This is a genomic window from Collinsella sp. AF29-7AC (assembly GCF_003475665.1).
Classification (GTDB): domain Bacteria; phylum Actinomycetota; class Coriobacteriia; order Coriobacteriales; family Coriobacteriaceae; genus Collinsella.
In genome coordinates this window covers 1-57671 of sequence record NZ_QRQX01000010.1, presented here as the reverse complement: position 1 = coordinate 57671, position 57671 = coordinate 1, and the positions used below count along the sequence as shown (strand labels likewise).

Annotated in this window: 42 protein-coding genes and 2 tRNA genes; 33 read left to right on the top strand and 11 right to left on the bottom strand. The window is 60.7% G+C overall.

Features of this window, described 5'->3' with window-relative positions:
* Positions 1-105 precede the first annotated feature (105 nt).
* The 15 genes from secA (at position 106) to DWZ15_RS05860 (ending at position 18517) form a co-directional block, all read left to right on the top strand.
* Complete coding sequence (gene secA, locus DWZ15_RS05930) at positions 106-2913, top strand: preprotein translocase subunit SecA (protein WP_118449950.1); 2808 nt, start codon at positions 106-108, stop codon at positions 2911-2913.
* Positions 2913-4061: a peptide chain release factor 2 gene (gene prfB / locus DWZ15_RS05925; protein WP_118449948.1), complete on the top strand. Its 1149-nt coding sequence runs from the start codon at positions 2913-2915 to the stop codon at positions 4059-4061. The genes secA and prfB overlap by 1 nt, the downstream gene beginning before the upstream one ends.
* Positions 4062-4227: 166 nt before the next feature.
* Positions 4228-5118 (top strand): YitT family protein, encoded by an 891-nt coding sequence (locus DWZ15_RS05920; protein ID WP_117746564.1) that lies wholly within the window; start codon positions 4228-4230, stop codon positions 5116-5118.
* A gap of 207 nt (positions 5119-5325) precedes the next feature.
* Positions 5326-6156, top strand: a complete 831-nt coding sequence (locus tag DWZ15_RS05915; protein ID WP_117634793.1) for a transketolase — start codon at positions 5326-5328, stop codon at positions 6154-6156.
* A gap of 1 nt (position 6157) precedes the next feature.
* A complete protein-coding gene (locus DWZ15_RS05910) occupies positions 6158-7099 on the top strand; it encodes a transketolase family protein (protein WP_118449946.1) in 942 nt (313 codons plus the stop codon).
* Between the two features lie 450 nt (positions 7100-7549).
* Positions 7550-8770 carry a cell division ATP-binding protein FtsE gene (gene ftsE / locus DWZ15_RS05905; RefSeq protein ID WP_118449944.1) on the top strand — a complete coding sequence of 407 codons (1221 nt, stop codon included), beginning with the start codon at positions 7550-7552 and terminating at the stop codon, positions 8768-8770.
* Complete coding sequence (gene ftsX, locus DWZ15_RS05900; protein WP_117778507.1) at positions 8757-9677, top strand: permease-like cell division protein FtsX; 921 nt, start codon at positions 8757-8759, stop codon at positions 9675-9677. The genes ftsE and ftsX overlap by 14 nt, the downstream gene beginning before the upstream one ends.
* 135 nt (positions 9678-9812) lie before the next feature.
* Entirely contained in the window at positions 9813-11948 is a 2136-nt protein-coding gene (locus DWZ15_RS05895) for a ribonuclease R family protein (RefSeq protein WP_118449942.1), read from the top strand.
* Positions 11949-12125: 177 nt separating this feature from the next.
* Positions 12126-12731 carry a recombinase family protein gene (locus tag DWZ15_RS05890; protein ID WP_118259192.1) on the top strand — a complete coding sequence of 202 codons (606 nt, stop codon included), beginning with the start codon at positions 12126-12128 and terminating at the stop codon, positions 12729-12731.
* A gap of 104 nt (positions 12732-12835) precedes the next feature.
* Positions 12836-13417, top strand: coding sequence for a VanZ family protein (locus DWZ15_RS05885; protein ID WP_158572509.1), 582 nt, complete (start codon positions 12836-12838; stop codon positions 13415-13417).
* A gap of 204 nt (positions 13418-13621) precedes the next feature.
* Positions 13622-14473, top strand: coding sequence for a MurR/RpiR family transcriptional regulator (locus DWZ15_RS05880; protein ID WP_117655743.1), 852 nt, complete (start codon positions 13622-13624; stop codon positions 14471-14473).
* 10 nt (positions 14474-14483) lie between these two features.
* The gene (gene murQ, locus DWZ15_RS05875) at positions 14484-15407 is read left to right on the top strand and encodes an N-acetylmuramic acid 6-phosphate etherase (RefSeq protein ID WP_118449938.1); all 924 of its coding nucleotides are present in this window, start codon (positions 14484-14486) and stop codon (positions 15405-15407) included.
* Between the two features lie 57 nt (positions 15408-15464).
* A complete protein-coding gene (locus DWZ15_RS05870) occupies positions 15465-16895 on the top strand; it encodes a PTS transporter subunit EIIC (protein ID WP_117778503.1) in 1431 nt (476 codons plus the stop codon).
* A gap of 117 nt (positions 16896-17012) precedes the next feature.
* Positions 17013-18065, top strand: coding sequence for a MupG family TIM beta-alpha barrel fold protein (locus DWZ15_RS05865; protein ID WP_118449936.1), 1053 nt, complete (start codon positions 17013-17015; stop codon positions 18063-18065).
* 92 nt (positions 18066-18157) lie between these two features.
* Complete coding sequence (locus DWZ15_RS05860; RefSeq protein WP_117583016.1) at positions 18158-18517, top strand: arsenate reductase family protein; 360 nt, start codon at positions 18158-18160, stop codon at positions 18515-18517.
* 72 nt (positions 18518-18589) lie between these two features.
* Here the strand turns inward: DWZ15_RS05860 and DWZ15_RS05855 are convergent, their stop codons facing one another.
* Positions 18590-19000, bottom strand: a complete 411-nt coding sequence (locus tag DWZ15_RS05855; RefSeq protein WP_117629499.1) for a hypothetical protein — start codon at positions 18998-19000, stop codon at positions 18590-18592.
* Between the two features lie 266 nt (positions 19001-19266).
* On the opposite strand from DWZ15_RS05855, the gene DWZ15_RS05850 reads away from it, so the two are divergent.
* From DWZ15_RS05850 to DWZ15_RS05825, 6 genes are all read left to right on the top strand, one after another.
* A tRNA-Gln gene (locus DWZ15_RS05850) sits at positions 19267-19340 on the top strand.
* A 17-nt stretch (positions 19341-19357) separates the two neighbouring features.
* Positions 19358-19434 (top strand) — tRNA-Glu (locus tag DWZ15_RS05845).
* Positions 19435-19531: 97 nt separating this feature from the next.
* On the top strand, positions 19532-20449 hold the full coding sequence (locus DWZ15_RS05840) for a hypothetical protein (RefSeq protein WP_117564212.1): 918 nt from the start codon (positions 19532-19534) through the stop codon (positions 20447-20449).
* Entirely contained in the window at positions 20439-20909 is a 471-nt protein-coding gene (gene smpB / locus DWZ15_RS05835; RefSeq protein WP_006235325.1) for an SsrA-binding protein SmpB, read from the top strand. Before DWZ15_RS05840 ends, smpB begins: the two co-directional genes overlap by 11 nt.
* Positions 20910-21117: 208 nt before the next feature.
* Positions 21118-21621 carry a flavin reductase family protein gene (locus DWZ15_RS05830; RefSeq protein ID WP_118449934.1) on the top strand — a complete coding sequence of 168 codons (504 nt, stop codon included), beginning with the start codon at positions 21118-21120 and terminating at the stop codon, positions 21619-21621.
* Between the two features lie 89 nt (positions 21622-21710).
* The gene (locus DWZ15_RS05825) at positions 21711-21854 is read left to right on the top strand and encodes a rubredoxin-like domain-containing protein (RefSeq protein WP_055251878.1); all 144 of its coding nucleotides are present in this window, start codon (positions 21711-21713) and stop codon (positions 21852-21854) included.
* 467 nt (positions 21855-22321) lie between these two features.
* Here DWZ15_RS05825 and DWZ15_RS05820 read toward each other — a convergent pair whose 3' ends face one another.
* Together DWZ15_RS05820 and gpmA are read right to left on the bottom strand one after the other, a co-directional pair.
* Positions 22322-23578: an Nramp family divalent metal transporter gene (locus DWZ15_RS05820; RefSeq protein WP_118449932.1), complete on the bottom strand. Its 1257-nt coding sequence runs from the start codon at positions 23576-23578 to the stop codon at positions 22322-22324.
* Positions 23579-23653: 75 nt separating this feature from the next.
* Positions 23654-24400, bottom strand: coding sequence for a 2,3-diphosphoglycerate-dependent phosphoglycerate mutase (gene gpmA / locus DWZ15_RS05815; protein WP_199580041.1), 747 nt, complete (start codon positions 24398-24400; stop codon positions 23654-23656).
* A gap of 486 nt (positions 24401-24886) precedes the next feature.
* Here gpmA and gltB point away from each other — a divergent pair, with 486 nt between their 5' ends.
* The 5 genes from gltB to DWZ15_RS05790 all read left to right on the top strand — a co-directional run bounded on the left by gltB (position 24887) and on the right by DWZ15_RS05790 (position 35251).
* Positions 24887-29569 (top strand): glutamate synthase large subunit, encoded by a 4683-nt coding sequence (gltB, locus tag DWZ15_RS05810; RefSeq protein WP_118449928.1) that lies wholly within the window; start codon positions 24887-24889, stop codon positions 29567-29569.
* A 5-nt stretch (positions 29570-29574) separates the two neighbouring features.
* A complete protein-coding gene (locus DWZ15_RS05805; protein ID WP_118449926.1) occupies positions 29575-31056 on the top strand; it encodes a glutamate synthase subunit beta in 1482 nt (493 codons plus the stop codon).
* A gap of 352 nt (positions 31057-31408) precedes the next feature.
* Positions 31409-32116, top strand: coding sequence for a hypothetical protein (locus DWZ15_RS05800; protein ID WP_117862005.1), 708 nt, complete (start codon positions 31409-31411; stop codon positions 32114-32116).
* A gap of 382 nt (positions 32117-32498) precedes the next feature.
* Positions 32499-33392, top strand: coding sequence for a hypothetical protein (locus DWZ15_RS05795; RefSeq protein WP_147352317.1), 894 nt, complete (start codon positions 32499-32501; stop codon positions 33390-33392).
* A 488-nt stretch (positions 33393-33880) separates the two neighbouring features.
* On the top strand, positions 33881-35251 hold the full coding sequence (locus DWZ15_RS05790) for an amidohydrolase family protein (protein WP_118449922.1): 1371 nt from the start codon (positions 33881-33883) through the stop codon (positions 35249-35251).
* 133 nt (positions 35252-35384) lie between these two features.
* Here the strand turns inward: DWZ15_RS05790 and DWZ15_RS05785 are convergent, their stop codons facing one another.
* From DWZ15_RS05785 to DWZ15_RS05755, 7 genes are all read right to left on the bottom strand, one after another.
* Entirely contained in the window at positions 35385-35858 is a 474-nt protein-coding gene (locus DWZ15_RS05785; RefSeq protein WP_117806251.1) for a hypothetical protein, read from the bottom strand.
* A gap of 146 nt (positions 35859-36004) precedes the next feature.
* Entirely contained in the window at positions 36005-36277 is a 273-nt protein-coding gene (locus tag DWZ15_RS05780) for a metal-sensing transcriptional repressor (protein WP_006235337.1), read from the bottom strand.
* Between the two features lie 38 nt (positions 36278-36315).
* Positions 36316-36537 (bottom strand): heavy-metal-associated domain-containing protein, encoded by a 222-nt coding sequence (locus DWZ15_RS05775; protein ID WP_006235338.1) that lies wholly within the window; start codon positions 36535-36537, stop codon positions 36316-36318.
* A gap of 147 nt (positions 36538-36684) precedes the next feature.
* On the bottom strand, positions 36685-39024 hold the full coding sequence (locus DWZ15_RS05770) for a cation-translocating P-type ATPase (RefSeq protein ID WP_118449920.1): 2340 nt from the start codon (positions 39022-39024) through the stop codon (positions 36685-36687).
* A 334-nt stretch (positions 39025-39358) separates the two neighbouring features.
* Positions 39359-42694: a CAP domain-containing protein gene (locus DWZ15_RS05765; RefSeq protein WP_118449918.1), complete on the bottom strand. Its 3336-nt coding sequence runs from the start codon at positions 42692-42694 to the stop codon at positions 39359-39361.
* A gap of 240 nt (positions 42695-42934) precedes the next feature.
* Entirely contained in the window at positions 42935-45019 is a 2085-nt protein-coding gene (locus tag DWZ15_RS05760; protein WP_118449916.1) for a DUF6273 domain-containing protein, read from the bottom strand.
* A gap of 171 nt (positions 45020-45190) precedes the next feature.
* Positions 45191-46153: an FHA domain-containing protein gene (locus DWZ15_RS05755; RefSeq protein WP_118449914.1), complete on the bottom strand. Its 963-nt coding sequence runs from the start codon at positions 46151-46153 to the stop codon at positions 45191-45193.
* Between the two features lie 588 nt (positions 46154-46741).
* Here DWZ15_RS05755 and DWZ15_RS05750 point away from each other — a divergent pair.
* The 7 genes from DWZ15_RS05750 to DWZ15_RS05720 all read left to right on the top strand — a co-directional run bounded on the left by DWZ15_RS05750 (position 46742) and on the right by DWZ15_RS05720 (position 55447).
* A complete protein-coding gene (locus tag DWZ15_RS05750) occupies positions 46742-48985 on the top strand; it encodes a DEAD/DEAH box helicase (RefSeq protein WP_118449912.1) in 2244 nt (747 codons plus the stop codon).
* A gap of 451 nt (positions 48986-49436) precedes the next feature.
* A complete protein-coding gene (locus DWZ15_RS05745) occupies positions 49437-49949 on the top strand; it encodes a PTS glucose transporter subunit IIA (RefSeq protein ID WP_158548948.1) in 513 nt (170 codons plus the stop codon).
* An 18-nt stretch (positions 49950-49967) separates the two neighbouring features.
* Positions 49968-50822 (top strand): PRD domain-containing protein, encoded by an 855-nt coding sequence (locus DWZ15_RS05740; protein WP_233502374.1) that lies wholly within the window; start codon positions 49968-49970, stop codon positions 50820-50822.
* A 99-nt stretch (positions 50823-50921) separates the two neighbouring features.
* The gene (locus DWZ15_RS05735; protein WP_089572192.1) at positions 50922-52538 is read left to right on the top strand and encodes a PTS transporter subunit EIIC; all 1617 of its coding nucleotides are present in this window, start codon (positions 50922-50924) and stop codon (positions 52536-52538) included.
* A 3-nt stretch (positions 52539-52541) separates the two neighbouring features.
* Positions 52542-53924 (top strand): 6-phospho-alpha-glucosidase, encoded by a 1383-nt coding sequence (locus DWZ15_RS05730; RefSeq protein ID WP_089572190.1) that lies wholly within the window; start codon positions 52542-52544, stop codon positions 53922-53924.
* 319 nt (positions 53925-54243) lie between these two features.
* The gene (locus tag DWZ15_RS05725; protein ID WP_089572188.1) at positions 54244-54447 is read left to right on the top strand and encodes a hypothetical protein; all 204 of its coding nucleotides are present in this window, start codon (positions 54244-54246) and stop codon (positions 54445-54447) included.
* Between the two features lie 88 nt (positions 54448-54535).
* Positions 54536-55447: a CPBP family intramembrane glutamic endopeptidase gene (locus DWZ15_RS05720; RefSeq protein WP_118449910.1), complete on the top strand. Its 912-nt coding sequence runs from the start codon at positions 54536-54538 to the stop codon at positions 55445-55447.
* On the opposite strand, the gene DWZ15_RS05715 is transcribed toward DWZ15_RS05720, so the two are convergent.
* Entirely contained in the window at positions 55444-57585 is a 2142-nt protein-coding gene (locus DWZ15_RS05715) for a YgiQ family radical SAM protein (RefSeq protein WP_233502363.1), read from the bottom strand. The two genes, DWZ15_RS05720 and DWZ15_RS05715, sit on opposite strands and share 4 nt — an antisense overlap.
* Positions 57586-57671: the final 86 nt, after the last annotated feature.

Here is a 57671-nt window from a genome sequence, read left to right as displayed (position 1 = left end):
GAGGTCGACCGTATAGGCCGCGCCTTGTTTGGCTAAAGTACAATCATCTGTGTTTAACTCGCCCGCAGCTGCACGGCGTGGGCGATGGCCAAAAAGGAAAACCACATGGGATTCATGTCAAAGCTGCTGTCCTTTGGATCCGATAAGGACCTTAAGCGCTACTACAAGATCGTCGACCAGATCAACGGTCTTGAGCCCCAGTTTGAGAAGATGACCGAGGAGGAACTCCGCGGCCAGACCGATAAGTTCCGCGAGCGTTACGCCAACGGCGAGTCGCTCGACGACATGCTCCCCGAGGCTTTTGCCACCGTGCGCGAGGCTTCCAAGCGCATCACGGGCATGCGTCACTTTGACGTACAGCTCATCGGCGCCATGGCGCTGCACGAGGGCCACATCGCCGAGATGAAGACCGGCGAAGGCAAGACGCTCGTCTCCACGCTGGCCGGCTACCTCAACGCTATTGCCGGCAAGGGCGTGCACGTCGTTACTGTCAATGATTACCTTGCCAAGCGCGACTCCGAGTGGATGGGCCGCATCTACAAGTACCTGGGCATGACCGTCGGTCTGCTCCAGAACAACATGCCGCTCGAGCTCAAGCGTCCGGCCTACCAGGCAGACGTCACCTACGGCACCAACTCCGAGTTCGGTTTCGACTATCTGCGCGACAACATGGTCACCCGCCCCGAGCAGCGCGTACAGCGCGGCCACAACTACGCCATCGTCGACGAGGTCGACTCCATCCTGATCGACGAGGCACGTACCCCTCTCATCATCTCGGGCGCCGGCACCAAGTCCGCCAGCACCTACAAGGACTTCGCGCGTGCCGTGCGCGGCCTTGAGTGCGGCGAGGATGTCTCGCACGACATGCTCACCGCCACCGAGGACGTCGAGCCCACGGGCGACTACGTCATGGACGAGGCCAAGCACACTATCGCCGCCACCGAGCGCGGCCTTAAGAAGATTGAGCGCCGCCTGGGTATCGATGACATCTATGCCGATCTCTCCGGTCAGCTGGTCAACCACCTGCAGCAGGCGCTGAAGGCCCAGTACATGTTCCACCGCGACAAGCAGTACGTGGTCACCAACGGCGAGGTCAAGATCGTCGACGAGTTCACCGGCCGCATCATGGAAGGCCGCCGCTACTCCGAGGGCCTGCATCAGGCCATCGAGGCCAAAGAGGGCGTGCTCGTGCGCGAGGAGAACCAGACGCTGGCCACCATCACCTTGCAGAACTACTTCCGTCTGTATGACAAGCTCTCCGGCATGACCGGTACGGCACTCACCGAGGATGCCGAGTTCCGCGAGATCTACAAGCTGCCCGTCGAGGTCATCCCCTCCAACAAACCCGTTCAGCGTGTTGACCACGAGGACCTGGTGTACCGCACCATCCAGGCCAAGTACAACGCCGTTGCCGACGATGTCGAGCAGCGCCATGCCAAGGGTCAACCGGTCCTGGTGGGCACCGTCTCCATCGAGAGCTCCGAGAAGCTGTCTGCCGCCCTTACCAAGCGCGGCATCGCGCACGAGGTCCTCAACGCTAAACATCACGAGCGCGAGGCTCATATCGTTGCCCAGGCCGGACGCTACGGCGCCGTGACCATCGCCACCAACATGGCCGGTCGTGGTACCGACATCCTGCTGGGCGGCAACCCCGACGAGCTGGTGCGCGAGCGCCTTGAGTACGAGGGCCTGACCATGGAGGACGTGACGCCCGAGCAGCTCGAGCAGTTTAACGCCGAGGCCAAGGAGACCTGCAAGGCCGAGCGCGAGCGCGTGCTTGCCGCCGGCGGCCTGACCGTCATCGGCACCGAGCGCCACGAGTCCCGTCGTATCGACAACCAGCTGCGCGGCCGCTCCGGTCGTCAGGGCGATCCGGGCGAGACCCAGTTCTACCTGTCGCTCGAGGACGACCTCATGCGCCTGTTCGGTGGCGACAAGATGGACCGCGTCTCCAAGATGATGGTCACCGCCGACATGGGCGACGATATGCCCATCCAGCACAAGATCATCTCCAAGGCCGTCGAGAGCGCCCAGCACAAGGTCGAGAGCATCAACTTCTCCATGCGCAAGAGCGTCCTTGAGTACGACGACGTCATGAACAAGCAGCGCCAGGTCATCTACGCTGAGCGCAATAAGATTCTGGACGGCAAGGACCTGACCGACCACATCACCGAGGTCATGCACGACACCGTGTACCGCTGCGTGCAGGAGTTCTGCACCAAGGACAGTCACGATGGCGAGCGCGATCTGGAGGGCCTGCGCAAGTGGGTTGTGGAGCTCACCGGCCACATCGATACGCCGAAGTTCCCCGACGAGGATTATGAGGCCCTGGCTGCCGATGTCCTGGCTTACGTAGAGAAGTGCTACAACATGAAGGCCGAGCGCTTGGGCGAGGACCTGATGCGCGAGCTCAACACCCAGGTCATGCTGCGCGTCATCGATACCCGCTGGATGAACTACCTGCAGGAGATGGACTATCTCAAGACCGGAATCGGCCTGCGCGGCTTTGGCCAGCGCGACCCGCTGGTCGAGTACAAGACCGAGGCCTACGGCGCGTTCCAGATGCTCGTCGACACCATGTACGAGGATTACCTGCGCACGGTTCTGCGCATCGAGATCAAGGCTGCCCCGCGTGCCGTGGAGCACAAGGAGGAAGCTGCGCTCGAGGGTGCGCACTTCTCCGGTCCTGCCGAGGTCGATGGCGACAACGGCGATTCGGTGCTGCGCAAGCAGGCGCAGGTGCAGGCCCGCACGGCTGTCCAGGGTGGTCCGGCTGCCGTCAACAACGGTGGCAAGGTGACAACCTATCGCAAGTCCGAGAGCGACGATCCGTACGTCAACGTGGGCCGCAACGACCCGTGCCCCTGCGGTAGCGGCAAGAAGTTTAAGTACTGCCACGGCAGGAATCGTTAATGGCTGAGGCTTTAGAGGTAACACCCGCCGAGCTGGACGCGTTTGCGGACCGGCTCGGTGAGGTCGAGTCGTATCTCCACTTGGACGAAAAGCGCACGCGCGTGACCGAGCTCGAGGCCAAAAGCGTGGCCCCCGGCTTTTGGGATGACGCCGACGCCGCCCGTGCCGCCATGGAGGAAATCGCGCGCACCAAGGAAGATATCGCTGCCGTGGACAACGCGCGCGGCGAGCTTTCCGATGCCCGCGCCGCGCTGGAGCTTGCCGAGGAGATGGGGGATGACCCCGACGCCGCCGCCCTTCGCGAGGAGGCTACAGCCACGGCTGAGCGGCTGGCCCGTTCCATCGATGAGCTTGAGCTTTCGAGCTGGTTTACCGGTGAGTTCGATCACGGCGATGCCATTGTGACCATCAAGCCCGGACAGGGTGGTCTGGAGGCCCAGGACTGGACCTTCATGCTCTTTAAGATGTACATGAAGTACTGCCAGCGTCGCGGCTGGAAGGTCACGATTAACGACTGCCCCGCTGCTGAGGTCATCGGCATCGACCGCGCGACCTTTACCGTCGAGGGCAAGGATGCATTTGGCATGCTGCGCGCCGAGGCCGGCGTCCACCGCTTGGTGCGCATTAGCCCCACCGACGACAAGAAGCGCCGCCAGACCACGTTTGCCGGCGTCGAGGTCATCCCCGTGCTACCCGATGATATCGATATCGAGATCAGTCCCGATGACATTCGCGTGGACGTGTACCATGCAAGCGGCCCGGGCGGTCAGGGCGTGAACACCACCGACTCCGCCGTGCGCGTGACGCATTTCCCCAGCGGCATTGTGGTCACCTGCCAAAACGAGCGCAGCCAGATCCAGAACAAGGCCGCGTGCATGCAGATCCTCAAGGCTCGCCTGTACGAGATTGAGCTCGAGAAGCGCGCCGAGGCCCTGGATGAGATTCGCGGACCCAAAACCACGATTGGTTTTGGCAACCAGATCCGCAGCTACGTGCTCTACCCGTATCAGATGGTTAAGGACCTACGCACGGGCGTTGAGACCAGCAACGTCGAGGCAGTTCTTGACGATGGCGACCTGGACCCGTTTGTTATTGGCTACCATCGCTGGGCCACTGGCAACGCTGACGCAGAGATCCCATCTGCATAAACCGCCCGGTTTATGTGGAAATGGATAAAACCCTCCGAGCAGGGTGGTTTTGTATCCAAAGCAAACCCTGCGCAGGGGTGGTTTTTGTTCGGCGAATCGGTAGAATCGAATACAGCAAGAAGTTCGAAGCGCATCCGTTTGGGTGCGCTTTTTTGAGGGAGGTAGCATGGCATATCGTCTGGACATCAAGCGCATTCTATCGATGAACTTCTTTCACGACCTGCCCCAGATTATGTTGGGGTGCGCTCTGGCCGCTATTGCGACCGACCTGTTTTTGATTCCCAACGGCCTTGCTGCCGGTGGCGTTACGGGCCTTGCCACCATTATCCAGGCGGTCGGCGCATCGCGCGGCATATCGCTTCCCGTTGGTATTCAGACGATCGTGATGAACGCCTTGCTGTTACTGGTCGTTATGCGCGAGGGCGGCATGTTCTACGTGGTGCAGACCGCGACGGGCTTTGTGCTGCTGGGCTTCTTTACCGATCTGTTCGCCCCGTTTGTAGCACCTCTGGCGGATGCGGACCTGATGCTCCCTGCCATGTGGGGCGGCATTATTACAGGCATCGGTTACGGCATGGTGCTGCGCGCCGGCGCCAACACCGGCGGCTCGGACACGATTGGCCAAATCATCTCGCGTAATACCTCGCTGCCCGTGGGTTCGACCGTCATGGCGATCGATGTTGCCGTATGCGCGCTGTCGGCTCCGGTCTTTTCAATCGAAAATGCACTATATGCAGGCCTTTCGATGGTCATTAGCGGCTACGTGATCGATGCCGTGGTCGATGGTGGCAACAAACGCCGTATGGTACTCATCATCTCGGACAAGTTCCCTGATATCGCTGCCGATATCATGTATGGCCTGGGTCGTGGTTGTACCAAGTTTAAGGCGACTGGCATGTATTCGGGTGCCGAGAAGCCGGTGATCATGGTCATCGTGAACCGTCGAGAGCTCAATACCCTCAAGACGATCGTGCGCGAGCGCGATCCTCACGCCATTGTGACGGTCGCCGACGTTACGGAAGCTTTCGGCGAGGGATTCAAGGACATTAGCGCGTAGGGCCGACCGCGTCCCATCCAAAAGACGTTCACATTGATAAACCGTTTCATCAGCGGTTCTGCCTGCTAAATTGTTCAAATAATGATAAAAACTCTGGTAAAGCCATCAGTTTCCAGCATAATGAATGACGTACGTGCATTGCGGCTGTGTTGGGATTACCTTCGGTGCCGTGCGCATTTTGTCTAATGAGGATGAAAGGAAGGCACAATGAGCGACGAAGAGCTCAAAAAGGTTGCCAACGAGGTAAGGAAGGGCATCGTCACCGGCGTGCACGCTGCCAAGTCCGGCCATCCGGGCGGTTCGCTCGGCGCTGCCGACATCATGACCTATCTGTACTTTGAGGAAATGAACGTCGACCCGGCCCATCCCCGCAAGGCCGATCGCGATCGCTTTGTGCTTTCCAAGGGCCACTGTGCACCTGGTCTGTACGCTGTGCTCGCCGAGCGTGGGTTCTTCCCCAAGGAGGATCTTGAGACGCTGCGCCACATCGGCAGCCACCTGCAGGGTCATCCCAACATGAACGACACTCCGGGCGTTGACATGTCCACCGGTTCGCTCGGCCAGGGCATCTCCGCCGCCGTGGGCATGGCCGTTGCCGCCAAGCACTGGGGCGATACTTATCGCACGTACGCCCTGCTGGGCGACGGCGAGAGCGAGGAGGGCCAGGTCTGGGAGGCCGCCATGTTTGCCGGCAACCAGCAGCTCGACAACCTCTGTGTGATCGTCGACCACAACGGCCTGCAGATCGACGGTCCCGTCGAGGAGGTCAACGACCCCATGCCGCTCGCCGACAAGTTCCGCGCCTTTAAGTTCCACGTGGTGGAGCTTGCCGACGGCAACGATTTCGATCAGATCCGCGCCGCCTTTGCCGAGGCTCGCGCTACCAAGGGCCAGCCGACCGCCATTATCGCCGAGACCCTGAAAGGCAAGGGCGTGTCCTTTATGGAGAACCAGGTTGGTTGGCACGGCAAGGCCCCCAATGATGAACAGTTTGAGCAGGCCATGGCAGAGCTCACGGCCGCCGGAGAGGAGCTCTAGGATGGCAGACGTCAAGAAAATCGCCACGCGTGTAAGCTACGGCGAGGCCCTCGTCGAGCTCGCCAACGAGCACGATGACTTTGTGGTCCTCGACGCCGACCTGGCCGCCGCCACGCAGACCGGTAAGTTTAAGGCCGTCTGCCCCGACCGTTTCTTCGATGTGGGTATCGCCGAGAGCAACCTGATGGGTGTTGCCGCCGGTATCGCAACCACCGGTCGCGTTGCCTTCGCGAGCACCTTTGCCATGTTCGCCGCCGGCCGCGCCTTTGAGCAGGTCCGTAACTCCATCGGCTACCCGCACCTCAACGTTAAGATCGGTGCCACGCACGCCGGTATCTCGGTGGGCGAGGACGGTGCCACACACCAGTGCTGCGAGGATATCGCCCTGATGCGCGTTATCCCCGGCATGACTGTGATCGTTCCTGCCGACGACGTCGAGGCCCGCGCCGTGACGCGCGCCGCCTATGAGTGCGACGGTCCGGTGTACATGCGCTTCGCCCGTTTGGCCTCGCCGGTTATCAACGACCCCGAGACCTACAAGTTCGAGTTGGGTAAGGGCATTGTCATGCGCGAGGGCGCCGACGTCACCATCATCGCCTGCGGCCTGATGGTCGGCGAGGCTCTCGAGGCCGCCGGACAGCTCGCTGCCGAGGGCATCGACGCCGAGGTCATCAACATGCACACCATCAAGCCCATCGACGCCGACCTGATCGTCAAGAGCGCCACCAAGACCGGCCACGTCGTGACCGTCGAGGAGCACTCTGTGATCGGTGGCCTGGGCAGCGCCGTTGCCGACGTCCTGTGCGAGCAGTGCCCGACACCGCTCAAGAAGATCGGCGTCAACGACACCTTCGGTGAGTCTGGCCCGGGTGCCGAGCTCCTGCACAAGTACGGCCTGGACGCCGCCAACATCGTGGCGACCACCAAGGAGTTCTTGGCATAAGGCAAGACGAGGCAAAACATCGCTTCGACAACCGCAAACAAGCCAGAACAGGGGCGTCCTCAAAGAGGGCGCCCCTGTTTATGCTGAATTTAAATTAGAGTCCTGCCAAGCAAAGTTCCCATGGGGAAACGGGCCCATCCCAACAAAGTGCAATTCAGACCCTTCCAACTTTGTATGCGCAGCATCTCAAGTTGGTGCGTCGGCCCCATAGTAGCCGCAGGCCGGGCGCAGGGTTACCTCCCAAATCTTTCCGCAGCGCAGGCCGGCGTTTGTCCGCAGCTCCGCAGGAGCAGGACAAATGCCGGCCATGCGCGAGGACGATTTGGGAGGTAACCCTGCGCCCGGCCGGTGAGACCCAAACCCCGCCATGCTTCTTATGTGCAGCAAAGCTAATGCTGCTAAAATACAAAGCGCTCATGTAGTTTAAACGCACGACGATAAGGAGCACCAGTGGGTAACCACTTCCGTACCTCCGGTGCGGGCGATGATGCCCCCAAGACGCAGACAGGCGTCCAGGGCAGCCGTTTCGCCACTCCGGATTCAGAGGGCCAGCCTGTTGCTCAGGCCCCCGCTCAGCCGGCAGATCAGGCACAGCCGGCATCCGATCCCTTTGCCTACAATCCCACCAGCGATGTCGCGCTTTCCGGCACGGCGGGTTTTGAGCCCGTTCAGGCCGTGACCGCTCGCGTGGAGCAGCCTCAGGCTGGCGCCGCCACGCCGCAGCCTACCATGGCCGGCATTCCCGACCCCATGGCCCCTGCGACGCCGGTTCCTCAGCCTGCGCAGTCTGGCCTCTTTGCCGCTATTCCCGATCCCACGCAGCCTGCTGCCCCGGTGGTCGAGAGCGATCAGGCAGCCGAGGTCGCAAGCCTCGATAGCGCGCTCAACAACCCCGATTTTACGTCGGTGTTTGCGCCCATCGATCCGCAGGCCAGCCGCAAGAAGATGGCCAAGCAGGCCGGTGTCGAGCCCGTCATCCTTATGGAGCATGTCACCAAGATCTATCCGGCACAGCCCAACAAGCCTGCACTCGACGACATCAACATCGAGATCTATCCGGGCGAGTTCGTCTTCCTGGTCGGTCATTCCGGCTCGGGTAAGACCACGCTGCTGTCGACGCTCAACCGCGACGTCAAGCCGACGAGCGGCCGCATTTTGGTTGCCGGTCAGGACCTCATGAAGATCAAGAACCGCAAGGTTCCGTTCCTGCGCCGCCAGATTGGCGCCGTGTTCCAGGACTTTAAGCTTCTGCCGCAAAAGACCGCCTACGAAAACGTGGCGTTTGCCCTGCAGTGCATCGGCAAGCCCAGGGGCGTCATTCGCAGCCAGGTGCCCGAGGTGCTGCGTCTGGTCGGTCTGGCCGATCAGATGGACTCGCTGCCCGACCAGCTTTCCGGTGGCGAGCAGCAGCGCGTTGCCGTCGCCCGCGCTATGGTCAACCGTCCGCCGCTGCTGATCTGCGACGAGCCCACGGGTAACCTCGACCCGGCGATCTCGCTGGGCATCATGAAGCTGCTCGAGCGCATTAACCGCACCGGCACCACCGTGATCGTCGCCACGCACGACCGCGAGATGGTCGATAGCATGCACCGTCGCGTGATCGCCCTCGAGGGCGGCCACGTTATCCGCGACCAGGAGAGGGGAGGCTACGGCAACTATGGCACCAACTAACGTGGGCTACTCCTTCAAAGAGGCAATCAGCCACTTCTTCCGTAACTGGACTACCTCGCTCGGCGCCGTCATCACGATCTTCCTTTCGCTGTTTATCATCGGCCTGTTCATCATGGGCTCCGCGATGCTGAACTCCGTGATCGGCACCGTCGAGGATCAGGTTGTCATCAACGCGTTCATTAGCGATGACGCCGATCAGGCCGATGTTCAGGCTTTTGAGGCCGAGCTTAAGACGTGGAATAACGTCAAGTCCGTGACCTATAAGGACAAGGACGACGCGCTGGCCGAGTATACGAGCAAGATGTCGGGCAACGCCGACGCCACCATGAGCGCGCTCGATGGCCAGAACCCGCTGCCGGCTTCGTTTGCAATTGAGATGGACGATCCGTCCAAGGTCGAGAGCACGGCAGAGAAGCTCAAGAAGAACGCCGACTTCCAGAAGATCGCGGATGACGGCGACGTCAACGCGAGCGTGCTGTACGGCCAGGAGGAAGTGAGCCGCCTGTTCCAGGTGACCAACTACATCCGCATCGCCGCCGTGGTGCTCGTTGGCCTTCTGACCTTTATCGCATTCATCTTCATCAACAACACGATTCGCCTGTCCATCACGGCGCGTCGTCGTGAGATTGCGATTATGCGTCTGGTCGGCGCCAGCAACGGCTTCATTCGCGGCCCGTTTATCACCGAGGGCGTACTGCAGGCCATTTTGGGCTCGCTGCTTTCCATCGGCGTTCTGGAGCTGCTGCGCAATCTGATGATTCCGCGTTTGCAGGAGAGCATCGGCTGGATGTCGTTTGCCCTGCCGATGCAGTACTACCTGGTGACCTATGCTGCGCTGATTCTGGTCGGTGTGATTATCGGTCTCTTTGGTTCTGCCATAGCCATGCGCCGCTACCTGCGCGTGTAGGCATGCCTGGAATTCATCCCTTCCAACGGGTCGTCTCTTATGGGGCGGCCCGTTTTTTGATCCCAAGGGAACGGCAGGAAAGCGAATCATTTGGGTAGACTCTTTGGAGTTCGTCATCGATAGCAAGGAGGCGCCATGGGGCGCAATAACAAGCATAAGCGCGGTGCCCGCAATAAGCGTGGGCCGGTGCGCAGCGAACGCCGTCCGAGCCTGACCGGGCGCGTGCAGCTCCATGAGCATGGCGCCTATGTCATAACCGAGAGCGGCGACTACAAGGTTATGGGCCGCGGTAAGCGCGAGATCATGGATGGCGATACCGTTGCCGTGAGCATTAAGAACAGCCCGCACGGTGAGCGGCGCGCCGTGATCGAAGGCGTGGTTGAGCGCGCAGCCATAAGCGTGGTGGGTACGTACCAGACCGCTGGTCCGCTCGGTGTGATCGAGCCGCTCGATTCGCGCCTGAAGGCCGACTTCTTCATTCTGCCCGAGGATACCTCGGCGGATCGTCTGGGCGTCCACCCGGGTGATGCCGTTGTCGCGCGCATTTTGACCTACCCGACGCGCCTGGAATCGGGCACCGTGACGATCGAACGCCGCTTTGGCGGAGATGACGCGCCCGATTTGGGCGTTCAATACGTGATGGCGCGTTACGGCTATACCGATAGCTATCCCGAGGCCGCGCTGGACGAGGCCGAGGGGCTTTCGCTCGATGTGTCCGCGGCGCTTAAGGACCCGCTCCGCCGCGATCTGCGCGACCGCTTTGTCATCACGATCGACCCGGTCGACGCGCGCGACTTTGACGATGCCATTTCGCTTGAGCGCACGCCCGAGGGTGGCTACAAGCTGGGTGTGCATATCGCTGACGTTTCTCACTATGTGGCTTGGGACGGGCATATCGATCTTGAGGCTCGCCATCGTACGACATCGGTGTATCTGGCCGATCGCGTGCTTCCCATGCTGCCCGAACGCCTGTCCTGTGACCTGTGTTCGCTTCGCCCTGACGAGGACCGTCTTGCGTTTACCGTTGACATTGAACTCGATGCGCAGGGTCGCGTGCGGCATTACGATCCGTACCCCAGCGTGATTCGCTCGCGTGTGCGTATGGACTATGACAGCGCCGAGGCGCTGCTGGTGCGTGCCGGCGCGGTGGAGTATGGGGTGCTGGAGGGTGCGGCCGAGGATGTTGCGGCTGCTGAGGCCTCGCGCGAGGAGGCGCTTGAGCGCGGTCTTGCGTGCGAGGAAACTGCTCGCGGCTATAACGTCGACCTCGGCGATTTCCTTGTCGCCGCCAACGAACTCGCCGAACTTCGCCGTCGTATTCGTCGTGCCCGCGGCTCAGTCGATTTTGACACGGCCGAGATTCGCGCTCTATTGGATGAGGATGGAGTACCCGTGCAGATTGTGGCGCGCGAGCGTTCGTGTGCCACGTCGCTTATCGAGGAAGCCATGCTACTCGCCAACGAGTGCGTTGCAGAGTGGCTGGCAGACCGTGATATCGAGGCCTGCTATCGCGTGCATGAGGATCCGAGCCCCGATAGCCTGCACGGTGCCGCCGTTGCGCTGGCGCAGCTGGGCATCATCGACGATCGCCGTGCTGCCGGTATCGCCCTGGGGAGTCCCGATGAGCTACAGGCTGCAGTTGATGCTGCCGCCGGTACGGCCAGCGCACCGCTCGTCAACACGCTGCTTCTGCGCAGCATGCAGCGCGCACTGTACAAGCCGCGCAACGAGGGCCACTTTGCGCTCGCCGCGCCGTGCTACTGTCACTTTACGAGTCCCATCCGTCGCTACCCCGATCTGGTGGTGCACCGCGTGCTCAAACTGCAGTTGGCCTATGAGCAGCTCGGCGGCAAGGACGCCCTGGTCCGTACGCCGCGGCTGATCGGCAAGGGGCGCGAGTCGCTGCCGCGCATTCTGCCGCAGATCTGCCGCGCATGCAGCGATGCCGAGCGCGCGGCAGATGCCGCTAGCCATGCGACGCAAAAGATCAAGATTGCCCAGTACTATGAGGATCGCCTGGGCGAGCGCTATGCCGGAACCGTCTCGTGGGTTAGCAGCATGGGCCTCTTTGTGCGCTTGGACCTGACGCAGGTCGAAGGCTTGGTTTCGATCAAGAGCCTGGGCAACGAGTGGTTCGAGTTCGACGAGGATGCGCTTACGCTGACGGGCGCCGACACGGGGACTCGCTATGAACTGGGCCAGCGCGTGATTATCGAGGTCTCGCGCGTCAATACCACGCGTGGGCACTTGGACTTTAAGCTTATCCATTAGCCAAATCTCGACTCACGGCGGGAGAGCGGAGGGCGGTCTTTCGGGGCCGCCCTCCGCATTTGGATCATGGCTACCTTGTCGTCTGCTCGGCCGCCCGCTTACCTGCTATTCGAGAGGTAAAACCTACCAAAATAAACCTGTCCCTTTTTGGCAGGTTTACAAGAAAGCGGGGATGAGATGGCGACGGTGTATGGTTATGCGCGGGTGAGTTCGCGCGATCAGAATCTTAATCGGCAGCTGGATGCGCTGGGCGCCTATGGCGTGGGCTCGGCGAATATTTATGCCGACCATGCGAGCGGCAAGGACTTCGATCGCCCGAGGTATCGCGAGCTGCTGCACGTCCTGGGAGACGGGGACGTGCTGGTGGTGCTTTCTATCGACCGACTTGGCCGTAATTACTCTGAGATTCTTGAGGAATGGCGACGCATTACCAAGGAGCTCGGGGTTGCCATTGTGGTGTTGGACATGCCATTGCTTGACACGCGCGTCAGGGCCAGCGGCGCGCCGGATGTGACCAACACCCTGATTGCCGATATTGTGCTGCAACTGCTGAGTTACGTGGCGCAGATGGAGCGCGAGAATATCCATCGCCGCCAAGCGGAGGGAATTGCAGCGGCGCGGGCGCGAGGGGTCCGTTTCGGTCGACCTCGCAAGCCGTGCCCTCCTCAGTTTGAGCTGGTGCGCGATAGCTATGAGGCGGGCGATATTACCCGCAGCCAGGCAGCAAAGTGCCTGGGCGTGTGCGTGGGGACGTTCGATCGCTGGATGCGCGAGGCGGGGTAGGGGTTTGCGTCGCTTTGTCGCTTCCTGTTGCGATTCAAATTTTGATACGGTGACGATGTCATTTGGGGCTACACTCGCTGATATTCAAAAAAGGAGGTAGGCCCTTGGCGCGCGTAAAACAAATAATCGGATGGACCGCGATCATTCTGTTCGCTGCAACGCTGGCGGGCATCTGGGTGCTGACGGAGCAAAATGCGGTGGAGACGTCGTTGCTGAGCGAGTCCACCGCGCGCGTGGTGGAGGGTCAGGCTACGGGCGTTCAGGCTGCCGATGCCACGGGTGAAGCTCAGACCGAGAACGGGATGATCGGGGGCATCGATTCGGCTGCCTCGAATGTCCGGTCTGGCCGACTTGCTTCCATTCGCATGTGGGTGGGCACGAACGTCCGTCGCGTTGCCCATACCGTAGAGTTTTTCTTCGTCGGATTGTTCGCCTCGGTGGCCGTGGTTTGCTTTTCCAGGCGTCCGTGGAGCGTATGCTCCCGTTGCGTGCCCGTGTTGCTCTTTTGCGCCGTCTGCTCCGTTGGCGATCAGGTACATAAGATCTTTGTTCCCGGCAGGCATTTCGACGTTATCGATTTAGGATTCGATGCTGCGGGCTATGTTACCGCGATGCTGTTGGTATTGCTGGCAGCGGTGTTGGTGCGCCATGCGACTCGGCCGATCGGCGCCCATGCGAGGCGCTAGCCGGTAACAAGCCCGTTTTTGATAATGCGACCTTGTTGAATTATTTTGTGTCGCGCGTATTTCCGAGCGGTCGGATTTGAGGGGCGAGCGGTAGAACGCTCGCCCTTTGTGCGCCACGATGCGGCACAATGTACCGTAAAAGCTGTTTATATCCGGTACGAATCGTTCGTTGGTCTTTAATTCTTCTCAACGGAGGTGTTTGAGATGGCAAACGGATTGCTTTTGCGGCTTCGCGAGCGTGAGCTCAGCGCGAGCCCGGCGGAACGCAATGTCATCGCATATGTAAGCGCTCATCCGCACGAGGTGGTCGGGCTGTCCGTCCGCGGTCTTGCCGATGCCACGTTCTCCTCGCCTTCGAGCATTTTGCGCTTTTGCAAGCGTTTGGGTTTTGCGGGCTACAAGGAGTTCCAGCGCGAACTGATTGCCGAGCTGGCGCTCTTAGGTGACAAGAAAGACGTAGCCCTCGAGGACATCTCCATGGATGACAGCGTCGAACGTATCGTGGGGAAGGTGATGAAAAGCAACGTGCGCACGATCGAAGCGACGGCGCGAACGCTCGATTACACCGTCTTGGAGCGATGTGCGGCCTATCTTAAGCGGGCACGCGCGGTCAATCTGTTCGGTATCGGTGCCTCTCGTTTGGTCGCGCACGATCTGGCGCAAAAGCTCATGCGTGTCGACAAGGAGTGCCATCTGTACGACGACTGGCATGATCAGCTCTTGTGTGCCAAGAACATGCATGAGGGCGATATGGCAATCGCCTTTAGCTACTCGGGCTTGACGCAAGAGGTGCTGGACTGCACCGCCGAGGCTCAACGTCACAACTGTCCCGTTGTGGCCGTTACCAAAGTAGATGGATCATCCAAGCTTGCCACCGTGGCCGATGCCGTGCTCGGCGTCGCTGCGAGTGAACCCTTGGTCCGCAGCGGTGCCATGGCTTCGCGTATGGCCCAGCTTATGGTTGTCGATGCCCTGTACGCTGCTTACGTTGCCAGCGACTACGAACGGGCGACGCATGTCATTAAGCAAAACTACATCGAGAAACAGGAAAGATGAGGTGAATGAAATGCTCGATTTAACAAAATTCACGACCGAACAGCGTAATCAAAGTTCAATGGACCTCGATACGATGACATCGCTGCAAATCGTCACGACGATGAATGATGAGGATCTTCGTGCCGTCCAGTCGGTCACGAAGGTGTTGCCCCAGGTTGCCACAGCAATCGACTGGGCTGCTGAGGCACTCGAGCGCGGCGGGCGCGTCTTTTACATGGGTGCAGGCACCAGCGGTCGTCTGGGTGTACTCGACGCTTCGGAGTGTCCGCCCACGTTTGGCGTGTCACCCGATCTGATTGTCGGGCTCATTGCCGGAGGCGAGACGGCGTTTATCAAGGCTGTCGAAGGTGCCGAAGACAGCGAGGAGCTTGGCGCGAGCGACCTGCGGGGGCGTGGACTCTCGGACAAGGATCTTGTCGTTGGCCTGGCGGCAAGCGGTCGTACTCCCTATGTGGTGGGCGGCCTTGTGTACGCCAAGGCAACTGGGTGCAAGACCATTGCAATTGCCTGCAACCAAGGGTCGAAGATCGGGAAGAGCGCAGATCTTGCCATTGAACCCGTGCCCGGTCCCGAGGTACTGACCGGCTCAACGAGGCTCAAGGCGGGAACGGTTCAAAAGCTCATTCTCAACATGATTTCGACCGGTGCCATGGTCAAGATCGGCAAGGTATACCAAAACCTGATGGTCGATGTGCAGCAGACGAACGAGAAGTTGGTGGTGCGCGGCCAGAACATCGTGATGGAGGCGACCGGCTGCACGCGCGAGTGCGCTATTCAGGCGCTTGCAGATGCCGGCGGCCACGTAAAAACCGCTATTGTCTCGGTACTGCTGGACTGCGATGCCGAGCAGGCTGCGGTAGCTCTTGAGCGAGCGCGAGGCCATGTCCGTGCTGCGGTGAGTGGCCATGAGAAGAGCGATGCCGATGCCCAATAGGTGCGCGGCGTGAGCTGATATGACATCCAGACGAGATACCCAATACAAGGAGGAGTTATGACGAACAAAGAGCTGGCTCAAAAGCTGCTGGACCTTTTGGGCGGTAAAGACAACGTGCTGGCAAACGCGGCGTGCATGACGCGCCTGCGCGTGACCGTCAAAGACACGGGCAGCGTCGACGCGGAGGGCATTAAGGCACTCGACGGCGTGATGGGCCTGGTCGAGGACGACACGATGCAGATCGTGCTGGGTCCGGGCAAGGTGAATAAGGTGCTCGAGGAGTTCTCCAAGCTCACCGGCCTTGCGAAAGGCGTTGCCGACGAGAGCGTGGTTGACGCTGCGGCCACAAACAAGGCCGCGCAGAAGGCAAAGTACGAGTCCAAGCCGGTTCAGGCCTTCCTCAAGAAGATTTCCAATGTCTTCGTTGCCCTGCTTCCCGGCATCATTGCGGCTGGCCTCATCAACGGTATCTGCAACGTCATTAACGTCTCGACGGCAGGCGCGCTTGCAGGCGAGTGGTGGTACCAGGGCATTCGTTCCATGGGCTGGGCCCTGTTTGCCTATCTGCCCATCTTGGTGGGCTATAACGCGGCACGTGAGTTTGGCGGCTCCGCTGCGCTGGGCGGCATCGCCGGCATGATGTGTATCGCTAACAGTGCCATGCCCCTGCTTGCGCCTGGCGCGGCCGATCCTGCCACTGCCATTCTGCTGCCGCTCACCAATGCGCAGTACAACCCCGCAGCGGGCGGCATGATTGCGGCTCTTATCGCTGGCGCATTTTTTGCCTGGATGGAGCGTCAGATTCGCAAGGTTATGCCCAACGCACTCGATACATTCTTGTCCCCGCTGCTGGTGCTCATCATCGGCGCCTTTGCTCTGATGCTCGTCATCCAGCCGGTTGGCGCATGGCTGACGACTGCCATCTTTAGCGTTTTGACCTTTATCTTCGAGAAGCTGGGCGTCCTGGGCGGCTATATCCTGTCGGCAGGCTTCTTGCCGCTGGTTTCCGTCGGCCTGCATCAGGCGCTCACGCCGATCCACGCTATGCTCAACGATCCCGACGGCGCTACCAAGGGCATCAATTACCTGCTCCCCATCCTTATGATGGCTGGCGGCGGCCAGGTCGGTGCCGGTTTGGCACTGTACTTTAAGACCAAGAACGCCAAGCTCAAGAAGTACGTCGCAGAGTCCATTCCCGTTGGAATCCTCGGTGTGGGCGAGCCTCTGATGTATGCCGTTACGCTGCCGCTCGTTCGTCCGTTTGTAACGGCCTGCCTGGGTGCCGGATTTGGCGGCGCGCTCGCGGCGCTGCTTCACATCGGCACGGTTTCTCAGGGCGTTTCCGGTCTGTTTGGCCTGCTGATCGTCGTTCCTGGTCAGCAGCTCGGCTACGTTGCCGCTATGCTGCTTGCCTATGCCGCCGGCTTTGTCCTGACGTGGTTCTTTGGCGTCGACGAGCAGAAGATCAACGAGTTCTTTGGCGAGTAGTTTGATATCGCGAGCCGTGTTGCTCAGGGCTCGCGGCGCGCGGCAGATTTCTTGATGCTATGGTTGTGCCGGCGGGGCTAACTGCTCCGCCGGCCTTTTTTAAAGGAGTGTTGAAGCGTGAAAACGGGTATTTCGATTTATCCTTCCAACCCTCTGCAGGATATTGAGCGGACGATTGAACACGGTGCCGCGGCGGGTGCGCGCTATGCGTTCACCTCGCTGCATATTCCCGAGGATGGGGGAGCGGCGTATACCGATAAGGTCCGTCATGTGCTGTCGCTGCTTTCCGCCCGCGGCATTGCGCTCATTGCCGATGTGGGGCCGCGCACGTGCGATTTGCTCGGGCTTGAGCGCATCGAGGACCTGCGCGATCTGGGGTTGGAATACCTTCGTTTGGACTATGGCTTTAGCGCCCGGCGGGTCGCGGAGCTGTCCGGTGTATTTCGCATTGTGGTCAATGCATCGACGGTGAGTTCTGATGAAATCGCATCGTGGCGTGAGGCCGGTGCCGATGTGACTCGTTTTGCCGCCTGCCACAATTTTTACCCCAAGCCTTATACCGGTTTAGCTCTGGAGGACATTGCTCGGGTGAATCTTCGTCTTGCGGCGCTTGGATTCGAAATCATGGCTTTTGTGCCGGGCGATGCCAACGTTCGCGGGCCGGTATTCGAGGGACTGCCGACGGTCGAGACGCAGCGCGGTCGCGCGTCAAAGGTTGCCCTCAATATGCTTGAGCTTGCACATGGCGCCGATTGCGACATTGTGTTGGTCGGCGACCCCGATCTTTCCGATGCGGGCTGGGCGCAGTTTGCTCAAGTTTCCGCCGGATACGTGGACCTGCAATGCGAGCTTGAGCCCGGTTATGCCTATGTGCGCGGGCAGATTCATCACGACCGGCCCGACTCGAGTGTCCTCATCTTTAGGTCTCAGGAGTCACGTACGACGCATAAGCCGGATTCCGTGCCGACGGATGCCGGAGCCGGCCTGCCGCGAAAGGCGGGGTCGATCGCTGTGAGCAATAGCGGATATGGGCGCTACGAAGGCGAGCTTGAGATTGCGCGGGTCGATCTTCCCGGTGACGAGCGCATGAACGTTGCGGGCCATATCACGCCCGAGGCAATGGAGCTGCTGCCGTTCATCAAACGCGGATTCGGGGTACGGTTCGTTTAGCGTGTGACCCGTGGGCTACAATTGGCCCATCATACGAAGGCGCCTCGTGTGGCGTGTGCCCGCGTTGGCCGATCTATATTCGGAGGATTCCCATGACCGTACTGTTTGTTGAATATCCCAAGTGCTCGACCTGTAAGAAGGCCAAGGCATGGCTGGACGAACACGGGGTAGAGTATATCGACCGCGATATCGTTTTGGACAATCCCACGGCTGATGAGCTTGCGACCTGGATTGCTCGTTCGGGACTGCCGGTGCGGCGCTTCTTTAATTCGTCGGGCATGAAATATCGAGAGCTGGGCCTGAAGGCGCGTCTAGATGCGGGCATGACGGATCGGGAGTGCTACGAGCTGCTGGCGACCGACGGCATGCTGGTCAAGCGTCCGCTGTTGGTGGGCGACGACTTTGCGATTCCCGGCTTTAGGGAAGCAGCTTGGACCGAGGCGCTGCTGTAGCGGCTGCGGAAAGTGCGACCCGTTTTGAGCGCTCGGGGTGGGACGTGTTTTCCATCGGAGGGCTCGCTCGGCTCAATCCTTGAGCTGTGCCCATTCGTGCGGACCGTAGACCTTTACGTGCTTGTTGGGCTTGCCGCTCCAGTACTCCTCGTCCATAAAGGGCAGATATGCCTGAACACCGGGGCAGATAAAGGGAATCCGCTGCTGTTGCAGTCGCTCGCGTTGGCGCTGCTCCAGGTGCGCCTCGGATATGACAGTCGGCATACCGGACAGCTCGACGAGGCTTGCCTGGATTCGCTTAAGGTCGGGGAGTCCCGCGTGCCATGACATCCGCATGATCAAAAAGGATGCACGGCGGTATTTTGCCTGCATCACCGTGATGGCGGGGCGCAGGGTGGGATGGATTTTGTCCCGTTCGGGCCAAAGGTCAGCAGTGATCTCGAGGCCCAGGGTCTCCCATAGGTAATCAAGCTCTTCGTCCATGGCGCCTCGATATCTACGTGATCATTGATACTTCGATTGTGTTGCCTGGTGCTATCGTTTTCGCGGTAGAATCTGCCAACGGTTGACGGCTACCGCTCGCGGCGTTTTGCCCTTCGTGTGCAGCGGTCGACTTCACAGGTCCTTCACGTGTCGGCCGTATTTGACTGAATTTCAAAAAAGTCAAAATTAGGGCTTGCGTCACGGCGGGACTTCCCGTATATTTCTTTCTTGCGCAAAGGCACAGCCGAGCGCAGCGATGCAGTCATTGGGATGTCGTCTAATGGCAGGACAGCGGATTCTGGTTCCGTCAATGGGGGTTCGACTCCCTCCATCCCAGCCATTGCATTTGCTACATATGGCCCGTTCGTCTAGCGGTTTAGGACGCCGCCCTCTCAAGGCGGAGATCACCAGTTCGAATCTGGTACGGGCTACCAAAATTGAACGCCCGGGCCTCGTAAGAGACCCGGGTTTTGTGTATTGACCGATATTTAAGGCGCGCGTTGAGTCTGCCGCCCGGACCGAGGAGTTGTCATGGACCTGCCTATCAGCTTGGAAGACATCACGTATGCCGAGAACTATCTGGCGCAGGGCGACCTGGCTACGGCGACGCCGCTGCTTGAGCGTCTGGTGGAGCTCGCCGAGGAGTATATCGACGCTGAGTGCAAGACGGAGGAGAAGCGCCAGTACTTTAGCTTCGACAGCAAGTTTGAGCGCCTGGCCTATCGCCGCGTGGAGAAGGATCCGCGCGAGCTGGTGCAGGTCGAGGTTCCCTTTGACCGCCTGTACTCCGACATGGCGTTTGCCTACATTCGCCAGCAGGATTATGTGAGTGCTCGGAATGCCCTGATGCAGGCCGTGCGTTGGGATCCCATGAACTGCAACTATCGCTTGGACTTGGCCGAGCTGTTCCGCGCGCTCGAGGACAAGCAGGAGTGGGCATCGCTCTCGTTCTCGGTGCTGGAGCGCGCGAGCGACGGTAAGTGCGCCGCACGTGCCTACACCAACTTGGGTCAGTACTTCTTGGAGCCCGAGACCGAGAACATTTCGGCAGCCGTGGGCTGCGCGCGTCTGGCGCTGCGCCTGGCGCCCAATGATGCGCATACGACGCGCCTGCTCAACAAGATCCATACCACCTATCCGGATGCCGCGGACGAGAGTGACGACCATGTGATGGGTGAGCTCGCCCTGCAGGGCGTGCCGACCTCGCCTTCGGCCGAGATCGCCATCTGCCTGATCATGTGCGCGACCGATGCTGCAAGCGACGGCGACAAGCAGGAGGCTACGCGTCTGACGGTGCGTGCTCGCGATTTGGTGGGCGAGGAGGCCTGCGCGGCGATTATCAAGCTGGTGCGCGAGAGCGATGCCGAGCTTAATGCCGAGCGCAGGGCAAAGCGCGAGGCTGCGGGTTCAAACGCCGATGGCGCCAAGGAGGCCGGCGATGCCCAGTAAGCGCGAGCGCAAGCTCATTTCCAAGAATCGCTCGGCACATCACGAGTACTTTATCGATGAGACGTTTGAGTGCGGTATTGAGCTGAGCGGTACCGAGGTCAAGTCGATTCGCGAGCGCGCGTGCCAGATTACCGATACCTTCGCACTGATTCGTGGTGGGGAGTGCTGGCTCGTCGGCCTGCATATCCACCCTTATAGCCATGGTGGCGTGTGGAATCGCGATCCCGACCGTCGGCGCCGTCTGCTGCTGCACCGCAAGGAGATCGACTTTCTTGACGGCAAACTTCGCAACCGCGGCTATGCGCTGGTGCCGCTGGAGCTCTACTTTAATACCGACGGCCGCGTAAAGCTGCTGCTGGGCCTAGGCCGCGGCAAGAAGCTTTACGACAAGCGCGAGGATATGGCCAAGCGCGATGTCCAGCGCGAGATCGACCGCGCCCTCAAGGAGCGCAATCGCTAGGCGTTCTGTATAAGTTGCGGTGGAATACGGACTGTTTTGCCTGTTTGAGGGGCTATTCAGTCCTTATTTCACCGCAACTGCGGGCGTCTCATCTTGCTTATACTGTTTTGACACATATGTCTCAAAGGTGGTGTCCGTTGTGGACGCCGCCTTTTTTGTGGGTACATACATCCATGAGGTTTCAACCCGGGTTAGGGGAGTGATTGTTATGGACAAAACTGCGTTCTTTACCATGCCGAGCGGTCTGTACGTGGTGAGCGCCGCGGCAGACGGGCTGCGCGCCGGCTGCGTCATCAACACTGCGGTGCAGGTGACGTCCATGCCGCCGCGCATTTCGGTTGCCGTGAACAAGGACAACGTCACCTCGGGCGTCATCGCTTCGGCCAAAGCGTTCGCGCTGACCGTGATCGATCAGACCGCCGATATGCTCTACATCGGTAACTTTGGATTTCGCACCAGCAGCAACTATGACAAGTTTGCCAAATACGAGACTCGCGAGACGGCTCTGGGCATGCCCTATGTGCCCGAGCATGCGGCGGCCCTGTTTAGCTGCCGTTTGATCGACACTGTGGATGTGGGCACGCATCTACTGTTTATCGGCGAGGTCGAGGATGCCGAACGCCTGAGTGACGAGACGCCGCTCACCTACGATTACTATCACAAGGTCCTAAAGGGCAAGACGCCTCCGAAGGCGTCCTCGTATCAAGGCTAGAAATGTTTTAAAAATACTTGCATTATATTATTGAGAATCTATACTAATAGATGAAGTACATCACCAGTCGCGTTCGAGAGGAGAACATCATGGCTGAGGAGAAGAAGACGTATAAGTTCGTGTGCGTCGTTTGCGGTTACGAGGTTGAGGTCGATACGCCCGAGCTGCCCGAGGATTATGTGTGCCCGGTGTGCGGCGTCGGTCCCGATCAGTTTGAGCTCGTCGAGGAGTAGCTCGCAGGCACACGGCGATTAGCCATACAGAGCTCTGTCCAAGGGCCCCGGTCGAATTCACGGCCGGGGCCCTTTTCCTCCGTCCCCAAGGGATCACGGCTGCTGTTAGCCGATCCTGTCTGTCGTGAGTCTGGCCGACCGTTTGTCTCAATCTGTAACATGTGGCGGCTCAAAACGGGCCTATCTGTTACAGATTGAGACAAAAGGTTGGTGCTGAAGAAATGTCTCAATCTGTAACATCTAGAAGCGGAAAATGGGTCCACTTGTTACAGATCAAGACAAACCAAAACCGTCCGGCAGAAGATCTCAACCTGTAACATCTAACAGTGAAAACGGGGTCTACGTGTTACAGATTGAGACAAACGGAGCTGTCCCTCGGAAAGATCTCAATCTGTAACATCTAGACATCAAAAGCGGGTCTAGATGTTACAGATCGAGACGTTTGCCTGGGTGGGTGTCCCGTCCCATTACATCCCTGTTAACAACACGACATCGAGAATCGTCACGATGGCACCGATCCCTACGAGCAGCGCGTTGAGCGGGCGCGAGTTGGCGTATTTACCCATGACGCGGCGTGAGCTGGTGAGTCGTATGAGCACAAAGACCGTGATCGGCAGCTGAAGCGACAGCAGCGCCTGGCTCCAGATGAGGCCCTCAAAGGGATTTTTGACGACCAGGCAGGCAACAACTGCGCCGGCAAAGCAGAGTGCCACGCCAACCGATGAGTGTCGGTCGTGGATGTCGTATTCCTCATCAAACATGCCTGCCGTAATGGTTCCCGCGGCCATGCCCGCCGTAACGCTGCTCGAGAGCCCCGCAAACAGCAGTGCCACTGCAAAGATAATCGAGCTCGCCGGGCCCAGGATGGGGGAGAGTGTGGCTGCTGCGACGGTAAGGTCGTCTACGGCGATGCCGTGCACAAAGAAGGTCGTTGCGGCCAGGATGACCATGGCCGAGTTGATTGCCCAGCCCACGCCCATCGAAAAGAGCGTGTCGAAGAACTCGTAGCGCAGGCGCTCCTCGATAACTTGCTCGCCTTGCCCCTCGAAGTGCATGGATTGGATGACCTCGGAGTGCAGAAAGAGGTTGTGGGGCATAACGACCGCACCCAGGACACTCACGATAATCGCGGCAGAGCCAGTGGGCATATTGGGTGTGATCCAGCTTGCGGCGGCCTGCGGCCAGTCGACCTTGACCAGCGCAAGCTCGGCCAAAAACGAGAGTCCTACCACGCCTGCGAAGGCGATGATCCATCGCTCGGCGCGCTTGTAGGAGTTCGTCATGAGCATCGCCATCGATGCTGCCGCCACGATGACGCAGCCCGCGCGCACGGGCAGTCCAAAGAGCATTTGAAGGGCAATCGCGCCACCCAGGACTTCGGCCATGGCGGTGGCGATTGTAGCGAGATAGGCGCTGCCGAGCACCGCGCGTCCCACGATACGGGGGAGAAAGCGGGTCGTGGCCTCGGCAAGACAGGCGCCCGTGGCGATACCCAGGTGTGCCGCGTTGTGCTGCAGCGCAATGAGCATAATCGTGGACAGCGTGACGATCCACAACAGCGCGTAGCCAAACTGCGAGCCGGCGGCCATATTGGAGGCCCAATTGCCCGGGTCGATAAAGCCGACGGTCACGAGCAGCCCGGGGCCGATGTGCCGCGCAATGTCTAGACCTCCGTGACCACCGGTGCGTCGGGAGCCAAAGTGTTGTTTGAGATGGTTGAGCATGGTGCGCTCCTGCGTATGGGCGGCGTGACGTCGCATCTGGGCCGTGCGGCGCCACGCGTCGGATTTGGGTTGGGGCTACTTGTGCGCTTTGCCCTGATTGGCCACGGCGTCGATCTTGGCGGCGATGGTCGCCGGGTCGCCGATGTAGCGCTTGTCGAGGACGTTGAAATCGGTGTCGAAGGTGTAGACGAGCGGCACGCCGGTGGGGATGTTGACCTTGAGGATCTCCTCGGGCGTGAGGTGCTCGAGCTTCATGACGAGTGAGCGCAGGGAGTTGCCGTGCGCGGCGATGAGTACGCGCTTGCCGGCGAGCATCTGGGGGCGAATCTCGTCTTCGAAATAAGGCCAGGCGCGGGCGATCGTGTCCTTGAGGCACTCAGTATAGGGCAGCTGATCGGGCGCGACATCACGGTATTGCTCCTGGGTGTGGGGATCGCGCGCGTCGTCCGGCTCGAGTGCCGGCGGGCAGACATCGAAGGAGCGGCGCCAGATGAGCACCTGCTCGTCGCCGTGCTCCGCCGCGGCATCGGCCTTGTTGAGACCCTGCAACGCGCCGTAGTGGCGCTCGTTGAGCTTCCAGGATTTGATGACGGGCAGCCACTCGCGATCCATTTGGCCGAGCACGATGTTGAGGGTGTGGATCGCGCGCTTGAGGCGCGAAGTGTAGCAGACGTCAAAGTCGAAACCGGCTTCTTTGAGTGCTCGACCGCCTGCGGCGGCTTCTTCGCGGCCCGTGTCGGTGAGCTCAACATCGGTCCAGCCGGTGAACAGGTTGAGTTTGTTCCACTCGGATTCTCCGTGACGGATAAGGACAAGTTGCATTGCCTGTCGGTCTGCTCGGTGCGCCATAGGGGCCTCCTTGATCTGGCACGGTGTGCGTGCCGTTTGCTTGACGCCGCAAAGGATACCCGTTTTAAGCTTAAAAGTTAACCAAGACTAACAAAATTGTTGTATTTGAATGGGATGGTGAAAGGGGGCTGCCGAAATGTCTCGATCTGTAACAACTAGGGATGGAAATTGGGCCTAGGTGTTACAGATCGAGACAGGAAGAAATGGTCCTATGGAATGTCTCGATCTGTAACAGTTTGCCGCCAAAACCGGCCCTTCGTGTTACAGATTGAGATGTTTGAAGCGGTGGGCTTACAGGCCGAACTTGGGCGCCTTGTTGCCGCCCTTGAGGTCGGCGGTGTCCACTCGTAGGGCGTGCGTTACGCGATTGTTTCGAAACGGGCGGGAAACACAACGATGCCCTGATGCTCCTACTATGCCTATTCAACTGACTGTCTAAATATCTAGGGGAGGATCGCGATGCAGGCAGATTCCGCTCAGCAGCAGGGCCTTTATCGCCCCGAATTCGACCACGATGCATGTGGCATCGGCGCGCTTGCCGATATCAACGGTGAGCGCCATCACCAGATTCTGGACGACGCACTGTCCATTCTGGTCAACTTGGAGCACCGCGGCGGCACGGGACTCGAGAAGAATACCGGCGATGGCGCTGGCATCCTGTTCCAGGTTCCGCATCACTTTTTCCGTAAAGAGGCTCAAAAGTGCGGTCAGATTCTGCCGGCAGAGGGCGACTATGGCGTGGCCATGCTGTTCTTCCCGCAGGACGACAAGGGCGTAGAGGATGCCCGCCGCGTGTTTGAGGAGGGCTGTGCCGAGGCCGGCGTGCCGCTGCTCTTTTGGCGCGAGGTGCCCGTCGACCCGCACGACCTGGGCGAGACGGCCCGCGCCTGCATGCCCACTATCCTGCAGGCCTTCCTGGGCCGTCCGGACGACACGCCCGCCGGCGATGCCTTTGAGCGTCGCCTGTACGTGTGCCGCCGCACCATCGAAAAGAAGGCCGATGCCGAGTTTGCCCTGCGAGACAAGATCTTCTACGTGTGCTCCATGAGCTCGCGCACCATCGTGTACAAGGGCATGCTGGTCGCCACGCAGATGCGCCGCTTCTTCATCGACCTCAACGACGCCGCCGTCAAAACGGCCGTGGCGCTCGTCCACTCGCGCTACTCCACCAACACCACGCCCAGCTGGGAGCGTGCGCACCCCAACCGCTTTATCATCCATAACGGCGAGATCAACACCCTCAAGGGCAACGTCAACTGGATTCGCGCCCGCGAACCCAACCTGTACAGCCCCGTGCTGCAGCACGATCTTGAGCGCGTGATGCCCATCATCAACCGCGAGGGTTCCGACTCCGCGATTCTGGACAACGTGCTCGAATTCTTGGTCATGAACGGTCGCCCGCTCACGCGTGCCGCGTCCATGTTGCTGCCCGAGCCGTGGGACCACAACGATAGCCTGAGTGAGGAGCGCCGCGCCTACGACGCTTACCAGTCCATGCTCATGGAGCCCTGGGACGGCCCGGCGGCCATCGCCTTTACCGACGGTCGCACGCTGGGCGCCGCCCTCGACCGCAACGGCTTGCGCCCCGCCCGCTACTACGTGACGCGCGATGGCCGCTTTATGCTGGCAAGCGAGGTGGGCACCATCGAGGTGAGCCCCGAGAACATCCTGACGAGCGGCTGCCTGGGACCGGGCCAGATGCTCGAGGTCGATTTTGCCCGCGGCCGCGTGATCTACAACGACGAGCTGCGCGCCCGCTATGCCAAGGAGAAGCCCTACCGCGACTGGATTGCCGAGGAGACACTGACCGTCGACGCGCTCGATGAGCCCGCCGCGCCCGCGCCCGCCGAGGATGCCGAGGTGCCCGCCGCCGTGCGCATGGCCAAGCTCGGCTATCACTGGGATGATGTTGACGAGGTCGTGCGCCCCATGGCCCAGCAGGGCAAGGCCCCGCTCGCCTCGATGGGTATCGATGCGCCGTTGGCCTGTCTGTCCAAGAAGACGCGTTCGTTCTTTGACTACTTCTATCAGCTGTTCGCTCAGGTCACGAATCCTCCGATCGATGCCCTGCGCGAGCACATGGTGACTTCGACCACGCTCTACCTGGGCAACCACGGCAACCTGCTCGAGGATTCCCGCACGGCCTGTCAGCTGGTGCGCTTGGAGCGCCCATTGCTCAACGAGGAAGAGTTCGAGCATATCTGTGCCATCGACCGTGTTGGCTTTAAGACCCGTCGTTTCCGTGCCGTCTACCGCCGCGATGCCGGCGAGGGCGCGCTGCAGGCTGCGCTCAAACAGCTTGCCGAGGACGTTGAGGCTGCGGTCCGCGACGGCGTGAACATTGTGGTGTTGAGCGATCGTGCCGCTGCGGGCGAGGTGCCCGTGCCGTCGCTGCTCGCCGTGGGCTGCGTGCACAACCACCTGATCCGCGCCGGCGTTCGTACTTTTGCCGACATCGTGGTGGAGTGCGGTGACGCCGTGTCCCCGCACGACTTTGCGGCACTGGTGGGCTACTCCGCGAGCGGCATCTATCCGTACAACGCACATGCGTGCATCCGCGATCTGGCGGCACGCGGCGACCTGGACGTGACGGCCGAGCAGGGCATCGCCAACTACAACAAGGCTGCGACCGCCGGCATCGTCTCCATCATGTCCAAGATGGGCATCTCCACGGTGCAGAGCTACCATTCGGCGCAGATCTTCGAAGCCGTGGGCTTTACGCCGGAGTTCGTCAACGCGTACTTTGCCGGCACGGTGAGCCGTGTGGGCGGTATGGGTGTCGAGGACGTTGAGCGCGAGCAAAACGAGCGCTACGACGCCGCGCTCGCTATCCTTAAGAGCCCGGCTCCCGATCAGCTGCCCACGCTGGGCCTGACCAAGTGGCGCCCGCTCGGCGGCGAGGAACACCTCATCGACCCCCAGACCGTCTACCTGCTGCAGACCGCCTGCCGTGAGGACAGCTACGACACCTTTAAGGAGTACAGCGCCCGCCTGCACCGCACCGGCCGTGCCGTGCGTCTGCGCGACTTGCTCGACTTTGATGCCAGCGGCCGCACGCCGGTTTCGCTCGACGAGGTCGAGCCCGCGCTCAACATCGTCCGCCGCTTTAACACCGGCGCCATGTCGTACGGCTCCATCAGCAAAGAGGCGCACGAGTGCATGGCCATCGCCATGAATCGCCTGCACGGACGCTCCAACTCGGGCGAGGGCGGCGAGACCCCGCTGGCTAACGGTGACTCCAAGAACTCCGCGATCAAGCAGGTGGCAAGCGCGCGCTTTGGCGTGACGAGCCGCTACCTGTGCAGCGCCTTCGAGATCCAGATCAAGATGGCCCAGGGCGCCAAGCCCGGCGAGGGCGGTCACCTGCCCGGCAAGAAGGTCTACCCCTGGATTGCCGAGGTCCGTCAGTCCACGCCCGGCATCGGCCTGATCTCGCCTCCGCCGCATCACGACATCTACTCTATCGAAGACCTGGCCGAGCTCATCTTCGACCTTAAGAACGCCAACCCCGGTGCGCGCGTGTCGGTCAAGCTGGTCAGCGAGGCCGGCGTCGGCACCATCGCCACCGGTGTGGCCAAGGGCGCTGCCGACAAGATCTTGATCAGCGGCCACAATGGCGGCTCGGGTGCCGCGGCGCGCGATTCCATTTGGCACGCCGGCCTGCCGCTGGAGCTCGGCCTTGCCGAGGCTCAGCAGACGTTGCTGCAAAACGGCCTGCGCTCCCGCGTGGTGCTCGAGGCCGACGGCAAGCTCATGGATGGCACCGACGTCGCCGTCGCCTGCCTGCTGGGTGCCGAGGAGTTTGGCTTTGCGACCATGCCGCTCATCTCCATGGGTTGCCTCATGCAGCGCGATTGCCAGCAGGATCCCTGCCCCGCCGGCATCGCTACGCAAAACTGCCGCCTGCGTCACGGCTTCCGCGGTAAGCCCGAGCACGTCGAGCACTTTATGCTCTTTGTTGCCGAGCAACTGCGCGAGGTCATGGCGAGCCTGGGCTTCCGCACCGTCGACGAGATGGTCGGCCATCCCGAGTGCTTGCGCCAGATCGAGGTCCCGGGCAACCGCAAGGCCAACCTGCTCGATCTGTCGCCCGTGCTGGCGAGCGCGACCTGCGAGTTCGGTGCTCATATCCCGGGTGCCGACGGTCGCCACTTCCTGCCGCAGATGGCCGCGGACAGTGAGCTCGACAAGACGCTCGACTCCACGTTGTTTGTGCCCCATACGGCCGATGCCCGTGCGCACCTGCGTCCGATTCGCTTCCGCGCCGATATCGCCAACGTCAACCGCTGCGTGGGCACCATCCTGGGCAACGCGGTGACCAAGGCGCATCCCGAGGGCCTGCCCGCCGGCTCCATCACCATCGATTGCGATGGATCGGCCGGTCAGAGCTTTGGCGCGTTCCTGCCGCGCGGCATTACGCTCAACGTGTGCGGTGACGCCAACGACTACTTTGGCAAGGGCCTTTCGGGCGGCGAGGTATCGGTGCGCCCCAACCCGCATGCGACCTACAAGTTCGACGAGAACATCATCGTGGGCAATGTTGCGTTCTTTGGCGCTACGAGCGGCCGCGGCTTCATTAACGGTCTTGCCGGCCAGCGTTTTGCCGTGCGCAACTCCGGTGCCACCGTGGTGGTCGAGGGCTGCGGCAACCATGGCTGCGAGTACATGACGGGCGGTCTGGCGCTCATCCTGGGCGAGGTCGGGCAGAATTTTGCTGCCGGCATGACAGGCGGCGTGGCCTATGTCTTTGACCAGTACGGCACGCTCGATGCCCGTGTGAACCACGAGAGCGTTGAGCTCAAGGCCCCGACGGCCGGCGAGCTGGTGCAGATTCGCGAGCTCATCCAGGAGCACGTGGACGCGACGCAGAGCCCGCGCGGCATCAAGCTGCTCTACAGCTTTGAGACGATGAGCAAGCACTTTGTGAAGGTCATTCCGACCGAGTACGAGCGTGTGCTGGCGATTGTCGCCGCGAGCGAGGCTGCCGGCAAGACACATGCGCAGGCAGAGGAGCTGGCGTTTGACATCGTGACCGGTCGCGCGAGCGCCGCGGATGTCGCTCGCTTCGATATTGCGGGCGGTGCTGCGGGTGCTGCGTCCGTGGACGCCAGCTCTGTTGCTTCGACCAAGAAGGAGGCGTAAGTGCCATGGGTAAGCCCGGTGCTTTTCTTGATATCGATCGCGTGACCCACGAGCTTCGCCCCGTGGAGGAGCGCAGCCGTGATTTCGATCCGCTGTACGTGGAGCTCGACGACGACGCACGCCGTGCCCAGGCGAGCCGCTGCATGATGTGCGGCGTGGCGTTTTGCCAGATGGGCGCGAGCTTTGGCAAGGCACGTCCGAGCGGCTGCCCGCTGCACAACTTGATTCCCGAGTGGAACGAGCTGGTGTACCGCGGCCGCTGGGACGAGGCGGCCGAGCGCCTGTCGCTCACCTCGCCCATGCCCGAGTTCACGAGCCGCGTGTGCCCGGCGCTGTGCGAGGCCGCGTGCAACCTGGGTTCGGTCGATGGCCAGCCCACGACGATCCATGACAACGAACGTGCGATCAGCGACCATGAGTGGGCCAACGGCGGTCCGCGCCGCTTTGAGCCGGCGGGGGAGGATGCGCCCACGGTCGCCGTGGTTGGTTCTGGACCGGCTGGCCTGGTGGCAGCATGGGAGCTTGCACGTCGCGGTGCCCGCGTGACGGTGTTTGAGCGCGACGACCGCCCCGGCGGCCTACTCATGTACGGCATTCCCAACATGAAGCTCGAGAAGTCTGTGGTCGAGCGTCGTGTGGCGCTCATGCGCGAGCTGGGTATTGTGTTCGAGCTGGGCGCCGACGTGACGGACCCTGCGGTGGCGGCCAAGCTCAACGGCTTTGACGCTGTGGTGGTGGCTGCTGGCGCCCGTGCCCCGCGCGGTCTTTCGGCTACGAACGTGGACGCCCCGGGCGTGGTGTACGCCGTGGACTATCTGACGGCTTCGACCGTGTCGGTTCTCGACGGCGGCGAGCTCGCGGTCGATGCGCGTGGCCTGGACGTTGTGGTCATTGGCGGCGGCGATACCGGTAACGACTGTGTGGGTACCGCGGTGCGTCAGGGCGCGCGCAGCGTGCGCCAGTTTGAGTTCTTGCCGGCTGCGCCCGATAAGCGCGCGGCGAGCAACCCCTGGCCGCAGTGGCCCAACGTTAAGAAGACCGACTACGGCCAGCAGGAGGCTATCGCTGCGATGGGTGGTGAGATGCGTGCCTGGGGCGTGGATACGCTCGAGGTGCTGTTGGACAAGAAGGGTGCGGCTGCGGGTCTGCGCGTGGTCGATCTGGACTGGTCGGCGGGAAAGCCCGAGCGCATCGCGGGCTCCGAGCACGAGGTGCCGGCGCAGCTGGTGCTCATTGCCTGCGGCTTTACGGGTCCGGAGCACGGCGTGTTCGATGTGGTGAGCGTGCCTGTCGCCACCGCTGGCCGTCCGCTGCCGGTGATGGCTGCCGAGGGCTCGCATCTTGCGGCGCGTGTCGACGGCGTCGCCGCGGATGCCGCGCCGGTGTATGTTGCCGGTGACGCTCGCAACGGCAGCTCGCTCGTGGTGAACGCTATGGCCGACGCCCTGGCCTGCGCAGCCGAAGTCGCCGACGCGCTGAAGCTGTAAAGTAGTCATTTAAGAACGTCCCCAATGACTGGTCATTTTTGTCTAGTCGTTGGGGACACTCTTTGCGAGCGATTTGCTCGTTTGTCGACGTACGGATGTTCATTTGTCGACTTTTTGGGCTGTGGTCACCTGTTGTTTCTGTGGTGGCTGCGGGCATCTGGCTCAAAAGGGTTGGTTGGCCGTCTATGTCTACCTCCGGTTTTGTTGCGGTGCGCATTTTCGGTCAAGCTTTTCGTCAAGTGTTTGGTCAGCATCTGGTTTGCAGCCGGAGGCCTATTTTGCCCGTGCTGGTCGTGGCTGCCCACCCTCCTCGTAAGCTCAAATTGAGGTCCATCAGTTTGAGGAGGATGCCATGACTGACCACGCTTTAGACCGAGCAGAGCTGGCTGAAGCCGTCGGCAACGATATTGCCGACATGGCTCACTTTTGGATGCTGCGGAAGTTTCAATTCCTGGAGCCGGCGCGCGAACAGTTCGAGATCATTGTCGACCCGTGGCTCAGCTATTGCACTGAGCCTTCGCAAAACGAAATCATGGCCTACAACATGGCGTTTACCGATTGGCTGCTGTTTGAGCGCCCCTATCGCCATGGCAAAACGCTGCTCGAGCTGTATGTTGACGAGCCGCCGGCATCGCTTTCGCCTGCCTCGCTCAAGCGGCTCGAGCAGGTACGCGACACGCAGTATTTCTCGCGCTTTGGCATTTTGGACAAGAATCCTGCGTCCGGCATGGTCGTGCTGAAGGACACGCGCACCGATCATCGCTTTGATGTCTACGATCCGCATATCGTGCAGAAGGAGCACTGGAGTGACGGCGCGATTGCGGTGCGCCTCGCCTGCGTCGACGATGTCTGGCTTACGGCGGGACAGCTCTACCTGTATGACATCGCGCGGCTGAGCGATACGGCGGTCGATGGGCCGGGTGCGGTGCATCCGGAGGACCTGCAGGACGGCTTTGACACCTCGTGCATCAGCTTCTTCTTGCGTCTGGTCCGCGACATCATGGGCGCCCGGGGGCGGTACGTAAAGTCGCTCAACATCTACGAGCAGGAGTGGAAGTAGGGGATGGGCAGCTGTCGCCTGCCTTGCCCTCTGTCTTTATGTCTAAATCTGTAACGTTTAGGGGCCTGGAGAACGTCTAACTGTTACAGATCGAGACGTTTGGCACCTGGCTGGGGGGAATGTCTCAATCTGTAACATCTACAGTCCAAAAATCGGTCTTCCTGTTACAGATCAAGACATTTGTCGGCGGAGGCAACGGTGACGATGGTCCATTTGTCCGATGTGGTGGTGATGGAAGTGTCTAATACCGTTTTCAAGCACAAGCATACGACTCGCAACACGTTGGCGCGGAATAGGATGCTCGCGCGACTCACGGAGGCGACCGAGCAAGGTGCGCTGCTCGCAACGCATGACAATGCCGAGCTCATGTGGCTGCGGCGTCATGTTGGAACCGACGATATCGCGCAGCGTCGAGCCGTATTTGTTCTGTTTTCAACATGATTGGGATGCGCTGACGCCGGCGGAGCGAACGCTGCGTACCATCAAAGGGCTTGCAGAGTTTCATCCCGATTGGGCGTTTTGGGGCTATGACGCGGCGCTTTTGTGGGGTCTGGAGGTGCCGAATGATCTGCTTGGGTCGCGTTTTCTTGTTAAGACGGGTTGTTCGGTGACGTTGAGCGGCGGGTGCAGGTTGTTGCGTTCGCAGATGGCGGGCGCACTCGAGCATGTTGATGGCGTGCGGGTGACGTCGTTTTGGCGCACGGTGGAGGATTGCCTACTGCGTGCGCCGTTCTCCTACGGGTTGGCGATTGCCGATTCTGCACTGCGGGCGAAAGGCGTATCACGTGGGGATTTGTGCGAGCGCCTCCGCGCCGATTGCGAGGGCAGGCGAGGGTATCGCAGGGCACAGGTGATTGCGTCGTATGCGGACGGGCTGTCTGAAAACGGCGGCGAGTCTCGGTTCCGAGCATTCTTTATTGCGTACGGCTTTCCGGTTCCGGAGCTGCAGGTGGAGTTTCGCGACCCGCTCGATCCGAGCCAGGTGTTTCGCGTCGACTATTTTTGGCGGCTCGAGGACGGGACGTGTGTCATCGGCGAGCTCGACGGAAAGGGGAAGTACACCTTGCAGAGCGGCGAGGGTCGGGAGTCGGTTGACCCATTCGTGGCAGAGCGTCAGCGGGAATCTCATCTGACAATGCTCGGACATAAGGTGCTGAGGTTTACGTTTGATGAGCTCAAGAACCCAGGGAAGCTGGCTGAAAAGATGAGGCTGGCGGGTATTTCGCAGCGGGCCGATTTGGCTGAGGGATGGAAGCGTCAGTGGTATGGGTGCTAAGGGGTGCAACTGACGCGAATGTGGTTGTTTCTGCCGAGTTTGTCTCGATCTGTAACAACAAGGGGCCGTTTGGCCTCGTAGCTGTTACAGATCGAGACAGAAGGTTGGCTGCCGCTAAAAGATCTCAATCTGTAACATCTAGAGGCCGAAAACCTGTCTACTTGTTACAGATTTAGATGTTTGACGACAGGGCTGGAGAATATCTTAATCTGTAACATCTAACGGCCAAAAACCGCTCTAACTGTTACAGATCGAGACAAAGGTTGGACGCGGTGCCGAAAGATCTCGATCTGTAACATCTGGCTGCTAAAACCCGGTCTACCTGTTACAGATCTAGACATTTTCCTGATGTCGCTGGGGTGGGACTGCAACGCATTTCGTTCCCCGCATCTCCTTCTTGCTCCGTTAACCGATATGTCCGCAGCAATTCCGCCGCGCTAGGTAATAATGGACAAATGTTGAAGTTTTCTGAGAGGGAGGAGCTCGATATGGCGACTGCCGATCGTTCCACGTTGTTTATCAATGCGACCGTTCTGGATGGTTCGGAGCATATGGAGCCGCAGCCCGATATGGCCGTGGTCGTCGAGCGTGGCATCATCACCTGGATGGGACCGAGCGCTGTGGCGCAGGCGCCTGCAGGTGCCGAGGTTATCGACCTGGGTGGTGCGTATCTCATGCCCGGTCTCATCAATATGCACGTGCACCTGTGCGGTTCGGGCAAGCCTGTCTCGGCCGGCGATGCGGGAGCGCTGATGAAGAAGCTCGACAATCCCGTGGGCCGCGCCATCGTTCGCCACATCCTCAAAGGCAGCGCCCAACAGCAGCTGGCAAGCGGCGTGACTACGGTGCGCGGTGCGGGTGACCCGCTGTTTGCCGACATCGCCGTGCGCGATGCTATCGATGCCGGCAAGTATCAGGGTCCGCGTCTGGTAGCGCCGGGAACGGGCGTTACAGTGCCGGGTGGCCACGGCGCGGGGCTGTTCGCGCAGGTCGCCAATACGCCCGACGAGGCGGCCGAACAGGTGCGCGACTTGTACGCTCGTGGTGCCGACGTCATCAAGTTGTTCGTGACGGGTGGCGTGTTCGACGCGACCGAAGTTGGCGAGCCGGGCGTGCTGCGCATGCCGATCGATGTTGCCGCGGCGGCGTGCAAGGCGGCGCACGAGGTGGGCCTGCCGGTTATGGCTCATGTCGAGAGCACCGAGGGCGTGAAGGCCGCGCTTGAGGCCGGGGTCGACACGATCGAGCACGGTGCCCCGATGACGCCCGAGATCCTGGAGCTGTATCGCGGCGCCGCGGGCACACAGCTCGAGGGACGCGCGCCGAGCGTGACCTGCACGATCAGCCCGGCGCTGCCGTTTGTATTGCTCGACCCGGAAAAGACCCATTCGACCGATACACAAAAGAAGAACGGCGACATCGTGTGCTCGGGCATCATCGAGAGCGCCCGTGCCGCGCTGGAAGCTGGCATTAAGGTGGGCCTGGGCACGGACTCAAGCTGCCCGTTCGTGACGCAGTACGACATGTGGCGTGAGGTGGCCTATTTTGCCAAGTATGTCGGTGTGAGCAACGCCTTCGCGCTGCATACGGCTACGCAAGTCAACGCCGAGCTGTTGGGGCTGGGCGGCGAGACCGGTACGATCGAGTGCGGCAAGGCCGCCGATATCCTGGTGACGCGCAAGAATCCGCTCGATGACCTGTGCGCTCTGCGTGAGCCGACGCATGTGATGTGTCGCGGTGATTTGGTACGCAAGCTCAAGGTGAAGCGTATTCCCGAGGTGGACGCCGAGCTCGACGCGATTATGGCCATGCCTGCCGAAGCGCTGGCTGAGGAGCTGGCCCGCGACGGTGTGGCGTAGATGTGACAAGGGGGCAGCTCCGTTGCCGCATGCAAAAAGCTGAGGTCTCAACACGAGGCCTCAGCTTTTTTATCGAACAAATACTTAAGATTTGGGACAAACAAACCTGATTAATTTGTCCCGCGTGCGGGCGTTAGGAGCGGGTTTCCATCTTGGCGTGGCACTTGGGGCAGGTGACGCGGATCTTGCCTTTGCCCTTGGGGACGGAGAGCATCTGGCCGCAGTTGGGGCACTTGAGGTATGCCGTAGTTTTGCGACCCTTCCACATCTTCTTGGCCGTGCGCTTGGCGCGCTCAAAGTCTTCCTTGCTCGTTCCAGCCGCGCGCGAGGTGCTGGCTGCTGCAGCGCCGCCGCCCAAGCTGGCGACGAACTTGCCCAAGCCGGGGACGTTCGCGGTCGCGGCGACAAAGGCAGCGTTTTCCTTGCGACGCGCATCGATGTTTTTGGACAGGCCGCGCAGCACGCCAATCACGATCACGGCGATGGCGATCCAGCTGAGCCACTGGATGCGGGCTATCGATCCGATCATCGCGATGACGATGCCGGCAAAGCCCATCACGATGGTGAGTTCATCGGCACCATTGCGGCCCTTCATAAAGTCATTCATGCAAATTGCCTTTCGTTCGATATGCTGCACGCCTTTATACCCGATTTAGAGCAAGGGGGACAGGTCAATCTGCACCAATGCGGTGCAAACGTGCCTGTCCCCGATACACCAAGATGGTGCAAAGCAGTCTGTCCCCAATGCCCCAATCACTTGGAGAGCTTGTCGACGACGCGTTCGATCTCGGCGAGCTTGGCGGCCTTGAGGTCTTCGTCGCCCGATTCGATTGCCGAAGTCACGCAGCCCTCGATATGCGCCTTGAGCACGTCGGCGTTGATGCGCGCAATGAGCGCCTGCGTTGCCATAAGCTGCGTGGAAATATCGACGCAGTAGCGGTCCTCCTCGACCATCCGCAGGATGCCGTCGATCTGACCGCGTGCCGTCTTGAGCATGCGGGTCACCGATTTATGGTCTGCCATCATGGCGGGTCCTCGTTTCTGGTCGGGGTGCGCGTGGGTCGTTACGCGGCGGTTACGGACAGGGCGTGGAACTTCTCGCCGGCGCCCTCGACGGCGGCGGCGAGCTGCTCGGCGGTCACGGTGTCGGCGCACTCCACCTGGACGGTCTGGGTCTCGTGATCGGCGTCGGCGTCGGTCACGCCGGCCACGTTGAGCAGTGCCGTCTCGACAGTAGCGTCGCAGTGGCCGCACATGAGGCCGGAAGTCTTGATTGTGTAACGCATGGGTATTCCTCTCTGTTGTGTCGGCTTTCCCAGGCACCCGACCTTGACCTTCAAGCCGTCGCTCGCGTACCAAAGTACGCGTCGCTCCTCTTTCAGGTCAATCTCGGGCACCTGGAAAACCCGTTCTAAATGGACTTAAGGGTGAACCTATTTTGCCACTTTAGGCTTAAAGGTTCGTAGGCGCAGCGCATTGCTTACGACGCACACGCTCGACAGGCTCATGGCCGCGGCGCCGAACATCGGCGAGAGCTGCCAACCGGTGAGGGGGAAGAACACGCCTGCCGCCAGCGGAATGCCGATGCCGTTGTAGAACAGCGCCCAGAACAGGTCCTGCTTGATGTTGCGGATCGTGGCGCGCGAAAGCTCGATGGCGCGCGCAACATCCATGAGGTCGCTGCGCATGAGCACCACATCTGCCCCTTCTTTGGCGATGTCGGCGCCGGTGCCGATCGCAAGGCCCACGTCGGCGCGCGCCAGGGCGGGGGAGTCGTTGATGCCGTCGCCCACCATGGCGACCTTGCCGCCCGCATCCTGCAGTTCGCGCACGTGGCGTTCCTTGTCGGCGGGGAGGACGTCGGCGATGACCTGTTCGCTGGTGAGTCCCACGCGGCGGGCGATAGCCTCGGCCGTCACGCGGTTGTCGCCGGTGAGCATGCGCACGTCGACGCCGAGCTTGCGGAGCGCGGCGATGGCCCCGGCGCTCGTCTCTTTGACCTCGTCAGCCACGGCGATGGTGCCGACAAGCTCGCCGTTCTTGGCAAAGAACAGCGGTGTTTTGCCCTCGGCGGCAAATTGCTCGGTAAGACCCGCGGGCACGGTAACGCCCAACTCGTTCATCAGGCGTACGTTGCCGGCTGCAATGGCGTTTTGCCCCTCGCGCGCCGTAACGCCACGACCGGGCACGGCGGCAAAGTCCTCGACCATGCGCGCGACAATTCCGCGCGACTCGCACTCGGCCATAATCGCCTCGGCCAGCGGGTGCTCGCTTGATCGCTCCAGCGCGGCAGCCAGCTTGAGCAGCGCCTTTTCGCTCATGGCGGACGAGCCGTCGGCGTGCGTGGCAACCACGATATCGGTCACGGCCGGCTTGCCGTGGGTGACCGTGCCCGTCTTGTCGAGCACCACGGTGCCCACGCTGCGCAGGTTCTCTAGCGCCTCGGCGCTCTTAAACAGAATGCCCATCTCGGCGCCCTTGCCGGTGCCCACCATAATGGCGACGGGCGTGGCTAGGCCGAGTGCACACGGACAGCTGATCACCAGCACAGCGACGGCGGAGGTGAGCGCTTCGTTGACGCTTCCGGTCAGTGTCATCCACGCCAAGAAGGTCACGGCCGAGATCACGAACACCACGGGCACGAACACGCCGGCGACCTTGTCGGCCATGCGGGCGATGGGCGCCTTGGTGGCGTTGGCGTCCTCGACAAGCTTGATGATCTTGGCGAGCGATGTCTCGGCACCCACACGCGTGGCGCGGAAGGTAAACGAGCCGGTGCGGTTGACGGTGGCGGCGTTGACGGTGTCACCGGCGGTCTTTTCCACGGGGATGGACTCGCCGGTCAGCGCGCTCTCGTCCACGGCCGAGCTGCCCTCGAGCACCACGCCATCGACGGGGATGGACTCGCCGGGGCGTACGCGCAGGATCTGGCCGGGAAGGATGCTGTCGACGTCGACGGTGGTCTCGCTGCCGTCCTCTGCCACGACGGTCGCGGTCTTGGGCGCCAGGTCGATCAGCGCCTCGATAGCGCCGCCGGTTTTGGACTTGCTGCGCGTCTCGAGGTATTTGCCCACGGTGACGAGCGACAGGATCGTGCCTGCGCTCTCAAAATACAGATTGTCCATGCCCGTCATCATGGCCTCGTGGACCTGACCCGCGGCTAACTGGTCGGCCATGATGAACATGGCGTAGAGCGACCGGGCGATGGAGGCGGTGGCGCCCACGGCGATGAGGGCGTCCATGGTGGGCGCGCCGTGCGCGAGCGATTTAAACCCGTTGATAAAGTACGCGTCGTTGACATAGACGATGGGGATGAGCAGGACGAGCTCGGTGAGGGCGAGCGTCATGCTGTGGGTATGGTCGGTGAAGACGCCGGGCAGCGGCCAGCCAAGCATGTGCCCCATGCCTATGTAGAACAGCGGGATGAGGAATACGATTGAGACGATGAGACGAGTGCGCATGGCAGAGGCGGCGGCCTCCAGTTTTTTGGTGGGCGACTCCATATGGGCGGCGCCGGACCTGGCTTGCGTACTGCCGCTTTGGGCGGCGTCGGTGCCCGTGCTGACGGGTGAGGCCGAGTAGCCAGCGCGATCGACGGCGGTGCAGATGTCGTCGGGAGTGACCTGCGCGGGGTCATAGTCGACCATCATGGAGCCGGCGAGCAGATTGACCGCGACGCTCTCGACGCCGTCGAGCTTGCTCACGGCGCGGTCTACGTGCGCCTGGCAAGCGGCACACGTCATGCCGCCCACATCGAATTTATCTTGAGCCATGGCTTCTCCTTTCTGTGACGTAGTGTCGGAAATGTTAACCAACCGATACTATACACCCATACCCCCTGGGGGTGTCCAGTGCAGAAAAATATATGAGATTTCATTACAGATGAAGATGGATGGTTGGCCGATGGACCGTCCCTGCCAAACATCTCGATCTGTAACATCTGGACCGGTTTGCCTGCTAGATGTTACAGATCGAGACAATCTCGGAGCAGATGCCCCGGCCATACAACGTAAAACGCCGGGGCGCCCGTGTGGTAAACGTCCCGGCGCATGTTAGGCAGGGTTTGCGAAGCGGTGGGAGGGAGGAGAAGCCGTCCTCCCGAAATCCTTACTCCTGACGACGCTTCTTGTCAGTCAGAAAGACGCCGGCGGCTACGAGCACGACACCTCCGATGACAAACGTCTCACCGGCGAGCGCAGCATTGTCGCCTGTGGTGGGAAGTGTCGAGTTGGCGGCCGTCTTGGCGTTGCCGGCAGACGGCTTTCCAGTAACCGGCTTAGCGGCAGCCTGTGTGATCTTGGCCTGCTCGACCTTCGCCGCCTCTTGCTCCTGGCGGGCGATCTCGTCCTTCAGGGCTTGCTCGGCGGCTACGCGTTTTGCCTTCGCCTCGTTGTAACCGTTGAGAGCCGCGGTGTAGGCTGGCGTCGCAGCATCAAGGTCTGCCTGAGCGGCATCAAGTGCGGCCTTTGCGTTATGTTCTGCCTGCTTGGCGGCGACGCACTTGGCAAAGAGGGCATTGAGCGTATCGTTCGCGTTTGCGTCAGAGCCAGTAGCAATGCCGTTTTCGACGTTGATGGACTTGAGCTTTCCGAGAGTAGCAGCAGCGGCGTCCGATGCGGCCTGAGAATTCTCGACCGCCTGCTCGGCGTTCGCGATGGCATCATTTGCCGTGCTAAGGGCGACTCCGGCATCGGTAACTGCTGCGTCGGCCTCCTTCTTGGCCGCCTCGGCGGTGGCAAGATTATCGGCTGCATTGCTCAGGGCGTCGGCACGGGCCTTCTTTGAAGCAAAGTCGTTTTTCGCCGTGGTCAGATCGCTCGCAGCGTGCCCCGCGGTCGCCGCCTTGGCCTCGGCGTTGTCCTTCGCGGTGTCGAGGGCCTGCTTTTTGGCAGCCTCGTCGAGCTTCGCCTTTTCGAGAGCGCTCTGGGCAGACGTCTGGGCTGCCGTGGCTTCATCAAGCGCCTGATGGGCCTCGTCGGCTTTCTCCTGAGCCGCAGCAACATCGGCTGAATACTTGGCAAGTTCCTTCTTTGCATCTTGCAGAGCCTGCTGCTTTACGAGAGTCTCTGCCTTGGCGTCATCAACCTTCTTCTGACTCTGAGCGGCTTGCTCTTTCGATGCCTTAAGCTCGGCGCGCTTCTGGTTGACGACCTGCTCTGCGGTCGCCACGTTGCTTTGGGCGGCTTTGACCTGGTCTTCGGCTTCGGCAACTTTTCCGTTTGCCTTGGCGAGATTCTGCCTTGCTAGGGCAACAGCGGCGGCGGCACTTGCTGTGCTGTCGTTCTTGGCGGCAAGGTCGCTATTCGCGGCAACAATGCCTTTCTGCTTTTGAGCGACGAGGGTTTCAGCTGCCTTTACGGCATCGGCTTTCGATGCCGCCGTGCTGCGATTTTGCTCGAGATTTGCTTTCGCGGCGGCAAGGTTGTCGCTGGCCTTGGAGAGGTTTAGCTGATACTGATCAAAGAGATTCTCGAGTTCATCGATCGAGTATTCTTTCTCGTACGAACCGTAATTGTTGTCGATCTCCAAGACGAACACATACGGCCAAAGGGTTCCGCGCGAGTTGATGCCGTATCCCATGGTTTTGGCGTCAGGCTGTACGATATTCAAATAGTGGCCGATGGTGCCAAAACCCACGCCTTGGGCTCCGAATTCGGTACCGTGACTCCAGAAAGTCTTCCAAGCATCTTTGGGGGCAACGTTGCCAAGGCCGGCTTTCGCTGCAGCATCGTCAAATCTTTTCTTTTCGCCATCAACCCATTGGTGCGCGATGTTTTCTTTAGTGCTGAAGTTCCAAGCGGCATTTTCAAATCCGGCATAGTCTGAGTGCCCCTTCGTTGCGTCGGAGTAATTGGAATCAGACTGAGCGATTGCCATTTGCTCTGCCGTCACCTTAAGCTCGCTAAGGCCGACGCTTTTGCGATATTCATTAATTTCGCGCAGCTTGCCAAACGAAAGCTTGGCGTTGTCGAGTGACGTGCCGTCTTTTTTATCGCCAATGGTCGTTGGGTTTTTATCGCTCTGCCTATAGATGATGTTTGCAGCGTCATTGGCACCGATGAACTGGTAGAAGCCGATGACGCTCTGCGCCTCCGCCGTCGTTGCCTTATCGGTTGCTGCCTTGCACGTATCGTATGCTTTCTGTGCATCGACAACGGCTTGATCGGCGGCCGCCTGGTTTGCCTTGGCAGTTTCGAGCGCCTTGTCTGCCTGCTCCTTCTCGGCTTTTGCCTGGTCGACTTGTTTCTGAGCGGCCTTTGCCTTCTCCAGTTCGGTAGCATGTGCCTGCTTTGCCGAGGTCAACTCCGATTGCGCCGCATCGGCTTTCGTCTGGGCTGCCGTTACATCATTTTCGGCTGCTGCGACTGTCTGCTTCTTGGCTTCGAGCTCGCTTTCGGCACCGGTGAGGGCGTCCTGCTTGGATGCAACGTCGCTATTTGCCTTAGAAAGGCCTGCTTCGGCAGCCGCCTGCTGCTGCTTCGCCTGGTCGAGTGCGCTTTGGGCAGCATCGACCTTTGCTTGGGCGGCGTCATACTCCGGGCCCTCGGCGCCTGCCTTTGCGGCCGCCAAATCGGCTTGTGCGCTGTCATACGCTGTCTGTGCTGCGACTACCTTACCATCCGCGGCGGTCTTTTCCTGCTGAGCGGAAGCCAGCGTACCTGCCGCTTCGTCGTAAGCGCTCTGCGCGGCGCTCTGAGCCTGCTGAGCGTCGGCGAGCGCGGAATCGGCAGTGGCCTTCGCAGCCTTTGCTTGGTCCAGAGCGGCCTGCGCATCTGCGGCAGCCTGCTCGGCGACCTTGATTTCCTCCGGCGTTGCGTTGACGGCTGCCTTCTGGGCTGCCTCGAGCTTTGCCTGCGCATCAGCTGCCGCCTGCTTCGCGGCATCAAGGGCCTTCGACTTGTCCTCGGCATCGGTCTTGGCTGCATCGAGCTTTCCTTGGGCATCCTTCAGCGTGGCACTGGCGCTGTCGGCCGCCTTGACGCTTTCATCGAGCTGGCGAGCATATTCGGCACGCGCGGCGGCCTCTGCCTGCGAATTATCGGAGGCGGAGGCGTCATAGGTGCTTTGTGTGTTGTCGCGGGCCGCCTGCTTTTCGGTATAGGGGGCAGCTGCCGTGTCGTAGTCGGATTTGGCGTCTGCCTCGGCAGCCTTTGCGGCGTCGATTGCAGCCTGCAAGTCGGCAATCTTCTGGGCGTTTGTCTTTACTGCGGAACCTGCCGCCTCGCCGGCGTGGACAGCAAGCGGGGACATGATCGCGTCCTGTGCCGTGGTGTCACTCGCATCGTTGGCAAATGCCGAGAACGGCGCGAGCAGCGACGAGCCAGTCATAGCGATGGTGGTTGCCGCGGTGACGGCGAGTCGTGTTGCCTTGTGGCCCGAGAATGTGGGGCGAGGCTCGGCGACGCCTGAGACTTCCAAGTGTTTAGGTGCGTACTTTGCCATTTCTTCTCCCAATCGTTGAAGGGGTACCTATGACAATTTGTACGTTACAACCGCCGAAAGGGTTCCTGTTGCGCAACATTGGCAAGGAAATGTCGACACACTTGAGTCACATTTATGAGGCGAAGTTCTCGGCAAGCTAATGTCTCGTTCTGTAACATCTAGGCCTGTATCTGCCGAGCTAATGTTACAGATCGAGACAATTGCCGGGGAGGGGTCCCGTCACGGCAAGACGCCCGCCGCCTAGATACAGAACCCGGGGATCACACAGGTTCGCTTATTTGGCTTGTCCGCAGGCGTTGCGTACGTAAAGACGTCGCCGTCGTGTCCCACACGATTCAAATAGAGTGTGCCTCCACTCTCCGATGTGTCAGGGCTCACCGTGCGCTCCCACCAGCAGGTGTCCTTGCCCTTCCACTGGCGGACCATCGTCTCGTTCGTGGAATACGGGCTCACCTTGAGCTCGCGGAAGAGCTGATACTCCTTGCCCTCGCCGTTGTAGATGTCTGCCAGGTAGTGATAGCCCTCGGCAAACGAATCGGGCGGTTGCGTACCGCACAGCTCGACCATGGCGGGCAGCCAAAGGGTTGCGGGCAACTCGCTCAGACACGATGCACTGTTGGCGGCGCCCACATTGTTCGAGACCTTCTTGACCCCTTTAATGAGCGCGCGCAACTCGTTGGGCAGCAGCTTAAGGCCGTCGCCGTCGAGCCATTCCCGCAGCTCGCAATCTGCCCAGCCGGCGCTCGGCGGTTCAGTCGCAGCATCGCGCTCGGCAATACCCGCGTCGAACATAAACGTCAGCCCGGCCTTGCCCGTCCCGTCCAGAAGCTCATCGTGGCGGATGCCCACAAGCTGAGCGCCGACCTCCAGCCCGTTGGCGAGCTTCACGCGCTTGGTGCACGGATAGGGGATATGCCCATCAACGTCGAGCAGGTGGTAGCGCTTGGCAATCTCGTGTGCCTCGCTACGGGTCTCGGCGGCCTTAATCTTGAGCGAAATCTCCTGCAGCTGAGCCCAGGTGTAGTCGTCAAGCGAACCGCGGATGCCGTCCAGGTAGTCGGGGATGCCAAAGCCATGGGTTGCCGCCCCGATAACGCCGAGCCCCGCAACGGCTGCAACGACGCCGCCGATGACAAAGCGACGGCGTGTCATGACGTCGTGCCGGGCCTGCTCCAAAATCTCTCGCGCGCGCTCGCCGGCGACGTCGACCTTAAGGTGCGTGCCAGAATCGATATCAATTGCGGCCTCGTCTCCTGCACCCTCGTGGTCCTCAGATTCTGCAGCGGGGAGGTATGTCGAGAGCACCTCGAGCACCTGCTGCTCGGTAGGGCGATCGCCCTGTTCGACCGAGATGCCTTTCATGATGATCTGGACAAGCGCTTTGTCGCCCTCGCAGCGCGGCTCGAGCGGCGCCGGTTTGGTCTTGGTCTTTATGAGGTAGAACGAGCCGGTCGCCGCGGCACCCGTCGACTCGACATCGAACGGTTTGCGACCGCTGTAGAGCTGGTACAGAATGCTCGAAAGCGCATAGACGTCGATCGCGGGCGAGCGGCGAAGGGCCGCGATGCCTTCGATATCCTGCGTGAGCATTTCGGGCGCGGCGTATGCGGGCGTGGCAAAGCGCCAGATGTCGGCGCGCCGGGTGATCGTGTCGTCGCCGAGGGCCATGGTCGCGGAGCCCATGTCGATGAGACAGGGGTCAAAGGAGCAATCGGCAATCTGCTGCTCGAGCGTTCGGCTGGTGGTGCGGAACATGATATTGGCAGGCGACAGGTCGCGATGGACGACCGGATTCACAAGGCCTTGGGTCATCAAGAGCGCGCGAAGCACGGCGTTTCCGACGGCGGCGACCATCTGGGTGGTCAGCCCGCCCGAGGCGTCGTGCGGAAGCAAGGGCAGCGCCTGTTTGAGCGAGGTGCCCTCGACCCACTCCATGAGGATAAGCGGGTCGTCCTCGCACGATCCGTAGCCATAGACGCGCGGAAATCCGCGCAGGTGCGAGACGGTACACAGATGACGGTACTCCTCGAACAGTGCGGCGGTGTTGGCCAGGTGCGCGGCCGATTGCTCGGCGGAGCGGTCGGGGGCTTGGCCGGAAAGGATGGCGTTGTCCTTGAGTAGCTTGACGGCAAAAACCTCGCCGCTTGTGTTGGTCGCGCGAAGCACATGTCCGATATTGCCGCTGTCGCGGTATGCCGTCTGAAGAATAAGCGTCATAAACCGGCGTTTGGCGTCGTCCTCGGCACTGGGGTCGACTGCCACGGCGGTATCGAACGTATCGAGACGGATGAGTTTGTCGCCATAGGCGCTATCGGTAGTATCCATGGCGTTCCTTTGTCTGGCATGGGTTGCCGCGCGTATACGTGGGCAGTGCGGATATCGGTAAAGTACTATGATAGCCGCACTGCCCACGTATACCGCTGGGTATTGTCGTTTACGACGTAGAAGGCAGTAGACGAAAGACGGGCGGTGACCGTCTTTCGATCACCGCCCGCGCTAGTCCACAATGACAAGGAATGTCGTGTAGAGACCCAGATGGAGCCTGTCGCTGTTTTCGATTTCCACCGGGGGATAGATCTTGCCGGGTTCGCGTTGGTCGCGCGGCGGCTCAATCACAATATCGCCGTCGCCCGCGCCCGATTCGAGCACTGTGCCGTTGGTCGATCCAAGGCCCTGGGCGTACCAGCGTCCACCTTCGAGCCAAATGCGGAGATGCTCGCGCGATGCATCGGTGCCTACATCGGTGATGCTGGGCGAGGTTTTGGGCAAGGACCCAATTACCGTGCCGCGCGGATCGCGTGTGAGGGGATGGATTTGCATGTCGGCGCAGTTGTCGGCATGGGTTCTGAGCAGACCGAGGTTGGGGGCGACAGTGCGCGGCTGCTCCAGGCTGCTCATAAAGCCACGTCCGACGGTAGTTTCGGTGGTGCCAAAGTGCCCGCCTGTCTTGCTGTCGCAAAAGCGCTCGACGGTGGCCACGCCTTGGATGGGGTCAGCGAGCGCCCCCGTTGCCACAAAGAGCATAAGGTAAAGCGTACTCTTCTCGCGCACGGCATTGCCGTCAAAGTTGTCGATGCGATTGAGGGCATTTGCATATAGGCAGCTGTCCAACTTGTAGCTGGCGAGAGCCGACATCATTTCGTTGGCGGCCGGGCCGCGATAGTGCTCGGCGATTGCCTGATAGGCGGACTCGCCGCTGCCGAGCTTGCTGCAGATTGCCGCGGAAAGATTGAGCGTGGTGATGGCAAAGTCGCTGTAGATGGCGGGCGCGCACTGGTCAGGCTCGCGATGGACGATGTAACGGGTGAGATACGAGCGGTTGGAAGAGCATTTCTCGAGCAGGGTACTGCCGAGATAAGAGTTTCCATTGATGAGCATTCGGGCAATCTCGAGATGTTTAAGACCGCCGAACGAGCGAATATCGTTATAGAGGACCGAGCAAGGCGTCTCTGCTGCCACGGATACCTCCTTTGATTGCTTCCTAGCCAATATGGCGATAGGAATTAATGGCCCCCGGTGGGCGACGTATTAAATGGCTGCGCAATATATAGCGTAACCAAAGCAACATTATAGGCCACATGTTCGAAATTGCAGGAAGACTGAGAGATTTGGTTTGGACTGGACGGAAATCCCCCTCTGTCTTGTTCTGTAACATTTGGGGCCGGTTTTGCTTCGCAGCCGTTACAGATTGAGACGTTTGTGAACCGTGTCGACCGTTTGTCTCGATCTGTAACACGTAGAGGAAGATTTGCCCCGTAACTGTTACAGATTGAGACAATCAGCCGGGCCCGCCTCGTCCGCCTCGTCATCTGTGGTTTACGTGGGGGCATGCGAAGCACGGGTATACTAACCGGCGGCGAATCTGCTCCATCGCTTAGAGCTGCTGCGTCTGGACGGCGCGTGATAGGGCTGCCAAAGCGATCGCCAGCGTGCTGAGCAACGTCCTCTCTGTGCGCACCCGTTTTTGTATGTATTAGCGCACTACCAAGCACGCCCGCGCGGCCGCATGCCGTGCCCATTGCGCGTGCAGATAAGGAACAACAACATATGCGTAATTCTGTATCCGACGTCACCGACGCCGAGATCCTGGACGAGACCCGTGAGGCCATGACCCAGGCTGCCTTCGATGCCGCCGATGAGGCCAATGCTGCCCAGGCCTTCGAGTCCACTACCGAGAGCCTGCCCGCCTTTGACGAGCTGGGCCTTTCCGACGAGATGCTTCGTGCTATCGAGAACCTGGGCTACACGGCGCCGACGCCCGTGCAGGCCGGTTCGATTCCTGTGGTGCTCGAAGGCCGCGACCTGCTTGCCGCCGCTCAGACCGGCACCGGCAAGACGGCTGCCTTTTTGCTGCCGACCATGAACAACCTGGAGCACATCGCTCCGCCCAAGCCTGTGCGCGAGCGCGGCGGCCGCAACCGCCGTCGCGGTGCCAAGAAGCCCGAGGGCAACGGTCGCGGTCCCGTGATGCTCGTCATCACCCCCACGCGCGAGCTTGCCCAGCAGATCGACGAGGTCGCGAGCAAAATCGCCGACGTCACGGGCCATGTCGCCGTGACCGTCGTGGGCGGCGTGAGCTACAAGCCACAGACCGCTGCCCTCAAGTACGGCTGCGACATCCTGGTCGCAACGCCGGGCCGTCTGGTCGACCTGATCGAGCAGGGAGCCTGCCACCTGAACGAGGTCAAGGTGCTGGTGCTCGACGAGGCCGACCGCATGCTCGACATGGGCTTTTTGCCCGCCGTCCGCCGCATTGTGCGCGAGACGCCGGCCGAGCGCCAGACGCTGCTGTTCTCGGCGACGCTCGACGAGGAGGCCGTGGGCGAGATCACCGACCTGGTGAGCGACCCGGCCCGCGTGGAGATCGCGCCGGCCACGTCGACCGCCGACACCGTCGATCAGTTTGTGTTCCCGGTGTCCATCGAGGCAAAGAACAACCTGCTGCCTGAGTTCCTCAAAAAGGAGGGCCCGGAGCGCACCATCGTCTTTATGCGCACCAAGCACCGCGCCGACAGCTGCTGCCGTCGCCTTGAGCGCAAGGGCATCAAGGCCGCCGCGATTCACGGCAACCGCAGCCAGGCCCAGCGCGAGCGCGCGCTTTCTGCCTTCCGCGACGGCACCGTCGACGTGCTGGTGGCAACCGATGTTCTCGCCCGCGGCATCGACATTAGCGACGTGCGCTACGTCGTGAACTTCGACGTGCCGGCCGAGCCGACCGACTATATCCACCGCATTGGCCGTACGGGCCGCGCCGGCGAGCTGGGCTGGGCCATTACGTTTGTGACCGAGCAGGACGTCGACGAGTTCTACGAGATTGAGAAGCTCATGGACAAGACGGCCGATATTTACGAAGCGGGCGACCTGCACGTGGGTCCCAACCCGCCCGCCGTCGATCCCGAGCGCGATCCTGCCGCCTTTAAGGTGAAGAAGAAGACCAAGCGCGGCAAGTCCAAGAGCAAGAAGAAGCTTGAGCAGGCGCGTCGCGACGGCAAGCGTAACGGCGACGATTACGGCGACGTGGCTGGTCGTTCCAACCGCGGTCGCGACGAGCGTCGTGGCGACGGCGAGCGCCCGAGCCGTCCCAAGCGCGGCGGCAAGACCCGCGTGCGCGAGGGCGTTCAGGCTCGCGTGGACGAGGCCGTGGAGAGCGTGGCCCGCGAGGTGGCTGCCGAGGAGCGCGGCGGTGTTGCCGAGCAGGCCCCGCGCGGCAATCGTGCCGAGCGCCGTGCCAGGCAGTTCCAGGGCGAGGCGCATCGCCGTCGTCGCGAGGACGAGGACCGCGGTGGTCGTCGCCGTGTCGAGCGCGAGGACGAGGGCCGTGGCTCGCGTGGCGGCAAGCGTGGCTCGGGCGATCGTCGTCGTTCCGGTCGCAATGACGAGCGCGGTGGCCGTGACGAGCGTCGTGGCGGCGAGGGTCGCGGTGAGCGAGGTGCCCGTGGCGGTGAGTCCCGCGGCGGCAAGCGCTTTGAAGAGCGCGGTAGCCGCGGCGGCGAGCGTCGCGAGGGTGCTCGCAGCAATGGCGGCCGCGGCGGCGCTGGTCGTTCTAACGAGTCGCGCGATCGTCGTGACCCGCGTGCCAGCCGCGATCGTCGCGATGACTGGCGCAACTACGACGATACCCGCGAAGAGCGTCGCGGCGGCTACCGTGGTGGTCGCGGCGGCAACCAGGCCGGTTCCCGTGGCGGTCGTGCCGGCGGTCGCGATAACCGTGGCAGCTATGGTAACAATCGTGGCGGCAAGCGCGGCGGTAGCTCCCGTCGCCCCGGTGACGGCGGCGGCAAGCGCAAGTAACACACGCATCGCCCGCTAGAGCGAGGTGAACCAAGGGGCCCCGAGCAGACTATGCTCGGGGCCCTTTTTGGTGCAAAGAGGTCAGGTTAATCTGCACCAACGTCTTGAAGTTGCGGTGGAATACGGACTGTTTTGGCCTTTTGGGCGGCTTTTCAGTCCCTATTTCACCGCAACTCATGATTGGTGCAAAGTTACCTGTCCTCAATGCAGCAAACAAGGAGTGTCCCTAGGTGCTGCCTAAATACCGTTTATCGGAGAAAAAATACCGTTCGCCGGTCATAATGATTGTTCCGGCTTTGGGCTTGTCTACAATAACCCCCGTAAAAAGAAATGCGGAAGGTTACCGAGTCCCCTCGGACGTGGGCCTAACCAAAGTCTTTGATCGCGCGCGTCTCAATGGGCGCATTCGATTGATTTTGGTTGGGCTATATTTATGAAGGGACATGCCACCATGGGTTTCTTTTCTCGCCTGATGGGTGGCTCGGATAAGCAGACGACTGCGGCTTCCGAGTTCGAAATCCTCGCCCCTGTTTCCGGCGAGCTTGTTCATCTAGAAAATACCAAGGACCCCGCTTTTAGCAGCCGTGCAGTGGGCGATGGCGTTGCCGTGGTTCCCCAAGAGGGAACGGTGTGCGCTCCTGTCTCCGGTACCATCGCGGCGCTGTTCCCGACTGAGCACGCGCTGGGCATCATGCCCGACGACAGCTCTGCTCAGGTGATGCTGCATATCGGAATCGATACTGTTAAGCTTGAGGGCAAGGGCTTCCATGCGCTTGTTGCCCAGGGTGACCATGTCGACGCGGGCCAGCCCCTCGTCGAGGTCGATTTCGACGTGGTTCGCGCCGCCGGCTTCGATCCTACGGTCTTCGTTATCGTGTGCGAGCGCTCGGAGAACTCGACTCTTCGTGAGCATGCTTCCGGCCCTGTTGCTGTTAAAGAGCCTGTCGTCTGGCTTTCCGAGTAAATTCTTGTGGTGGGTACCGTGGTTATCAAGCGAGTTTTTAACAATAACGTCGCAATGGTCACTTCGGACGATGGCTCCGAGCTCATTGTCATCGGTCGAGGTCTCTGCTTTGGCCGTCATGCCGGCGACGCTATCGATGAAACATCGGTCGAAAAGACCTATGCGCTGCAGGAGGGCACTTCTCAGGATTCGCGTACGATTGACCGCTTGGCACATCTTTTGGAGTCCATTCCCACCGTCAACCTCGTGATTGCCGAGGACATTGTTCAGATGCTCCGTCGAGAGCTCAATGTTGATATCAACGACAAGATCCTCATTGCTCTCGCAGACCATATCGGCCTTGCTTTGGAGCGCGAGCGCAAGGGCGTCCCCTGTGAGAATCCGTTGCTGCTCGAGATCCAACAGTTCTATCGCAAGGAGTATGCGCTTGCGGGCCGTGCGCTGCAGATTGTCAAGGAGTATATGGGCATCCAGATGAGCGAAGAAGAGCAGGGTTTTATTACGCTGCATATCGTCAACGCCACCATGCCGCAACGCTCCGACCGTCTCATCATCTCGGTCCAGCTTGTTCGCGACGTACTCGCGATTGTTTCCGATCGTTACGCTGCGACCCTCGACGACACCTCGTTGCCCTATGAGCGTTTCGTCCGCCACCTGCAGTTTTTCGCACAGCGGGCGCTTGACCCCGCGGCCGGGCAGATCAATGACGATGCGCTGTTCCGAATCGATGAAACTAAGTATCCGTGCGCGTTCTCGTGCGCGGACGCCATAGCCGCCCACTTGTCGTCTGCCTATAACGTTGTCGTTACCGATGCCGAGAAGAGTTATCTCGCATATCACATTGTTAACCTGCTTGGAGAACCTGGTCTCTAGGCATAACGTGCCCACACATCGATTGATATAAGGCAGGGCTTATGGCCTTGTCCAGGGCACATCTGTCTTAATTTGCGGAAAAGGAAGGGGAGTACCGCTATGACCGCAAAAAAGAAGTTCAATTTCAAAGCGCCGTTGGAGGTGTTCGCGAAGTCGATCGTTCAGCCGATGATGTATCTCTCGGTTGCCGGCATTCTGCTCATCGTGGGCATCATTCTGACCAACAAGACCATCTGCGCCGTGATTCCCGTGCTGGGCTCCGGTCCGTTCCAGCTTGTGGGCGCCGTTGTCTATCAGTCGCTGATGTTTATCATCAACAACCTCTCGATTCTGTTCTGCGTGGGCATCGCCGGCGCCATGGCAAAGAAGAACAAGGGCCATGCTTCGCTGATCGCCCTGATGTCGTTCTTCCTGTTCCTGCAGGCCAATAACATCGTGCTCAACGCCACTGGCTCTCTTGCCGAAGCGAGCGGCATGCTCGGCCTTACCGGAACCGGCCAGAGCACCGTTATGGGCATTCAGGTGCTCGATACCGGCGTGTTTGGCGGCATCATTCTTGGTTGCATCACCGGTGCCGTGTTCAACAAGTACTCGAATAAGCAGTTCCCCATTGCCCTTTCGATGTTCTCGGGCGTTCGCTTTCCGTTCCTGATCATGATCATCATCTCCTGGATCATGGGCGCTGGCTTCTGCATCGTTTGGCCTCCGGTTCAGGGTGCCATCTCCTCCGTTGCCGGCATCATTAAGGAGTCGGGCAACATTGGTCTGTTTATCTACGGCATGCTCAACAAGCTGCTCGTTCCCACCGGTCTGCACCACCTCATCTACACCCCGTTCCAGTTCTCCGATGTGGGCGGCACCCTTACGCTGGGTGATCAGGTTATCGCCGGCGCCTATCCCATCCGTGTCGCCGAGATGGCAATGACGGGCCAGCCCTTCTCCGATAGCACCTACTTCAACAGCTACACCTTCAACAACCTGTGGCCCTACATCGGTATCGGTCTCGCCTTTATCTTCACCGCTTACAAGGGGAACAAGGATAAGACCAAGGCCGTTATCATCCCGCTGATCATCACCGCTGTGCTCTCCTGTGTCACCGAGCCCATGGACTTCCTCTTTGTCTTTGCCGCTCCCGTGCTCTTTGTCGTTCACTCGGTTCTTTCCGGCATCTTCCTGGTCCTGCTCAAGGTCCTCTCCGTGCCCGCTTCGACTGCAGGCGGCATCATCAACATCGTGGTTTCCAACCTGGTCCTCGGTGTCGATAAGACCAACTGGCCGATGATGCTCGTGCTCGGAGTCGTCAACGCCGCTCTGTACTTCTTCCTCTTTACCTTCCTCATTAAGAAGCTCAACCTCCACACGCCTGGTCGCGAGGAGGAGTCCGAGCTCGCCGAGTCCGTTGCCGAGGGCGAGGCCGCCGCGTCTGTCGCGGTGAAGCAGGGCGCTGTTGCCGCGGCTCCCGCAGAGGGCGTCGATGCGGGCATTGCCGACCTGGTCGCAGGTCTTGGCGGCAAGGACAACATCGAGGAGCTCGAGAACTGCTTTACGCGTCTCCGCGTGAACGTTAAGAACCCGGACCTCATCGATGAGAGCCTCATCAACCACGTGCCCAACAGCGGCATCAACCGCAACGGCAACAATATCCAGATCATCTTTGGCATGAAGGTTGCCGAGATGCGCGACAAGGTCGAAAACGCAATTGAGAAGGAGCAGTAAACAATGATCATTACTCTGTGTGGTGGCGGATCCACCTTTACCCCCGGCATCGTCAAGTCCATCGCCCTGCGCAAGGACGAGCTCGACGTTGACGAGATTCGTCTGTACGACATCAACGAGGAGCGCCAGCGCAAGATCGGCGTGCTCGTGGACTGGATTTTGCACGAGGACCTTGGCCTGGACATCAAGCTCACGGTGACCACCGACAAGGAGACGGCTTTTACCGACGCGAGCTTCGTGTTTGCCCAGATGCGCGTGGGCGGCTATGCCATGCGCGAGCAGGACGAGAAGATTCCGCTGCGTCACGGCTGCGTTGGTCAGGAGACCTGCGGCTGCGGCGGCCTTGCCTACGGCATGCGCACCATCTTCCCCATGGTCGAGCTGATCGATGACGTTGAGAAGTACGCCAAGAAGGACTACTGGATTCTCAACTACTCCAACCCCGCTGCCATCGTCTCCGAGGGCTGCCGCGTGCTGCGTCCCAACGCTCGCATCATCAACATCTGCGACATGCCGATCGCGATCATCGACGTGGTTTGCGCCGCACTCGATATCGACAAGAAGGATGTCGAGTACGATTACTTTGGCCTCAACCACTTTGGTTGGTTCACCTCGATTCGCCACAAGGGCGAGGAGGTGCTCCCGCAGCTGCGCGAGTACATCAAGGAGCATGAGATCCTGCTGCCCGATTCGTACCTCAAGGGCATGAGCTCGCTGATGTCCAAGAAGCCCGAGGAAGCCACCGACGAGCACCCCGAGCAGAACCGCCACACCAAGGGCAGCTGGTACTACGTCTGGAAGGGCGAGTACGAGATCATGGAGTGCTTCCCGGAGTACCTGCCCAACACGTACCTGAACTACTACCTGCAGCAGAAGGAGTTCGTCGAGCATTCCAACCCCGAGCGCACTCGTGCAAACGAGGTTGAGGAGACGCGCGAGAAGAACCTCTTTGACGGCATCGACCATTACGAGAAGACGGGCGAGATCGACGAGAGCACGTTCTATGCGGGCAGCCACGGCGACTGGATTGCCGACCTGGCCATCGCTCTGAAGAACGACACCAAGCAGCGCTTCCTGGTCATTTGCGAGAACAAGGGCGCTATCCCCAACATGCCCTACGACGCCATGGTCGAGCTGCCTGCCTACATTGGCAAGAACGGCCCCGAGGTCATCAGCCGCGACAACATTCCGCTGTTCCAGCAGGGTCTTATGATGCAGCAGCTGAACTCCGAGAAGCTCGTGGTCGAGGCCACGATCGAGGGTTCGTACGAGAAGGCGCTCAAGGCCTTTACGCTCAACAAGACCGTGCCTTCGATGAAGGTTGCCAAGGAAGTCCTCGACGACATGATCGAGGCTAACAAGGGTTACTGGCCCGAGCTTAGCTAGAGCTAGAAGGCCGCTGGCGCAAAAGAGTCACTGACGGCACAATTTGAACAATGCCCCGTTCGCGTATTTGCGTGGACGGGGCATTGCCGTTTGGTGAGAAGGGCGACAGGTTCATATGCACCAACTTGGTAGAAATCTACCTTTGGAGTGGAGCAGATGTGGTATTCTATCTGCGGGGTAATACTTAGGAATACCAAGTAATACCAACGCCGCAGAAACAAACTCCGGATGCGGGCCAATCGGGTTGCCTTCACAGCCCGTCGCCCAGCCGCGTGGCCCGCATCTATCCGCACTACCGTCGTTTCAAAAAGGAAGCGCCATGGCAGAACACATGACCCCTGTAGTCGCGAAGGTCTTGCCCGAGGAGAAGGCAGCCTTCGCGGCGGCAACCCAGCTCGTGGGTACCACGCCGTCCAACGCCATCCGCATGTTTATCGCTGCGTTCAATCGCTGCGGCACCTTCCCGTTCGACATCTCGCCCAACGGGGCTTTTGGCACTGCGCCCGATTCTCATCAAGAATGACTGTCCCAAACTGCCGGCACTTGGGGACGTTCCTTTTCTGCCGGCAGTTAAGGAACGTCCCTAAGTGCCGGGTTTTGAGGAGGTTGGCATGCTCAATGCGATGATTTGGGCGCTTGCCTGTTTTGGCGTCGTCGCTGCCGATATTGCCCTGAGCGTCGTTTTGTTCTCCGCCCTTGGCGTCGCATCGGTGTTCATGGGTTTTTCGATCGATGACCTCGACATTCAATTGCTTCAGGCCGTCGCGCAGACGGCATCGTTTTTGATGGCGCTGCTGTGGTGGCGTTATCTTTGGCCGCGTTCATTTATGGCACGCCGGCAAAGCGAGCATCCGCTCGGCGGGGGAGCGCGTGGGGCATGGAAGCGCATCGCCTGCGTTATCGTGATTGGCCTGGCCCTGCAGGTGGTCGTTGGCTACGTGACCGATGCCGTGCTGTCGCTGTTGCCCGATGCTGCGGCCGACTACAGCGAGCTTGTCGAGGAGACGGGCATGGGCGACACCAGCTATCTCGCCGTACTGACTACGGTGCTCGGCGCCCCATTTTGCGAAGAGCTGCTGGTACGCGGCATTATTTTTGAGTTTTCGCTCCGAGCGTTTAATCCGCAGTGCCGCCCACTTTGGAAGCGCCGGCGTCGCGCGAACGCGCAAGACAGCGCCATAGTGCCCTGGGCGGCCCCGAGTACCTGGGGCATCGCCGCGGCGATTGTGCTGCAGGCGGCGATCTTCGGTTTTATGCACATGAATTGGGTGCAGGGTTGCTACGCGGGCGCCGCCGGCCTCATCTTTGGCTGGGTGCTCGTTACGACCGGAAAGCTTCGCTATACGATTCTGCTGCATTTTGCCTTTAACGCCGGGTCGTACCTCATGGGCCTGTTGTGGTTTGTGAACACGCCGCTCGACGTGGCAATCACGGTCGCTATCGCCGGCGTCATCCTCGTTGAGGCAATGCGCTCGCTGCGCCAAGCGTGTGGGATGGACGCAGCGAGCGCATCGCTGCCCTAATTGCGGCGTCCGCCTCCGTTAGCGCCCTGGCGCCCCTGGGCTGCACGGTTGCGGCCTGCGGTGTTCTGCGCACGCGACATGCCGCCGTGACCCTTGCTGCCTTTGGGTCCCTTGCCAGCGCCGCCAACGCCACCGTGGGCCTTGCCGCCCTTCTTGCCGGTGCCATGCCCCCCGCCAGCAGACGTCTCGCCCGGGCGCGGGGGCACGGGGCGAATCAGGCAATGCTTGGTGTAGCCAATCAGATCGCGGCGGCCGGCCTTTTCCAGTGCCTCGCGTACGAGCTTGTAGTTCTCGGGCTTGCGGTATTGGATGAGCGCACGCTGCATGGCCTTCTCGTGCGGGTCGCGTGCCACGTAGATCGGCTGCATGGTGCGTGGGTCCACGCCGGTGTAGTACATGCAGGTCGACATGGTGGACGGGGTGGGGTAGAAGTCCTGCACCTGCTCGGGCATGTAGCCCATGTCGCGCACGGCCTCGGCAAGGTCCACAGCTTCCTTCATCGTCGAGCCGGGGTGGCTCGAGATCAGATACGGCACCACGTACTGCTTGAGTCCGTATTCGCGGTTCAAGCGTTCAAATTTACGACAGAACGCATCGTAGACGGCGCGGCTCGGTTTGCCCATTACGGAGAGCACCGCATCGCTCACGTGCTCGGGTGCCACGCGTAGCTGGCCCGAGACATGGTGCTCCAACAGCTCGCGCAAAAACTCGTCCGAGGCGTCGGCCATGGTGTAGTCAAAGCGGATGCCGCTGCGGACGAAGACCTTTTTGACGCCCGGCAACTGGCGCAGATCGCGCAACAGCTGCGTGTAGCCGCTTTCGTCGACCACCATGTTCTTGCACACGCTCGGCCATAGGCAGCGCTTATTCTTGCACACGCCGTGCTTGATCTGCTTGTCGCAGGCGGGACGGCTAAAGTTTGCCGTCGGTCCGCCCACGTCGTTGATATAGCCCTTAAACTCGGGATCGCGCGTGAGCAGCTCGGCCTCGCGCATGATCGAGTCGTGGCTGCGCATCTGCAACACGCGGCCCTGGTGGAAGGTGAGGGCGCAAAACGAGCACTCGCCAAAACAGCCGCGGTTGGAACTAATGGAAAACTTGATCTCGGCAAAGGCCGGCACGCCGCCCGCTGCGTCGTAGTCGGGATGCCAATCGCGTGCGTAGGGGAGCTCGGCCACCTCGTCCATCTCGTCTGTGGTGAGCGTCGCCGACGGCGGGTTTTGCACCACATAGACGCTGTTGGGGTAGGGCTCTACCAGGCGATGACCGGTGATGGGGTCCATGTTCTGCTGCTGCACGTTAAAGCTGCGTGCGTAGTTGAGCTTGTCGGCGGCAAGGTCGTCCCAGCTGGGCAGCAGGTCGTAGTCGTAGACCTCGTCGAGCGAGTTGGTGCGGTAGACGGTGCCGTTGATATAAGAAATCTGGTCGACGGGCAGCCCGGCATCGAGCGCGTCGGCGATCTCGACAATCGCGTGCTCGCCCATGCCGTAGATGAGGATGTCGGCGCCCGAGTCGAGCAGTACCGAGCGCTTGAGCTTGTCCTGCCAGTAGTCGTAGTGGGCCAGGCGGCGCAGGCTTGCCTCGATGCCGCCGATGATGATGGGGGTATCCTTAAACGTCTGACGGATGAGGTTGCCGTAGACCGTGACGGCACGATTGGGACGGCGCCCCTCCTCGCCACCAGGGGTATAGGCGTCGGTGTGGCGGCGGTGCTTGGTCACCGAATAGTGGTTGACCATGGAGTCCATGTTGCCGGCGCTGACGAGAAAGCCCAGGCGCGGCTCGCCGAGCACCGTGATGCTGGCGGGGTCGGTCCAGTCGGGCTGGCAGATGATACCCACCTTGTAGCCATGCGCATCGAGCACGCGGCTGATGATGGCCATGCCAAAGCTGGGGTGATCCACATAGGCGTCGCCGCAGATATAGACGAAGTCGCACTGGTCCCAGCCACGCGCATCCATGTCGGCGCGGCTGACGGGGAGGAACTTGTCGCGGCCCGGTCGCCAGGGGCGTGAGGGCGCTGCTGGAGCATGAGTGGTGTGCCCACCCTGCGCCTTGCTGCCGCGCTTTTGCTGCTGGCCCTGTTTGCCCTGCTGACTGCGCTGGTTGTTCTGAGCGTGCTGAGGCTTATTTGCCACGATCCCTCCCGGTGTTTGTATGCTGCACGTAATTGTAACCAGTCTTTTTGGGACGTGTCTCTATGGTTTTGTCAACCGCGTGCTTC

Excerpts from the sequence above, each read along its gene's own strand:
- secA (WP_118449950.1), top strand. The coding sequence starts at position 106 with ATGGGATTCATGTCAAAGCTGCTGTCCTTTGGATCCGATAAGGACCTT.
- prfB (WP_118449948.1), top strand. The coding sequence starts at position 2,913 with ATGGCTGAGGCTTTAGAGGTAACACCCGCCGAGCTGGACGCGTTTGCG.
- DWZ15_RS05920 (WP_117746564.1), top strand. The coding sequence starts at position 4,228 with ATGGCATATCGTCTGGACATCAAGCGCATTCTATCGATGAACTTCTTT.
- DWZ15_RS05915 (WP_117634793.1), top strand. The coding sequence starts at position 5,326 with ATGAGCGACGAAGAGCTCAAAAAGGTTGCCAACGAGGTAAGGAAGGGC.
- DWZ15_RS05910 (WP_118449946.1), top strand. The coding sequence starts at position 6,158 with ATGGCAGACGTCAAGAAAATCGCCACGCGTGTAAGCTACGGCGAGGCC.
- ftsX (WP_117778507.1), top strand. The coding sequence starts at position 8,757 with ATGGCACCAACTAACGTGGGCTACTCCTTCAAAGAGGCAATCAGCCAC.
- DWZ15_RS05895 (WP_118449942.1), top strand. The coding sequence starts at position 9,813 with ATGGGGCGCAATAACAAGCATAAGCGCGGTGCCCGCAATAAGCGTGGG.
- DWZ15_RS05890 (WP_118259192.1), top strand. The coding sequence starts at position 12,126 with ATGGCGACGGTGTATGGTTATGCGCGGGTGAGTTCGCGCGATCAGAAT.
- DWZ15_RS05880 (WP_117655743.1), top strand. The coding sequence starts at position 13,622 with ATGGCAAACGGATTGCTTTTGCGGCTTCGCGAGCGTGAGCTCAGCGCG.
- murQ (WP_118449938.1), top strand. The coding sequence starts at position 14,484 with ATGCTCGATTTAACAAAATTCACGACCGAACAGCGTAATCAAAGTTCA.
- DWZ15_RS05870 (WP_117778503.1), top strand. The coding sequence starts at position 15,465 with ATGACGAACAAAGAGCTGGCTCAAAAGCTGCTGGACCTTTTGGGCGGT.
- DWZ15_RS05860 (WP_117583016.1), top strand. The coding sequence starts at position 18,158 with ATGACCGTACTGTTTGTTGAATATCCCAAGTGCTCGACCTGTAAGAAG.
- DWZ15_RS05855 (WP_117629499.1), bottom strand. The coding sequence starts at position 19,000 with ATGGACGAAGAGCTTGATTACCTATGGGAGACCCTGGGCCTCGAGATC.
- DWZ15_RS05840 (WP_117564212.1), top strand. The coding sequence starts at position 19,532 with ATGGACCTGCCTATCAGCTTGGAAGACATCACGTATGCCGAGAACTAT.
- smpB (WP_006235325.1), top strand. The coding sequence starts at position 20,439 with ATGCCCAGTAAGCGCGAGCGCAAGCTCATTTCCAAGAATCGCTCGGCA.
- DWZ15_RS05830 (WP_118449934.1), top strand. The coding sequence starts at position 21,118 with ATGGACAAAACTGCGTTCTTTACCATGCCGAGCGGTCTGTACGTGGTG.
- DWZ15_RS05825 (WP_055251878.1), top strand. The coding sequence starts at position 21,711 with ATGGCTGAGGAGAAGAAGACGTATAAGTTCGTGTGCGTCGTTTGCGGT.
- DWZ15_RS05820 (WP_118449932.1), bottom strand. The coding sequence starts at position 23,578 with ATGCTCAACCATCTCAAACAACACTTTGGCTCCCGACGCACCGGTGGT.
- gpmA (WP_199580041.1), bottom strand. The coding sequence starts at position 24,400 with ATGCAACTTGTCCTTATCCGTCACGGAGAATCCGAGTGGAACAAACTC.
- gltB (WP_118449928.1), top strand. The coding sequence starts at position 24,887 with ATGCAGGCAGATTCCGCTCAGCAGCAGGGCCTTTATCGCCCCGAATTC.
- DWZ15_RS05805 (WP_118449926.1), top strand. The coding sequence starts at position 29,575 with ATGGGTAAGCCCGGTGCTTTTCTTGATATCGATCGCGTGACCCACGAG.
- DWZ15_RS05800 (WP_117862005.1), top strand. The coding sequence starts at position 31,409 with ATGACTGACCACGCTTTAGACCGAGCAGAGCTGGCTGAAGCCGTCGGC.
- DWZ15_RS05795 (WP_147352317.1), top strand. The coding sequence starts at position 32,499 with ATGTTGGAACCGACGATATCGCGCAGCGTCGAGCCGTATTTGTTCTGT.
- DWZ15_RS05790 (WP_118449922.1), top strand. The coding sequence starts at position 33,881 with ATGGCGACTGCCGATCGTTCCACGTTGTTTATCAATGCGACCGTTCTG.
- DWZ15_RS05785 (WP_117806251.1), bottom strand. The coding sequence starts at position 35,858 with ATGAATGACTTTATGAAGGGCCGCAATGGTGCCGATGAACTCACCATC.
- DWZ15_RS05780 (WP_006235337.1), bottom strand. The coding sequence starts at position 36,277 with ATGATGGCAGACCATAAATCGGTGACCCGCATGCTCAAGACGGCACGC.
- DWZ15_RS05775 (WP_006235338.1), bottom strand. The coding sequence starts at position 36,537 with ATGCGTTACACAATCAAGACTTCCGGCCTCATGTGCGGCCACTGCGAC.
- DWZ15_RS05770 (WP_118449920.1), bottom strand. The coding sequence starts at position 39,024 with ATGGCTCAAGATAAATTCGATGTGGGCGGCATGACGTGTGCCGCTTGC.
- DWZ15_RS05765 (WP_118449918.1), bottom strand. The coding sequence starts at position 42,694 with ATGGCAAAGTACGCACCTAAACACTTGGAAGTCTCAGGCGTCGCCGAG.
- DWZ15_RS05760 (WP_118449916.1), bottom strand. The coding sequence starts at position 45,019 with ATGGATACTACCGATAGCGCCTATGGCGACAAACTCATCCGTCTCGAT.
- DWZ15_RS05750 (WP_118449912.1), top strand. The coding sequence starts at position 46,742 with ATGCGTAATTCTGTATCCGACGTCACCGACGCCGAGATCCTGGACGAG.
- DWZ15_RS05745 (WP_158548948.1), top strand. The coding sequence starts at position 49,437 with ATGGGTTTCTTTTCTCGCCTGATGGGTGGCTCGGATAAGCAGACGACT.
- DWZ15_RS05735 (WP_089572192.1), top strand. The coding sequence starts at position 50,922 with ATGACCGCAAAAAAGAAGTTCAATTTCAAAGCGCCGTTGGAGGTGTTC.
- DWZ15_RS05730 (WP_089572190.1), top strand. The coding sequence starts at position 52,542 with ATGATCATTACTCTGTGTGGTGGCGGATCCACCTTTACCCCCGGCATC.
- DWZ15_RS05725 (WP_089572188.1), top strand. The coding sequence starts at position 54,244 with ATGGCAGAACACATGACCCCTGTAGTCGCGAAGGTCTTGCCCGAGGAG.
- DWZ15_RS05720 (WP_118449910.1), top strand. The coding sequence starts at position 54,536 with ATGCTCAATGCGATGATTTGGGCGCTTGCCTGTTTTGGCGTCGTCGCT.